Source organism: Psychrobacter sp. M4 (assembly GCF_055699795.1).
The window spans coordinates 1672477-1730147 of sequence record NZ_CM146740.1 but is presented as its reverse complement, the minus strand read 5'-3'; the positions used below and the strand labels follow the sequence as shown (position 1 = coordinate 1730147).

Annotated in this window: 36 protein-coding genes and 1 pseudogene (2 of these 37 only partly in view); 25 read left to right on the top strand and 12 right to left on the bottom strand. The window is 45.5% G+C overall.

Translation table 11 applies throughout. The features are described from left to right. The 3 genes from ACR63N_RS07100 to ACR63N_RS07090 form a co-directional block, all read right to left on the bottom strand. Positions 1-7390, bottom strand: the 5' portion of a protein-coding gene (locus tag ACR63N_RS07100) for a Tc toxin subunit A-related protein (RefSeq protein WP_472782678.1). The gene continues 1361 nt to the left of window position 1, outside the view; 7390 of the gene's 8751 nt are visible here — the first part of the coding sequence; its start codon is at positions 7388-7390; its stop codon lies off the left edge, out of view. Between the two features lie 76 nt (positions 7391-7466). Further along, positions 7467-7715, bottom strand: coding sequence for a hypothetical protein (locus ACR63N_RS07095; RefSeq protein ID WP_367108740.1), 249 nt, complete (start codon positions 7713-7715; stop codon positions 7467-7469). A 215-nt stretch (positions 7716-7930) separates the two neighbouring features. After that, positions 7931-15838 (bottom strand): SpvB/TcaC N-terminal domain-containing protein, encoded by a 7908-nt coding sequence (locus tag ACR63N_RS07090; protein WP_472782677.1) that lies wholly within the window; start codon positions 15836-15838, stop codon positions 7931-7933. Between the two features lie 1025 nt (positions 15839-16863). Here ACR63N_RS07090 and ACR63N_RS07085 point away from each other — a divergent pair. After that, positions 16864-17718, top strand: a complete 855-nt coding sequence (locus ACR63N_RS07085; RefSeq protein ID WP_472782676.1) for a LysR family transcriptional regulator — start codon at positions 16864-16866, stop codon at positions 17716-17718. Between the two features lie 24 nt (positions 17719-17742). Here the strand turns inward: ACR63N_RS07085 and ACR63N_RS07080 are convergent, their stop codons facing one another. The 6 genes from ACR63N_RS07080 to ACR63N_RS07055 form a co-directional block, all read right to left on the bottom strand. Continuing rightward, positions 17743-19053 (bottom strand): DUF3100 domain-containing protein, encoded by a 1311-nt coding sequence (locus tag ACR63N_RS07080; RefSeq protein WP_367108743.1) that lies wholly within the window; start codon positions 19051-19053, stop codon positions 17743-17745. Positions 19054-19102: 49 nt separating this feature from the next. After that, the gene (locus ACR63N_RS07075) at positions 19103-20266 is read right to left on the bottom strand and encodes a M20 aminoacylase family protein (RefSeq protein ID WP_472782675.1); all 1164 of its coding nucleotides are present in this window, start codon (positions 20264-20266) and stop codon (positions 19103-19105) included. A 13-nt stretch (positions 20267-20279) separates the two neighbouring features. Further along, entirely contained in the window at positions 20280-21821 is a 1542-nt protein-coding gene (locus ACR63N_RS07070; protein WP_472782674.1) for an aldehyde dehydrogenase family protein, read from the bottom strand. Next, positions 21822-22700, bottom strand: coding sequence for an NAD(P)-dependent oxidoreductase (locus tag ACR63N_RS07065; protein WP_472782673.1), 879 nt, complete (start codon positions 22698-22700; stop codon positions 21822-21824). A gap of 103 nt (positions 22701-22803) precedes the next feature. Further along, complete coding sequence (locus ACR63N_RS07060) at positions 22804-23115, bottom strand: EamA family transporter (RefSeq protein ID WP_472782672.1); 312 nt, start codon at positions 23113-23115, stop codon at positions 22804-22806. A 38-nt stretch (positions 23116-23153) separates the two neighbouring features. After that, positions 23154-23858, bottom strand: coding sequence for an SDR family oxidoreductase (locus tag ACR63N_RS07055; protein WP_472782671.1), 705 nt, complete (start codon positions 23856-23858; stop codon positions 23154-23156). A gap of 110 nt (positions 23859-23968) precedes the next feature. Here ACR63N_RS07055 and ACR63N_RS07050 point away from each other — a divergent pair, with 110 nt between their 5' ends. Next, positions 23969-24844, top strand: a complete 876-nt coding sequence (locus ACR63N_RS07050) for a LysR substrate-binding domain-containing protein (protein WP_472782670.1) — start codon at positions 23969-23971, stop codon at positions 24842-24844. Between the two features lie 17 nt (positions 24845-24861). On the opposite strand, the gene ACR63N_RS07045 is transcribed toward ACR63N_RS07050, so the two are convergent. Further along, positions 24862-25128, bottom strand: coding sequence for a type 2 periplasmic-binding domain-containing protein (locus tag ACR63N_RS07045; protein WP_472782669.1), 267 nt, complete (start codon positions 25126-25128; stop codon positions 24862-24864). A gap of 165 nt (positions 25129-25293) precedes the next feature. Next, entirely contained in the window at positions 25294-26148 is an 855-nt protein-coding gene (locus tag ACR63N_RS07040; protein ID WP_367105920.1) for an AraC family transcriptional regulator, read from the bottom strand. A gap of 181 nt (positions 26149-26329) precedes the next feature. On the opposite strand from ACR63N_RS07040, the gene ACR63N_RS07035 reads away from it, so the two are divergent. From ACR63N_RS07035 to ACR63N_RS07010, 6 genes and pseudogenes are all read left to right on the top strand, one after another. Continuing rightward, positions 26330-26743: an organic hydroperoxide resistance protein gene (locus ACR63N_RS07035; RefSeq protein WP_367103214.1), complete on the top strand. Its 414-nt coding sequence runs from the start codon at positions 26330-26332 to the stop codon at positions 26741-26743. A 52-nt stretch (positions 26744-26795) separates the two neighbouring features. After that, positions 26796-28175 (top strand): NAD-dependent succinate-semialdehyde dehydrogenase, encoded by a 1380-nt coding sequence (locus tag ACR63N_RS07030; protein WP_472782668.1) that lies wholly within the window; start codon positions 26796-26798, stop codon positions 28173-28175. A gap of 348 nt (positions 28176-28523) precedes the next feature. Further along, positions 28524-29738 (top strand): oxygenase MpaB family protein, encoded by a 1215-nt coding sequence (locus ACR63N_RS07025; RefSeq protein ID WP_367103216.1) that lies wholly within the window; start codon positions 28524-28526, stop codon positions 29736-29738. Positions 29739-29924: 186 nt separating this feature from the next. Further along, positions 29925-31265, top strand: coding sequence for a short-chain fatty acid transporter (locus tag ACR63N_RS07020; RefSeq protein WP_472782667.1), 1341 nt, complete (start codon positions 29925-29927; stop codon positions 31263-31265). Between the two features lie 130 nt (positions 31266-31395). Beyond that, on the top strand, positions 31396-31911 hold the full coding sequence (locus tag ACR63N_RS07015; protein ID WP_367105913.1) for a transposase: 516 nt from the start codon (positions 31396-31398) through the stop codon (positions 31909-31911). Next, positions 31896-32738: pseudogene (locus ACR63N_RS07010) on the top strand (IS3 family transposase); the annotation flags it as partial. The gene ACR63N_RS07015 and the pseudogene ACR63N_RS07010, both read left to right, overlap by 16 nt. A gap of 157 nt (positions 32739-32895) precedes the next feature. Here ACR63N_RS07010 and ACR63N_RS07005 read toward each other — a convergent pair. After that, on the bottom strand, positions 32896-34275 hold the full coding sequence (locus ACR63N_RS07005) for a solute carrier family 23 protein (protein ID WP_367105925.1): 1380 nt from the start codon (positions 34273-34275) through the stop codon (positions 32896-32898). A gap of 340 nt (positions 34276-34615) precedes the next feature. Here ACR63N_RS07005 and ACR63N_RS07000 point away from each other — a divergent pair, with 340 nt between their 5' ends. From ACR63N_RS07000 to ppc, 17 genes are all read left to right on the top strand, one after another. Continuing rightward, on the top strand, positions 34616-35773 hold the full coding sequence (locus ACR63N_RS07000; protein ID WP_472782666.1) for an acyl-CoA dehydrogenase family protein: 1158 nt from the start codon (positions 34616-34618) through the stop codon (positions 35771-35773). A gap of 92 nt (positions 35774-35865) precedes the next feature. Then, positions 35866-37029, top strand: coding sequence for an acyl-CoA dehydrogenase family protein (locus ACR63N_RS06995; protein WP_472782665.1), 1164 nt, complete (start codon positions 35866-35868; stop codon positions 37027-37029). A 143-nt stretch (positions 37030-37172) separates the two neighbouring features. Next, positions 37173-38144, top strand: a complete 972-nt coding sequence (locus ACR63N_RS06990) for an NAD(P)H-dependent flavin oxidoreductase (RefSeq protein ID WP_472782664.1) — start codon at positions 37173-37175, stop codon at positions 38142-38144. Between the two features lie 91 nt (positions 38145-38235). Next, the gene (gene fadB, locus ACR63N_RS06985) at positions 38236-40422 is read left to right on the top strand and encodes a fatty acid oxidation complex subunit alpha FadB (protein ID WP_472782663.1); all 2187 of its coding nucleotides are present in this window, start codon (positions 38236-38238) and stop codon (positions 40420-40422) included. A gap of 253 nt (positions 40423-40675) precedes the next feature. Further along, positions 40676-41848, top strand: coding sequence for an acetyl-CoA C-acetyltransferase (locus tag ACR63N_RS06980; RefSeq protein WP_367105930.1), 1173 nt, complete (start codon positions 40676-40678; stop codon positions 41846-41848). Positions 41849-42060: 212 nt separating this feature from the next. Next, on the top strand, positions 42061-42993 hold the full coding sequence (locus ACR63N_RS06975; protein ID WP_367105931.1) for an OmpW/AlkL family protein: 933 nt from the start codon (positions 42061-42063) through the stop codon (positions 42991-42993). 68 nt (positions 42994-43061) lie between these two features. Next, complete coding sequence (locus tag ACR63N_RS06970; RefSeq protein ID WP_367105932.1) at positions 43062-44267, top strand: oxygenase MpaB family protein; 1206 nt, start codon at positions 43062-43064, stop codon at positions 44265-44267. Between the two features lie 50 nt (positions 44268-44317). Beyond that, entirely contained in the window at positions 44318-45862 is a 1545-nt protein-coding gene (locus tag ACR63N_RS06965; RefSeq protein WP_367105933.1) for a long-chain-fatty-acid--CoA ligase, read from the top strand. A 104-nt stretch (positions 45863-45966) separates the two neighbouring features. Further along, complete coding sequence (locus ACR63N_RS06960) at positions 45967-46758, top strand: enoyl-CoA hydratase-related protein (RefSeq protein ID WP_367105934.1); 792 nt, start codon at positions 45967-45969, stop codon at positions 46756-46758. 34 nt (positions 46759-46792) lie between these two features. Further along, entirely contained in the window at positions 46793-47998 is a 1206-nt protein-coding gene (locus tag ACR63N_RS06955; RefSeq protein ID WP_367105935.1) for an acetyl-CoA C-acetyltransferase, read from the top strand. Positions 47999-48049: 51 nt separating this feature from the next. Further along, positions 48050-50251, top strand: a complete 2202-nt coding sequence (locus ACR63N_RS06950; RefSeq protein ID WP_367105936.1) for a 3-hydroxyacyl-CoA dehydrogenase NAD-binding domain-containing protein — start codon at positions 48050-48052, stop codon at positions 50249-50251. A 121-nt stretch (positions 50252-50372) separates the two neighbouring features. Further along, on the top strand, positions 50373-51569 hold the full coding sequence (locus ACR63N_RS06945) for an acyl-CoA dehydrogenase family protein (RefSeq protein ID WP_367105937.1): 1197 nt from the start codon (positions 50373-50375) through the stop codon (positions 51567-51569). Next, a complete protein-coding gene (locus ACR63N_RS06940; protein ID WP_367105938.1) occupies positions 51566-52351 on the top strand; it encodes an SDR family NAD(P)-dependent oxidoreductase in 786 nt (261 codons plus the stop codon). Before ACR63N_RS06945 ends, ACR63N_RS06940 begins: the two co-directional genes overlap by 4 nt. A 59-nt stretch (positions 52352-52410) precedes the next feature. After that, complete coding sequence (locus tag ACR63N_RS06935) at positions 52411-53466, top strand: phosphotransferase family protein (RefSeq protein WP_472782662.1); 1056 nt, start codon at positions 52411-52413, stop codon at positions 53464-53466. Next, positions 53459-53887 (top strand): DUF6285 domain-containing protein, encoded by a 429-nt coding sequence (locus tag ACR63N_RS06930; RefSeq protein ID WP_367105940.1) that lies wholly within the window; start codon positions 53459-53461, stop codon positions 53885-53887. The genes ACR63N_RS06935 and ACR63N_RS06930 overlap by 8 nt, the downstream gene beginning before the upstream one ends. A gap of 107 nt (positions 53888-53994) precedes the next feature. Further along, on the top strand, positions 53995-56745 hold the full coding sequence (locus ACR63N_RS06925) for a winged helix-turn-helix domain-containing protein (RefSeq protein WP_472782661.1): 2751 nt from the start codon (positions 53995-53997) through the stop codon (positions 56743-56745). A 155-nt stretch (positions 56746-56900) separates the two neighbouring features. Further along, positions 56901-57671, top strand: the 5' portion of a protein-coding gene (gene ppc, locus ACR63N_RS06920; protein WP_472782660.1) for a phosphoenolpyruvate carboxylase. The gene runs 2010 nt beyond the window's last position; the window shows 771 of its 2781 coding nt (coding positions 1-771); its start codon is at positions 56901-56903; the stop codon falls past the right edge of the window.

Genomic DNA, 57671 nt, shown 5'->3' with positions numbered 1-57671 from the left:
AACTTGCGAACTCTACCGCACTATCTCCTAGCTCTTTGCCTCCATATTTCATAGCAAACGGACTTCCAAGTTGAGGGATTAAGTAAGCAAGACCGGCATGCAGATGAACTGCACCCTCAGCGACCTTGAGTCCAGTTGCAGTATGTCTTGCGACCTGCTGCGTGCGCTCCCAAGTTATTAGCCCGGTCTCGAGGAGACTCTCATAGTGAGCAATCCGGTTGCGGAAATTCGTTTCAGATGCCTCCAGGCTCATCCGCTGCCGTTGAGCCTCCGCGATTTGATTCTCTTTCACCTGCCGGGTTAGGCTAATGATGTTCTGTTCATGCCGCGCCCGCATCAAAGTGAGTTCTTCAACGTCTTTCTTTTCCAGCGCGCTGAGTAAGCCTCCACCGAACCCCTGCACCGTAGCGGCGAGGCTTCGTGCTTTCTCGATCAGGACTACGAACCGATAGATTGGGGGCTGACCGTAGTATTCGGACTGCAGCACGTCTTCAAGCGACAGGCCAGCTGCTTTAGCTCTCACTAACAGCATCGGGTCGATCCGTGGTGCATAAAGCGCTAGTGCGCGGCGCATGCCACGAATATTCATGCAATTCCTGATTTTGAACAGCCGGTCCTCAACCCGATCCCAATAACCCAAAAGGTGTTCGTTCACTGGCACGCAAAATACCGTGCGCACTTTCGACATGTCCGCAAGAAAAGCCCCAACGACCCTTGAGCCTCTTGCGCTGACAGCCCCAGAACTTGATGTGCCAGCATCTAGCGTTTCATCCTCCGGGGTTTCGGGCTCGAACACAGGCTGACTTGTTAGGTAAGAGAGTTCCAGCTCGGGAATTTCGGAGATTACGTTTCCGCGGGAAAGCTCTCGAAGACGCTCTTGAGTCCTTGTTGGCACAACACTGAACGTACCGTCTTGCTCGAAGCGGTCCGCGGTCAGAAAACCTGAAATGTCAGGCCGGCTAGACGCGATATAGTTTTCGAGCACCACGAACTCCGATTCGCCTTTTATGTCCTCGGCGACGTCGGCAAAGGTTGTGAACTCAGGCACAGAACAGACCTCCATCTGCACGGGCCGGTCGCCAAGAATATCCAGTGCAGTGATGTAAAGCAGCGTGGCTTCGTTAATCGACTCGTAACTGTCCTGGGTGAACAAGTAATCACCCCAGTCGAGCAAGTTGTCGATGTACTTCATAACCACCGCTTTTTGCAGGGCACCCGGACGCAGGCGTGCAATGGCCCAGGGGTTGAAAGGGTCATTGCGGTACTGTGCAATCGCGCCTTCGTCAGTCAGCATGGCCTGCAGGTTTGGCAGCTTCTGCCCCCGGAACGGGGAGTAACGCCAGTTGCGATCGCCCGGCTGTTCATCCAGATCATCCAGATCACTATCTGCCGCCGTTGGGTCAAAGATGTAATGGAACCAGCGCTGCGCTTCAGCGAACTTCTGATCAGCGTTCAGGTTGAAGGCGATCTGAAACGGCAAGTGGAAATAGAGCTCGCGGTAGTAGTTGCCGCAAGGTCCTTTGAAGTCGATGTGTTTGGCTTCAGCGTCTTCTGGATCCAAGCTTACTATGTCCGAGCGCAGGAGCCAAGGGTTTCTAGTTTCCTTGAATCTTGTCTGTGTTTCAACAGAAAGCAGGGTATCCAGACCATCTTCATGCAAAACAGCGCCAAGGGGCTGAACAATGGTAGAACCCAAAGGTCTAGCACGAATTTTTCTATCACGACGACCTCTCAGCAAATACGAATCTGTTCCAAGTGAGGCGATGTAAGTAGGGTGCCCACCGCCATTTATAACTCGGACTCTATAGGGAGTGGAGGAAAGTTCTTGGCGAAGCAGTCCAATATCCGAGAAACCATCGATGTCTTTGCCCTCTGCCAACGCAGTATCATCAAATAAATAAACAACATGTTTCCATCGATCTCGCTCAATCGGTTGAGGGTCTTGCCATACCTTCTTATCCAGCTCAGAAACTCTGTTTCGAAAACTGTCGGGCACGCGTTGCCCCGTAACGTCAACGGTACCGGAATATCGAAAAAGCAGTTTGTCGTTTGCCAATATTGGATATACTCTGTCCCATTTATAACCCATGAGCGTATGTTCTTCTGTTGCAAACTCTCGTATTTCAGTTTCCGAGCCCCTAAAATAGGAGTCGTAGGTCGACTCAGGGGAATGATAGACGGGTGTCCCGGCAGAGCCCTTATCATATTTTACGACTGGCTCATACGCATCCCTCAATCTAACTTTCGTTTGAGGCTCCCAAGTCCCCTTAGCGTTTTGGTGTGAATAGTTCAAATCAATGGTGTGTTTGTAGGCAACTAGTTTTGAGTTACCTCCAACCATCTCGTTCACCATACGAGTTTTTATATTCACCCAGAAGACATGCAGCTTGCCCTGATACAAAATGGGCGAAACGGTTTCGACGTTAATCGGAAGGTCAACTCGGTGCCAATGTGACCAGACATCGCTATTTTTATCACCTGTTGTAGGCGTCAAAGTTCTGTAATGGTATTCAGGTGGATCTTCATGAGTATGAGCGAATAAATATAATGGGCCGCCATAGGGCTGATCGCGGAAAGTGGCCCCCGCATAATTCATGTTGGCCACTTTAAGAAACTTGTCAAAGTAGTTCTTGTAGGCGCTCTCGGCCGAATCCTGACTGATTTCCTGCTGTTGCAGCTCATCCACTGCTTCTTCAAAATACGGCGTTTTGTCGTCGCGCAAGTCCGGGTAAATATAATTTTCCGGATAGAGAAAGATACGGCGATTGGCTTCCCATACGCGGTAGTTTTTGCGCCACGCCCACTCGTGTGGAGGTATTACAGATGGTGGTACTTGGATAGCGTGCTCATCGCCCTCGCCGCTTTGCTCTAGATTCATCAGGCAGCGCTGCACGTAAAGTTGCAAGCTGGAAATGCCTGCCAGAACCCAAGAGGTGCGGGCACAGCCGTCCATCTGTGCATCCATCAAAAAGAAACGGTACAGATCAACCGGGTCGTGGAACACCATGACCGGGGAATTAGCACGGTCTGCGGGAACAGGGTCTGAATAGGCTGGCGACAGCAGATAGTCCACTAGGCCGTCACGTCGCAGCTCAAGCATGGATTCTGTGTAGGGTTCAAGTAATTTGTTGCGTTGCGCTTCATCGGGGTACTTGGCAAGTAAGGCCCCCAACATTGCGTCCCGTCCGATCTGAAGGTAGGCGTAGGCCGATGCGGTCATTTTTGCGAGCGCATCGCCATTTACTCCGATGGTCTGGCACAGTGCCACGGCGCTTTGCAATTGCGCGAGCGCCTCCATTGCGTTTGACGCCAGCTCTAACACATCAGGTTGAAGCAGTGACGCGACAAGCGTGGCGTCAGCCTTTAACAACTGTGCGACTGATTCGCTGCGCTCCGCGCCAAACATACGCATAGAAGCATGTGCCAATGCCAGTTCTTCGGCCTCTCCTGTTGCAAATGTGCGGTATATAGCCAAGCGACGAATGAGCGACAATTCGAACACTTCCGTACTGCCAAACAACATAGCGTTATCGGCGATGAAACGCTCATGGGCAACGGTCAGCTCCAGATTCAACTGCAGCAGGTACCACTTTTCCAGTTGGCTGATCTGTCCATGTAACGCGCCCTCAGGTTCGCCATCGGCAACTGCTACCTGCAAGCTCGTGAGCGTGACACCGGCCAACGCTAGTAACACCTCAACCTGCGAGAGCACACCTTCGTCGCGCTCTTCTGCGGATACCTCTGTCTTCCAGCCATAGATGTCGCCAAGCGTTGAGTGCAACGCAGCGCTGTCCATCTCGGGCAGGTTGTCGCGAAGCTGCGTCAACTGAGCTTCGGTCGCCTTCATCCCAACAGCATCGCGGCCTTCATCGAGCACCAACCAGCGCATCTCTGCAAGGCTAAATGGTAGCACATTGATTTCGGGCAGTTGTGTGGAGAGCTGCAACATTTCTTCTAGCGAGCGCACCGCGGTTTGCTCGGCTCCAAATACCAGTCGAATGAGCGGGAATAACTCGGCTATGGAGCATTTGAGCTTGCGGGCTAATAGCACATGGCGATAAAGCACACTGAGGTTTGCAACCGTAATTTTCATGGTGCGCTCGGCACCGCTGCCGGGTATCTCCAGCTCTTGCCGCAGATCGATCAGCAATGCGACCAACTCCGACTCGTTCAAACTCAGGCCAGCCAATATACGGTACACGTCCGACGAGCCCGCCCCTTCATCGTTGGCAAACGTCACTGTGGGCGAGTCCGTATCGAAACTGGAGAAATTCACCGTGTCTGTCCACGACTGCTCACCGAACAGTCGGTGAAGCAGCACACCATGAGCTGTCAGAAACGCAGCGCGTGGGTTGGGTCGATCATCACCAGAAGGGCGCTCAAACGGTGCTGGTATTTGATGGAAGAGACTGATCAACTCCTCTACGTTCAGATGTAGGCGATCTTGCAGCAGCTTGAGATCGGCAACGCGATACACCGTTGCGTCAGTGATTCCGAAAGCCAGGCCAGCTGAGTTCAAACTACTCAACACAAAGTCAAAATCAATCAGACTCCAGTCTGTCTTGCGCCAGAGGCGGATCCAGCGATGGATGGTATCCAGCTTATTGATTGCTGAGAGCGCATTGGTAGCTATAAGCGCTTCTTCTTCAAATAACTGCCCCAGACTTTCGTCCACCGGTGTACGTTCAATGGTAAAAGTAAATGGATACAGCGTTGTCGTGTCCCGCAACTGGATGAATTCCTCGCGACTGAGCCCTGTGGCGCGCATGAACTGAGGCACCGGAATACGTACGGGATCTCTGCCGCTGCCCTCAGCATGAAACAAGCGGCGCATGTGTGCGTTGTTCCTATTGGGCTCTACTATGATGGCAAGCTCTGACGCAAGCTCTAACTGCGACACGTTCAGATACGCCAACCGTTGCTCCGCGACCGGTCGACCGAGCACCGCGAACACATCGGCCCTTTTCAGACTGAAGTGACTCAAATAGAGCTCCAATTCCTGTTGCGCTGGCAAAAATGGCTGTTTGAAGCTGCTGTACTTCGCAGCGTCGGACAGCTCTTGGTAAAGGTCGTTGCGGTTACTCACCTCTTCGATGTGCCCAATCAGGAATTGCTCGAACGTATGATTGACCACCTCCAGATAGGGCACCTGGTTATGAATGTTTTTGCAACTGAGTTCCAGCGACCAGAGGTCGGGGCGCCGCTTGCGCAGGTAAAGCGCGCTATTTCGGCGCGGATCGTCTTCTTCACCAAAGGCCTCCGGCGCTTGGGAAATATGCTTATCCACAAACGCCATCAGATCGACAAAATAAGCGGACTGGCTCAATATGGAGCTGCAGTGCTCGCAATCGCAGAAGTTCTGTGCGCCAAACAGTTTCTCAATGTTATCCATCTCCCGGAAAGTTGCAGGTATGGTCCTTTCCAAGTTGTCCACCTGCATGGCTGGGCCGTACAAAAGCTCAAACAAACCGTACCGAGCGACTTCAAATTTTGTCGCCCTATCGCTTGCTGCGCGGCGAACCTGCGCAGCCTCTGCAACCGGCAGCTGCGCTTGAATTGCCAAACGCTCGACAGACGTGCCGAGCACCTTGCTGCTGCTGTCAAAACCGGCCGACAGCAATTTGATTCGTGTTTCCGTATTATTGGAGAGCGGCATCACCCGCTGGAAAGCACGTGCTTGTTTGAGTATTCCAGGACGATCAGCCTCAGAAATTCCGCCCCACTCCAGCTCCGTCTCCTTACCCTGCAACACGATGCGACCGCGAATAAGATCAGCATGGCGCAGATCTAGCGCTGGGTTTTCTTTGAAAAGGCTATCGAACAACCCTAGCTTCTCTTGTACGGCCTCATTCTGCTGGCTGGCATTGAGGCCGGGCGTTGCCAATATATTGTCGAGGCCCAGGTGGGCATAGAGCTTTAACAGCGGCGAATCAGTCGCCAGGTCTAAATCCTCCGCCGTACGAGTGGCTCTGGCAACAAGTCGGTCGCTGGGCAAATAGGCATCGACCTTCTTTATAATGGCGTTGGCATAGTCTTTCGCATTTGTAAAAGCTTCTGGCACTTGCGTGCCGTGCGCCTTCGCGCGGTCTATTACACTCAGCCATTTTGTTTCCGACCAGCCAGCCACAGCTTTCACCGAGTCGCCCTGGGTTTCCTGCTGCACCTGCGTTAGTAGCGGCAAGTGGTGGAACGTAAGCACGCTAGCTTGCAGGCTACGTTGTATAGCGCGTACGGCCTTCTCATCATTCAGTTCAGACTGCACTTTTTGCCAGAAGTCGGTGCTTGGCTTTGGCTCGTAGTCCAGCGTCAAGCTCACGAACTGTTCTTGCTGTGGCCCGGTCACACCGGCCGCGGTCGCCACCACCAGGCCGAGCGGCGCAACCGCGTCACCCTCCTCCTGCTTGAAGGCGTTCTCCAATGCCAACTCGCTCAGGCGCTGCACAATGTCGTCGAGCTGACTGCCTAAGCTACTGGGCACTATGTGGTCCGCGATGGCCTGTTTTAGCGCTGTACGCCAGCGCGCTGATTTCGTTGCCAGCAGCTGGCGTAAATCTGTAGGTAAGCCTTTACGAAGTAAGCCGTAAAACGCTGCCGCTTCAACATCGTACAGCTTCTGCCACTGGGCATCCAATCGCAGCTGGCTAAGATGTTCCAGCGGTATGCCCGTCTCGCCGATCAGAAATTCGAGATCGTCGTCGGTCAGCGCAGCATGTTCGACCGGGCCCACCAGCGGCTTCATTTCGCTCAGGTAGCGCTCATATTCAGACGGGCCATGATCCTGGTTCGGCTGTAGGGTAATGTCGATGGCTTGCTCTGGTGTGGCATTAAAAACAGTGTCTGATGTCGCGATCACGGTGCCGTTGTCGTCCACGACTTTAACTAGCAAGTCAGCCGCGTCTTTCTCTGCACGTTGGAACTGCGTGGCGGTGTAGCGAATTTCATAGCGACCTTTCGCATTCGTCCGGGTTGCGCCAAGCAGTTCCTCTGAACGCATGTCGCAGTCATAAACTTGTACCGGCAGATCCGCAGCGGCATGGCCATCGGCATGAACTATCGTGCCTCGCACTAGTAGGCTTTTGTCACCTTGTGGCGCATCCAGGAGACCCAACTGCTTCAGTATCGTATTGAGCGCCTTGGCAGTGGACTCATCCACCGTGCCTGAAGGCGTTAGCGCGTTCTCCTGCTGGAATATTGCAACCAGTTTTGCTGTTATTCCGCCATAAAATTGCTGAGCCTGTTCTGCTTTGAATTCAGTGGCCAGATCGACGGCGTTGGTAGGGTCGTTGGCCAGCAATCGACCCCGCTCAAGCAGTACTTGCAGTACACTCTGCAGATCAAATGTGGGCTGCCCCGACATTTGTGGTTGTAGTGGAAATGAGATTGCGTTCATTGGTCACTCCTATTAGTAATAATCCAAAGAAATTATTTCAACCTGTTTAACGCATCAAACGATCGTTGAGGACTGTCTAACAAAGGCACCAATTGGGCGTTTCTATACTCACTAAAAATTTAGTAGTACCTTCATAAAGCGGGTGTAATCGTTCCGGTAACACCACCCAAGCATCGATATTAAATGGTCGTTTTTGCTTACATAAACGTACCGAATCCCGCAACAAATCGATATCATCAACCAATAACGTTCTATTTCTTTCCAGCAGATTTATCGTAAAAAAATAACACCCTCCTTTAATCCGATAACGCACATAATTCGGCATAATTTCTCTTTTGTAGGGCGGAAAAGCGATAGCGCATTCCGCCATAGTCAAACACGTCAACCAACCTTGAGTCATCGATGTTGGATAACGCTTTGCTTATCTAACTTACATCACACCGTTCCCGGTACATATCTGCCGTAGGCGGTATTTAATGAATTTCAATTTTTGATAGTTAAAAAGTTCAGACGCCTTTAACTTCGCGGTAAACTGACCAATCACAGGCCATTGTCATATAAGTATCCCATAAACCCCCTAATAGCCTGACCCACCGCATGCTGGAAAACACCTGAGCCATGTCTTTGACCAGACTCATACTGGGCGACAGGAAATCCCGCCATTGCGGTCTCACCAATGGCCATTGCGTCGTCTACAATACCCGCGGCACTAGTTGCACCGAGTGTGATCACACCAACTGCAAGGGCATTAATCTCACCTCTACCTCTACTGCGAACATACTGGTCACTTTGACTAGCCTCCGAGATTGCTCCGGGTACTATTAGCAAGGCACTAGCACCTCGCATAACACGTCCAGCCGTTCCGAAAGCTCTACTTATTCTCGAAGTTTGCGTTCCCCTACCAGCTCGATCGAGGGCAGCTCTGGTCCGAGGGCCATCAATAACTTCACCTGTATTTGCATCAACATTCGCATCTGCTTGAGACAAACCAGTAGCATTCCGAGGTGATCTTGTTGTTCGTATCCCGCCAGATGCTGGTTCGCCATTTGAGTCTCGCAAAGCTTCCTCTGCTGCTCCCGTGGCTGTCTCTCTAAAAGCATCCTCAATCTGACTGTTAGTAATTGTTGTAGGCCCTAAACTTTCCGAAACTGCTTCTGCAGCCGTTGCTTCTGTCGAGATATGAATTGTTGATAGGTTACTGAGTAACACCTCATCAAATACCACATTTGACATATCAACATTCAAATTCACTGCTACTTGTTCATGGGCAAGCCGTATTTCGTTAGCTAAGTCTGACGAGCTAACAATGTCGCCACTTTGCACTCTCAATCTAATTTTTCGCAATAGCTTCCCTACTTCAGTGTGAAAAAGCCCACGACCAGTTTCTACTAACATGGTTGAATCTCCAGCTTGACTTGACATGGACCGCATCTCGCTATTTGAAATACCTCTTATCCTTGCATTTACTGTGACTTCCAAAACATGATGACGCTGTACATTTGTTCCAAGTTCACTTCGGTTTGGAACTCTTTCGCTGTAAGGCCAAGAGCTCATTAGAACTGGTGGCGCAGATGACTCATCTTGTTTACCATATCTATCTCTCCCAGTAATTGGGTTCTTATTCGCGTAGCAATAGATATTAATCCCTCCCTCAACCCCAATTGGATCCGCACTCCCCCACCTCCCCAACCAAGGTAAATAATACCGCGCAGAATGATAACTCAACCCAGTCTCCTCATCCCGCTCCATCCCCGTATACCGATACCGCTTCTTCGCCGCCTTAATATCTTTATTCTTCGCACTATAAGCCGTCGTCCCATAAGGATGATATTCCTCATAAGAAATTATATGTGCCCTTTCATCCAGCTCTAGACCCACCGATCCCAAATGATTGCTGTATTGATATCGAAATAAAACACCTTCAGGCAGCTCGCCACTATCAGCAATTAACACACTCTCAACAATCAACACCCGCTGGTCATCAGCAAACAAATGAAACGTTTCGATTTCTTCTTTGATTTCACCTGCCGCATTGCGCCGCCGATAAAGCTCCATGCCACCCAAATAAAACCGTTCCTCAGTAAAGCCGCCAACACGTTCGATACGTTTTTGAGTGCGCTGTTTGTCTGCAGCGTAGTTATACCAAGCGTGCCCGCCGCCGCCCAGATCGACGTCATGAATCATATCTTGTATATCCCAATGCAAATGGAATGCTTCCGGTACATTATTCAAATTCAACATGCTGCCGTGCTTATCGTATTGGTAGTTAACAGCGGTTGTACGATCACTACCCGTCCAGGTGCTAAGTAGTCGATTACTGTCTTCTGCGTAAGCATAATCGCGAGTCCAATTTCCATCTGAGACTCCGGTGATATGTCTCATTTGCATGATGTTACCGACGCTGTCGTACTGATAACGCTGGGTGTAATCGCGCAACGCATTAGGGTCGTCTGCAACACTGATCGGAAAGGCGACATCAGGTGCTGAAGGAGACCGTTGTGATGGAGGACCTGATGTACTGTATTGTTCCCGCCCCTCGGCTTCAATTAATCGATACAGGGCATCGTAAACATATTTGCTGCGCGATTTTACTTCCTGGTTACGAAAGAACACCGGCTCAATCGCAGCATCGGTAATTTCGGTAATATTCCCTACAGGGTCATAGCTGTAGCTGAGATCTTGTAACTTTTCTGAAGTGATCGTATTGACGGTTTCTAGCTTGATTAACCGAAACGTTCGCGTATCGTATTCATAACTTGTTCTGGTGTTATTGCCGAACTCAATAAAGGTACGCTGCCCTTTCGCGTTGTAGGCAATTTTTTGAATCGCTTCTGTTATCTGGCCTCGCACTGCAAGGGTTTCGCTTAATAGTACGCCCCGTTGGTTATATTGCGGTGTGTAGATAGCAGGCTCGCGATCTTCAAGATGCCAATTCTCCAACCGCACCATACGGTTTAGTGCATCGTATTTTGTACTTTGAATAAATGTTTCCGCTGTAAATGAATCAGACGGCGGACTTTCTGGCCAATGAATAACGCGTTCTTTATAAGCACTAGTTAATCGCCTTTTCGCTGCAAGCAAATTTCCTTTAAAATCAAAATCCATATTGGTCATCAGTCCGCTGGAGTCATAGTGTTTATAGACCTGACCACGCAAGTTTTTGTCTTTATCGTTTGACTGTTCTTCACCGTAAACAAATCGCTCGACTGTCCACACATCACTCGCTATTTTTAGACTTTGTTCCAGCGGACGACGCAAGTCGTCATAGGTTGTATGAAAGACCCGTTGTTCCAATACGCCCAATGCACTTTCATTTTCATCCCAGGCGTAGAAGGGTTGGCCTGTAGCGTCGTTGATTAACCAGCGATCTCCGCCATCCATACTGTGTTGGAACAGTAAATTCCCGGCTATGTCGTAGGCAGGAAAATAATCAATGGTTAGGTCTGATCCGAGCGAAGCGGACACTGTGTACCGCATGACCAAATTATCGCGAGCATCTTGAATCCACAGCGGTTTACCTTCTGCATCGAGCTTGGTAAAGGTGACGTAGTGTTGATCAAGCCAAGGACGATCCAGAAACGGAACATTGGCTAAGGCTGCTGACTCTTTTGGACTACGATTAAAAGCCACATTGATTACTTCTCGCCCTAAACTATCAAGGAGAGTGGTTGCAGGGGTATCGGCATGTTTAGCCGCAATACGTGCTGCCCTTTGCTCGGCGTCTGTGCCAGTACTCATGCGCTGATACCAGTCATTTACTGGTTCAAGTATTGTATCGTTCTGATCGTAGCGACTAACATGCCAAGAAGAAAACTCGACTCGGCTGTATGACCCATCAGGTGCTTCGGTACGGATTACACGACCCGCAGCATCGTAATAGATGATTGGGGTAACACCTATCTCTTTTGGTTCCTCATAACGATGATCTGGCTCAAAAACGTCGAGGGCTGTTTCGATTTTACTGAAATAGGGTTCGTATTGCTTAACCGGTTTTCCTTTGTTGTTCAGAATGGTTTTGCCATTGGCAATCCAGCTTAATAATTCTCCCTCTTTTTGGGGCTCAGCCTGCACTTTTGTGACCAGCACATTGCCATTACCATCTGAATATTCAAAAGCCAGTTGTAGCGGACTGGTTTCAGCCGTGTCCAATTGAACAGCATGTTGTTCGCGTACTATGCCGCAAGCTGAGGCTGGGTGTTCGCCCCACTTAATAATTTTAGCTTTACTGCCATCTGCCAGTATTTCCCCAGTCTCAACTTCAATTTCACCAAAATAATAAAGATGCCGCGCGGTTGCATTACCCAATAAACGCCTTGCTTCATCCTGCTGGCGTTGTTGGTAATCAGTTATTGTTTCTGTGGTTAAACGTGGTTCGGTGAAAAAGTTGATTTGCGTTGCTCTGTCAGGATTTAGCAGCTCATCGGTGAGCCCAGTGAGATTATCTGCCTGATCGCCTTTGCCTTTAACCGCTGTAGCTGATGGCAACCCTAAAACATCAAATATTACTTCTGTGACATTATCATTGATGTCCTTTAGTTCACGTGGGGCGAGTACACGATAATCGAATTTTTCAACCGAAACGGTATTCCCAATTGGATCTGTGCTTGTTTTGATATAGAGATCAAGCGGATCGTAGTTAAGTGTGGTGGTTTGGTTGAAGGCATTAATATAGCGTTCGGGCAGGAAGAAATGATCGGCGACATCATTGGAAAAGCCAGCAATACCTGAGCGAATCCAGTATTGTCCGGTAGTGTCTATACCAGCGAAGCGAGCCCTTAACTCAGCGCCACTGAGATAGCCGCTTTTTGATGCATTCTCCAGTTCGGCTTGTATGTCTGGTGTGAATTTTTCAGCTAAAATGGCATTGAGCAAATCATCGGTTAATGCCAAGGTATAGGTTTCGTAAGGTAAACCTAAGTTGCCCTGTTCCCCAAAAGGTAATGGTTCCTTCAGAAACTCTCGAGTAGCACTATCCTTGTCGTTAAAATAGAGCATTTTGCTATGTTCAACTGTTCGTTTTTGTGGACTAGTGCGATCAGCTAATTGGTGGTATTCAATGTCTGTTACTACTTGTCCTGTACTTTGATAATCCAGATTTAACCTAAAGCTTTGCAATTCTTCTAAGGTAAAATACTCGTCTGCTGGACTGATACCCGTGAGCTCATAACTCAACGCCTCACAAGGAACTCGCAAACGATAGTTATCCTGGATATTAATATCGTTGGTGAAATGACTTTCGCTGTAGGCTATATGCGTTTCTTTCTGGACATCCTGAATAAGCTGAATAGTCTGTCGTTCGAGCGTGTCATCTTGATATTCACCAAGACGAGGATAAACAATGGCAATGGCTTGTAACACGTTACCGTATTTATCGGTATTGAGATTCAGGGTGTGAGCAATCCGAGGATCAGGAATGAGTGTATTTGCTTGTAAATCCAGTTCGTATTGATAGGTGATGGCTTCGCTCTCTGTCACCAAAAACACGGCATGTGGGTTTGTGCCGCCTGGTTGTAAGCGTTGAATATGGCAATTGTGATATGCCGTTGAGTAGAGTTTTATGGGTTGATGGGCTCCCCGTGTGAATGCATCAACATCTAGTTCGTAGACTTCCTGGCGCAACATTATTCCTTTGCAAGACCGTAAGGCTTCTCTCATTTCCTCGGCATTCAGGTTTTGTTGTTTAATATCTGGCTCGGGTAATTCGGCTTCCTGAAAAGTTCCCAATATATTTGTTTCATCTAAGTTTCCGTCTTCCAGCCACTGGGGGAAGTATTCGTGCTTGAACTGTTGCAGTATTTTTTTGCGATCAATCATTACGCCCGTGTGATACCAGGTAACGGTTTTAATTGGTGGCTGGTAGAGGGTGTGGTCGTCTGTGATGTAAGGACTGTTTATATTTCCTTCGGTAAATTCCCCATAAGTTTCCGCATCAATTTGTTCAACCCGACCAAATCCTCGAAATTCTCGCTCATGTCCATCGAAATACCCGTGGTGGTAGCTGTAGGTAGAGGAGAATTTGGTTTTATTCCACTTATCTGTCACTGTGACCTTTTCGACCACATGTACTGGGAAAGGCAGCTTGGTGATCCAGGGTTTGCCGTCGTACTTGTCTTGTAGATAGAATTTTGTAGAAGGCGCGTACTGAACATGGGTCTCCGCGCCGAGGTTGTTGACGGTCCTGATAAGCAGATGGGGTTTCTGCTCACCCATCAAATTGACGTAGCGCATAGGCCGGCCCGCGTCATTAGGCAACGGCGAGGACCAGACTAGGCAAGCAGTGCCATTGCCGAGCAGGTCGATAGGCACGATGCTGACAAGCTCATCGACGCGTGGAAAAATGCGCAACACTTGCGGCGCGCCCCAACTGTTGCCGGATTGGTTGAAATAGAGACACACGCCGTCGCGGTGCAGATAGATGATGTCGATGGTGCCGCTGCCGTCAATGTCGGCCAAGCGGATACGCTTATGATCGAACTGATCCGGGTGATCGAAGTGCGGCGCATTTTCCATGGCGATCTTGGCGCCGAATCGGCAATAGCCGAGATTTGGCCAGTAACAGACCTCGCCGTTGCGGATACGCACTAGATCAGTAAGGCCATCGCCGCTCAAATCAGCCAAGTAGATGGACTGCGTGCCATCGGCAAAAACGATACGAGGACCTTTGTTTTCATCCAGCACTTGAGCAACACGTATGGCTGGACCAAATCCTTCCTCCGCTAGCGACGAATGCCAAACGAAAGCCTCATCTTCAGTAATAAGTACATCGGCATGACCGTCGCCGTTGAGGTCGATAAACTTCAGGTTAGGATCATGCATGGCACGGTTAAGGTAAGATGTGAACGGCCGAAAAAGTTGCCAGCTCTCAGCGACGTCGTGCTCATAAAAGCCCGGCATTGGACCACCCAGCATCACTAGGTCCGGCTGACCGTTTCCGGCGAGATCCATGAATTGCGCGCCACCGGCCAGCGCCAGATTCGGCTGCTTGGCCACTCGTTCCAATGGCGCAAACTTCGCTCTGATGCGGACTGTTCCGTCTTCTTCAATCTCATTGATTGGCGCGAGGTTGCGTTTGTAGTACCAAGCCTCCGCCTGTTCGGTAAGGATGCCCGGGAGTCCTTCGCCGTGCAGATCCGTCCATTGGTAGGTTGTGCCATCTAGACCCATCGGAATATTTTCAAGACTCTCAGAATCGACTTCCTCTACCGTATCCTGCACGATGGGCTGGGTGTACTCGAACTCTACTGGTGGTAAGCTACGCTTTCGGTAGCTGTTACCATTGCGCTTATACCCTGTTTGTGTAAAGGTGCGCAGAAAGGTATAAATGGGATTATGGACACTGGTCGGATCTTGCTCATGTGAGTAGGTGAAGTCTGTGGAACGTACTAGGCAATCGTTGCCAACGCCCTCCTCACCCTCAAAATGATGAAACATTAGCACCCGCTGACACAGTCGCGTGGTTCGTACCTCAAAGCCGGCGCGATAAGTTGAGAAAGGATCGTCGCGAAAGACCCATGGCTTAATACCTTTTGGCGTGGGTATGTCAGTATCGTGTTCTCCATAATCGAAAACCACCTCAAACATCCAACCAGCATTCTGGATCTGTGCCTCACTCAAAAATAGCGGCCGAGATCCTGCATCATCCAACAACGATGTCCGATTGCCGTAATGAATACGTTTGAGATAACGGTTGGCTGTGCGTCGAGGATCATTATGATCGCCTCGGTTGCTTTCGTGCGCTTGGGTTAAATCGACCCCGACTCCATCTTCTGACTTGTACCCGTACTGAATGGCATTGCCTTTATCGTCGCGGGTCTCGCAGATCAGCCAGCTAAAAACACGGCTAGCATCCTCAGGATCAGCTATTCGGGAGCTGGGATCCTTGCCATATAGGGTCAAAATATTGTCTTTGGATATCGAGCGCCAGTGCACATCTCCGTCACTCAGCCGAGCCCAACGTTCGATGCGTGCAAATAATCCTTCAATGCGAGGACGATACCTGTGAATGAGGTAACCTGACACAGATGCTTCAAAGCGTATACCATCTGATTCCAATAGCGGTACTAGATCTTCTGCACCAGAGAGCAGGAAAATATCAGATTCTTCGGCGTCATGGTATCGTGGTAAGCCTTTTGCTGTTTTGCGCGTGATTGACGGTAATGAAAGATTCCAGCCGAACCCATAAACTCCATTACCAGAGCCAGAATCATAAGAAAGAGCGAGCTGAGGACCAAAGCCAGAGCGACCAGGGCTGGTCGCGATTGGCACAGACATAGAACCTGTACCTGTCACTGGGTTAGTAGCAAACTTCTCTCCAATACTCTGAATCGCACCGCCACCTTTAGGAAGTGAGATTGTAGGAGCAGAGCCTTGCCGCTGATCGGTTCCTTGTGCGTTATCGGCTCCACTATTGTCTACAGAGGATGAAGTTGTCTCTTTAAAGTCAGGCATAAATCACCTCGTATAACTTTAAGAGCAGCTCAGCTCAAAATGAGCAATTTCTTAAAGTATCTCTTAATACAGAATTAAGTCTACTTGGTTCACCTATAAAGTTAGCACATAAAGTAACCTTTTAATACTTTTGATTGAAAAAATAAACTATATTTATCAATAGCTTATGTATTTATTTCTTTCCTCATTTATCATTAATCTCAGTTATCCCTGTTTTTTTATCTTGTCCTATACCACCCTAAACATATCTTAAACCCTTTAGATATGAGTATAACGAACTATGTTTACTAGTTTCTGTTTTTCGTGTTTCTACCATAAAATACATCCATGCTTATACCTCAAAAAGCCATTTTATTTATACTTTAAACCTATCTATATCTTTAATATACATGGGCTTATGCCATTATTAAGTGGCAGATATTATTAAAGGTAGTTCTGAATATAGCCCAATGGCACCAGAAATTCGCACTCTTCAATTCTATTCATATACCCCTTAAAGTAGACTGCTAGGATCTGTCCTAGATAAGTAAAACAATGAAAAACTTTGAAAAAGCGAAGTTTAAAGTTATTTCTTCAGAGCTTAGAATGTACTTACATTGATTAAATCAGATTATAAAATTTAATTCTTACTCATGAAGAGAAAGTAATTTGATAAGGCGATCATTACTTCTTAGGTAGCAATACCATGATTTTTGAGGTTATAGAACAATTAATAAAAGCGTTGTCAAAATCAAAGCGATGGACTTCTTTTATATATATAAATAAAACCACTAGGCATCTACTGCCATGTCTTAGCGGATTCTTATTGTTTTTAGAAGTAGTCAGGTGGCTTTATTAATACTGGGGTTTGATACACTACCAGTACTGTTACAGAGCCGACTAGATAGTATACCGACACTGGTCCTCATTACTCCATCCTTGGGTCAAAGTGTAACACTTATTTAATGAAAACAAGAACAAAGCAAGAGGAAGCAATGAAAGAGATTAATGGAAAGCGGTTATCCTATCTTTATGAGGCTGTAACTATGGGTACGATCCGGGCTGCAGCAGATAAGCTCAATATTGCTCCCTCAGCCATCAGTCGGCAAATATCTCTGTTAGAGGAAGAATTAGCATGCATTCTTATTGAACGGCATCGTAAAGGAGTAACGCCGACAGAAGCTGGTAGTATTCTCTTGCAGTTTTATCAAGAATCACTCTCCGCTGAAGAGACCTGTGTTTCCAAATTACAAGCCTTGTCAGGATTACAGCAGGGTCATATAAAGTTAGCAGTGGGTGATGGTTTTGTAGAAGATTTGATGTTGGGCCCACTATCTGAATTCGCCCGTCTATATCCGGCGCTGACGCTTTCAATCAGTACTGGTGGATCAAACGAAGTGATTCGTCAGGTTGAGGAAGATGAAGCACATATCGGGCTAGTGTTCCATTCCAGCAGTCATCCGCGCATCCGCGCACAGGCTGTCAGTTGTCAGCCAATGTATATTATTATGTCCCCTGACCACCCTTTAGCCGATCAAGTTAAACCGATGCAGTTGAAGGAGCTTCTAGAATACCCAGTGGGGCTGGCTGAGAGTCGCTTTGGCGTTCGTCAATTACTAGCGATGGCCGAGTTTCAACAAAAAATTCGATTTAACCCTATCCTAACCACTGACTCATTCGCTGTACTAAAGAATCTTGCTCGCTCAAATATGGGATTTACCTTTCTACCGTATTTTGTAGTGTCCAAAGAAGTGAAAGACGGACATCTGGTAGCAATCCCTATAGACAATGCGCTACTAGCAAGCGGTGAAGCTCATATTGTAACTCGGTTGGGTCGTCATCTATCCCAAGGCCCGCATGAATTATTACAACATCTAAAGTCATGGATGAAAGCTTTGTAAGCGGGCGGCACGACTTATCGCTGTTTACAACAACGCCTGTGCGATAATCGCCGAGCCTAAAAAAGTACCAGTAAAGGTTAGCAGCGCTACAATAGCAATCTTAAAGCCAGACTTTTTGAATAAGTCCACCTCTATTTGCGAGATGGCGAAACCTGCGTAAGCTAGTACCGGGGTAATGAGTTGTAGCACACCCAGCTTATCAGTCTCGACTAAAACATAATCACTAAATGGAAACTGCGGCAGCGATATCAAAATAGCGACAATAGATATCCAAGCAATAGCAGGCACATTAATTGGAATAGCGCGTTTTATTAGTATGCCAACGACACAACAGCCAAATAATACGAGCATACCAGGTAGCGCAGCAATCGGATTAAAACCTTGTCCCACCCAATTACTCAATAATAGCACGCCGCATATAGCGACCAATAATGATACTGACTGCCCTACTGATAAGATAGACTGCTCTTGCAAACCAAAATCCATAGCTTTACTGATATCAGCGCCATTATTTTTTCTAAATTTACTGGTAACTTTGTATAAAAACTCAGCGACTGGTAACGCTACGAATAAGCTCACAAACAGACCTGTAGCATAAGTAAGCAAATTAGAAGTCGCGGCAAAGGCAGTAATGGTCTCCTCTTGCGCCGGGACAGTCTCTGCTAGCGCTGCTGAACAGGCACCCATCATACTACCACTACCGATACCACAAGCCATTGCTAAAGCACGTATATCTAGAATGTCTAAAGAGGCAATGACCCCTGCCATAAGTGAAAAATAAATTGCACCAAACAAAGTACCCATCACATAGACACCCATTACGCCGATACCTTCAGCGCTTTGCAGGCCATATTTATCAGCAATTAGGGCAATATTAGGCTCACGAGCAATTGAGTGAGTGGCACCAATAGACTCTCGTCCCATGCCAAACACCAATACAGCGACAGGCAAGGCGATAATGGCAGTAGCTACATTGCCTAACTCTTGTAATAAAAGGGCGGGGCCTGCGGCTATTATTTCCTCGACTTTAGGGCCGACGCCAACGCCAAATTTTGCAATGAAAGGCATGATACTTAAAAGAACGGCGTAGCTTGCAAATTTTGCTCGGTCTTTGGAGATTACCGCTTTCATTGAGGGTACGACATTGGGGTTCAACAATATTGTAAATATAAATGCGTATAGTAGAGGCAGTAAGACTAATGTACCAATACCAATCGGAATCTTAATGATCCCTATCCATTCTGCAAGTAGCGATGTAATAATCACTAGTAAATGCAGCTTCCAATCAAATAAGCGCTTCGTCATTGTACTTGATAGCACACTGGTATTATTCATAGCAATTCCTTTTGCATTTTATAATTCCTACATTTCTTTATTATTTGGTTTATGCAGCATTTTTTGGTAATTCAGACTCAACTAAAGATACCCATACTTTAATACCCGTCTCAATAGCATCATCATTAAAATCATACGACGCATTATGTAATGGTTTGGAGGGGCTGCTACCGTCAACACCTAACCAAAAATAAGCGCCTTTAACCACTTGGCTCATGAATGAAAAATCTTCAGAAGCCATTGATGGCTCTACGGCAGTATTTACCTTATCAGCACCCAGCACTTTAGTAGCAGCCTCTTTGATTTCAAGATAAGCTTGACTATTATTAGTGGTTACTGGATAGCGAATATGGTAATCCATCTCGCCTGTGACACCATATAGAGGCGGTAGTGTTTTAACCATTTCTGTGAGCATATCTTGCATGGACTGGCGTACGTCCATATCAAAGCTACGAACGGTTCCTTTTAAAATGGCGTAATCAGGGATGACGTTGGTAGTATCCCCACTATTCATCTGCGTTACGCTAATAACGCCTGATTTGAGCGGAGATATTCGACGAGAGACAATAGATTGAATATTAGTAATTAAAGCGGCTCCTGCTGCTATAGGATCAGCCCCTAAATGTGGCATAGCTGCATGAGTGCCTTTACCAGTCAAAGTAATCTCAAAGGTATCAAATGACGCCATCATCGGTCCATCATTAACGGCAACTTGTCCTACAGGAAGCCCTGGCCAATTGTGCAATCCATAGACCGCATCCATCGGGAACTTATCAAATAAGCCGTCATCAATCATGGCCTTGGCACCACCTAAGACCTCCTCAGCCGGTTGAAATATAAAATAAATGGTACCGCTAAAGTTTTTATTCTCGCTGAGGTGTTTTGCGGTACCTAAGAGTACTGAAGTATGACCGTCATGACCACAGGCGTGCATGCAGTTGTCATGAGTGGATTTGTGCGTAACCTCATTTTGTTCAGCTATGGGTAAAGCATCGATATCTGCTCGTATGCCGATAGTAGGGCCTGAGCCATTCTTTAGAGTACCGACAACACCAGTACCGCCCAATCCTTGATGCACCTCAATCCCAAAGGACTGTAACTTGTCGACAATAAATGATGACGTTTTGAACTCTTTAAAACCGAGCTCTGGTTGACTATGAATCTGCTTACGCCACTGCTTTACTTCACTTAGTAGAGTTTCATTAATTAACATTTATTTTCTCCTTTTATTGAATTGAATAGCCAAATTGAATAGCAGAATCTTTTGCGGTTTCGACCCATACACTTTTAGTCTGTGTATATTCTAGTAAACCTTCGTAGCCACTAGATCGGCCATAGCCGCTTTCACCAAAGCCACCAAACGGCGACATGACATTAATAGTCTTATAGCTATTTACCCAGAATGTTCCCGCATTTACTTGAGCGGCCATCCGATGAGCACGACCTACATCAGCAGTCCACACAGCGCCAGCTAAACCAAACCGGCTGTCGTTTGCTAACGCTACCGCTTCTTCTTCTTCATCAAATAAAATCACAGAAACAACAGGTCCAAAAATTTCTTCCTGTGCTACACGCATATCATTCTTCACGTTAGCCAAAACTGTTGGCTGATAAAAATAACCATTTTCACCTCCACAAATTTCACCTGGCTTTCCGCCTGCGGCAACAACCGCACCTTCAGCAATACCATCAGAAACTAACGAACGCACGTGACTAAACTGTTTCTGGTTATTAATGGGCCCCACCATCGTGCCTTCATCCCATGGCAAACCTACAGGCAACTTACTGGCTGCCGAGGCAACACGCTCCACTACTTCTTTATAAACATCCCGATGAACCAGTAACCGAGAACCCGATACACAGCTCTGTCCAGCGGCAGAGAATACGGCAGCTTGCGCACCCACTACCGCACGATCAAGATCAGCATCTGGAAAAATTATATTGGCTGACTTTCCACCTAGCTCCAATACGCAAGGGATGACACGCTTTGCAGATGCCGAAGCAATGAGAGCACCGGTCTGTGGTGAACCTACAAAAACCACTTTTTTAGTCGCCGGATTAGTGATTGCGGCAGTGCCTGTAGTGTGCCCAAGCCCATTAATTACATTCACCAAACCACGTGGAATACCGGCTTGCTCAAGAATTTTAGCGAGTACTGTTGAGCTTAGTGGGGTTAATTCAGATGGCTTCAGTAAGACTGCATTTCCTGCACAGATGGCCGGCGCGATCTGCCAGCCTCCCGTAAATACAGGTGCGTTCCAGGGTGTAATTTGAGTCACCACACCATAAGGCTCATGACGAGTGTAGTTTAAGTGACTTGTTGGTACAGGAATAACTTGTCCCATAATTTTGTCACACCAACCAGCATAGTATTCAAACATATCTGCAACTTTTGCCACTTCAACCCGGCAATCGCGAATAGGCTTACCTGCAGATATACATTCTAGGCGTGCCAGCGATTCCGCGGCGACACGTATTTTCATGCCGCACTGCCACATTAACTGACCTCTTGCACTGGCGGTCATTGACCACCACACTTTTTGAGCTTTTATAGCCGCATCGGCTGCATTAGCAACAACGCTTTTCCCTGCATCACGATAGATTAAAAATACCTGACCAGTTGCTGGGTTAATCAGCTCGATGTCGTCACCATTACCTGCAACCAATTCTCCATCAATCAAACTGCCAAACTTTGAAGTACCCAGTAGTTCATTAAGCAGTATTTCAACTTGTTGCGCGCCATTTCCTTCTACTTCAAAACTCATCATCTATTCTCCCAAGCCGGCATTTTTGATAATGCAATTAAAATCATCCTGATCAGGTATGTTTTTTTCGCTCTGCGACCAAATTTCAGCTACCTGTTTAGCCAAAGGTAACTCTAATCCCATCTCACCGATCATATTTTCCGCCAGACGCACATCTTTACGCATCAGCTGCATAGTGAAACCGGAGTCAAAACCTTTATTAAGAATCCAACGAGGGAAATTCACTTCACTGATTGCACTACGGCCTGAACCGGCGTTCAAACCGGCAATAAGATCTGCAGGATCAAGTCCTGCCTTAGTACCTAGAGCTACTGCTTCGGCGGTAGTTATTAGATGTGCAGCACATAGTAGATTATTGATCAGTTTAGCCGCATGTCCATTGCCAGACTTTCCCATGTAGACCACTTTTGAGCTCAAGGCATCCAGATACACCTGTGCACGTTCAAGGGAACTACGTTCACCTCCAACAACCATTACCATAGTACCGGCTGCAGCACCCGCCGGACCGCCACTGACAGGACAGTCCAATAACTGATGGCCTAACTGATCCAGCTCTATCGAGAGTGCCCGCGTCACCTCTGGTTCTGAAGTAGAAGTATCAATAATCAGAGTTTTAGGCTGAGCAAAGTTAATAATGCCATCTTTGCCTTTAACAACTGCTTGTACATGCTTTGCCATTGGCAAAGATAGAATGATGACACTAGATTCAGCACACAGAGCTTTAATATCTGCAACAACATTTACGCCGATTTCCCTGGCAGCTTGGCTTTGTGCTTCCCCAATGTCCGTGCCGAACACTTTAAAACCTTTGCGAAGCAAAGACTGAGCCATACCGTTGCCCATACGGCCTAACCCGACGATACCTATAGTTTTTGTAGCCATGCCTACCTCCTTGTTTTGGTGCTTTCTATCACTTTTATTATGACTAATAAGCCATTAAGAAGAAGCATAACAAATAAACTTTTATGTTCTAAAAAAGGCAACACTAACGTAAGCAATGAGATGGATTTCTCATCACCTCATATGGTGATAGCTTTAGATGCGATAAAAAACGACGTACGTATACGAATGATGGGCCAACACCCAAAGAACCAGCGAACATCCATAAAATGCCTATAAAAAATATATTCATGCCGCCTTGCCATGGACGTGTACTCAAGGCAATGCCCGCAAACCCTAAAGCGACCCCCAGCGCCCTCTGTTTGGTAGGTCTCTCCTCTGGTAAAAAAAGCGCCGCCCCTAAAAAAGTAAAGATAGGAATTGAGCCACTTAATAGACTTGCGATACTACTAGGCAATAACGCAGTACCAGCAATAAACCTAGCCTTACCCTTTATCAGACAGAGTGAGTTACACCGCCATCAATGCGTATGCTCTGACCCGTAATATATCCAGCTGCCTCTGATAATAAAAAGGCAATCGTTGCAGCAACTTCCTCAGCTTCACCGTAACGCCCCATCGGTACTTGCTCACGGCGCTCATCGACTTCAGGTAAGCTGTCAATCCAACCAGGTAAGACATTATTAATGCGAATGCCTTGCGGCGCATAATCATCAGAGAAAATCTTAGTAAAAGCACCAAGACTGGCTCGAAACGCTGTCGAGGTTGGAAAGGTTGCTGTCGGCTCTGTGACCCAAGTCGTGGAAATATTGACAATAGCGCCGCCGCCTTGTACCACCATGATTGGCGTGACGAGGCGAATCGGACGCACAGCACTGAGGAAGTAAACCTCCATACCTGTATGCCAGTCGTCATCGGTAATCTCTAAAATAGGCGCACGTGGACCGTGACCGGCAGAGTTTACCAGCGCATCAATACGGCCCCATTTTTCCATTGCCAAATCAACTAAGCGCTGTACATCGGCATCTACCAAGTTAGAACCCGTGACGCCAATACCTCCCAGCTCTTTTGCTAACGCCTCCCCTTTACCTGAGGACGATAAGATTGCAATCTTATAGCCATTCTGAGCGAGCTTACGAGCGGCCGCAGCCCCCATACCTGAGCCACCTGCCATAATAAGAGCAACTTTTTCTTTAGTCATGATTTTCTCCATTAGTGATTGGTTTATCTATCATAACTAATGGTTGCAGATATCTCACATGATATTAAAAAGTGCTAGACTGTAGAAAATCTATTGTCTAAGAGGTGGTTGTGTCAAATGCTTATCGCGCTTTACCCTCTTTGAATGCTTTACGTGCATTTGAAGCAGCAGGACGTCATTTAAATTTTCGCGCCGCAGCAGATGAGCTTTTCGTGACCCAAGGAGCAGTCGCTCAGCAGGTGCGTATATTAGAAGAATACATGGGATTTGCGCTATTTCAAAGGCTGCCAAAGGGCGTGGCTCTTACCTCGCAAGGTGCAATCTACTTTGCAGAAGTCACACGAGCGTTTGAGATTTTAAAAAAGGCCACTACTCAAATACTCAAAGAACCTCAGACAGTAACCATTAGTATGACACCGACATTTGCCACTAAAATTTTACTACCCAGTCTTTCGGCGCTATCAATCGCTGTTCCTGACGTTGATCTACGTACTGTCGCTACTGAATCTATTGCAGATTTCGACCGTGATCAGGTAGATATCGCGGTACGGCTCACACGTCCACCATTTCCCTCCCCTTTTGATACTCAATTATTGTTCAAACAAAAATTAGTAGCCGTTGCTAATCCTTATCTTATCGCTGACATCACGCTTCCTATGTCACTCAAGCAATTAAAAGAGATGCCACTGCTGCATGATTCACACAACCATTGGTCACGTTTTCTTAACACGACAGATAAGCTATCAGGTGCCGTATTTAACCAAACCGCGCTGGCTTTAGATGCGGCTTTGGCAGGACAAGGGGTTGCGATTGCTTGTCAGGCTTTCGTGCAAGCGGATTTGTCTGCAGGGCGTTTAGTACAAGTCAGTGAGTTAAGTTTAACGGTTGAGCCTGATTACTACCTTATTCGTAAACGCACATCGGTATCACGACCTGCTGTAGATGCGGTATGGGAATGGTGTGTTATCCACTTAACAACTACTTAAAATATTTATAATGGTAATTATAAGGTTAAGCGACTTATAAGCTCAGTGCATTTCTCTCTTAAAGTATCTCTAAGCAGCCTTACCGCAGGTGTTATCGACTGCCTGCTTGAGCAAATTAACCAAAGCTCATTTTGCTTTGCTTGATATTCAGTCATGATATTAATCAATCGACCCGCCAATACATCATTGGAAAAATCCAAGCAAGTTTTTACTGCCAACCCTTTGCCCTCAATGCACCAACGTTTGACTAGGTCACCGTCATTAGACACGCGGTTGCCATTCATTTTTACTTGATAAGTCTGCTGGCCTCTAGTGAACTCCCAAACATCATGAGTCTTACCATATAATAGGTTTTTTAAAGCAGTCTTTATACGTAAAGACCGCTTTTAGCGTATTGTAACCTATGTTTTTAACACTCTCTTACTCAGACCGTCTATAACAATGATGCTTTAATCCAAATCACTATTTGGACTGACGCCAAACAGTCGTTTATATTCTCGGCTAAACTGGCTAGGGCTTTCGTATCCTACTTGCATGGCAATATGTGATACTTGCGCGTCATTGGTTTTGATCAGCCGTCGCGCCTCCATTAATCGTAAATTTTTTTGATACTGTAGCGGACTCAACTGAGTAATTTCCTTAAAGTGTTGGTGAAACCCTGAAACACTCATACCGCAGCGGCTTGCCAAGTCTGCAATAACCACAGGTTCATCTAGATGTACTTTTAGCCAATCGACTGCTTGAGCAATACGATGAATATGACTGCCATTCGTTACCAGCTGTCGCAGCCTATCGCCTTGTTGTCCTGTGAGTAAGCGATAATAAATTTCTTGCTGTATTAAAGGAGATAGAAACTCAATATCATTTGGATAATCAAGCAATGCTATTAATCGATCAAACGAGGCCATTATAGCATCATCTAATTGCCATTTGATTCCCAAATAACCCCCGTCCATATGTTGTTTAGGTGGTATTTTAGCGAGTACTTCTCGAATCATTAGTAAATTTAATTTCATAGATAATACAACGACAGGGTGGTCAAGCGACGCCTGTTTAATGTGTATGTTCAATGGGGCATCGACTGGACAAAACATTAGGTTAGTATTGTCAAATTTTTCGCAATCTGTACCTAAGTAAACCTCGCGCTCACCTTGCAGAACGATACATATACTAGGCTCTAGGACATAGCCAATTATTTTTTCTGGTCTATCAGCACAATAGAAGATTAAGTCTGGAATATCAGATTCGATAGTCTGGTTCTTGGGTATCAATCTAAGTAATTGCTCAATGGTTTTTGCCTGCATAATACTTTACTTATTTTTCAAATTTGCTTGATAATACAAATTTTTATAGAATTAGGCAACAAATTTGTAGGACTGTTATAACGAATTATTAGGTGCTCCCTTATAATGATTGCATCACAATGTATCAAATCTATTTTTGATAGCATTTAGTAAGGCTAATAAATCTAAATAAGGAACACAGATGAAAATATTTTATAAAACTCAAGCAACAGCAACCGGTGGTCGTTCTGGGCATACAGGTCTTGACGATGGTTCATTAGGTTTTGATTTGGTGTCCTTTCAAGAAACAGATAAAGAGGGTGTGAATCCAGAACAGCTGTTTGCGATGGGTTATGCAGCATGTTTCGATAGTGCACTGAATATGACAGCGAAGCAGATGAAACTACCAATTACAGCTTCAAAAACCTCTGCTCAAGTCGGTATTGGTATGAAGGCTGATAATAGCTATAACTTAGATATAGACCTGTCTATCGAAGTATCTGGTATTGATGAAGCGCAAGCACAAAATCTAATCGAAACTGCTCATCAAGTTTGCCCATACTCTAACGCCACTCGCGGCAATGTTGATGTGCGCCTGCATGTTACTGTTGTCTAAATAACAGACGTACTTAGTAACTAAAAATGGATTTTTAACCCAAGGAATATTTATGAGCGAATATCAAGTAACCAACCCAGCAACTGGCGAAGTTGAAGCCACCTACCCTACCGCGAACGAACAAGATATCCAGCAAGCCATCACAAAAGCTGATGATGCCTATCAAGACTGGCGTAACGTATCTCTTAGCGAGCGCAGTGCACTACTACACAAAATTGCCGATATCTATATTGAACGTCAAGATGAGCTGGCAGAGATAATCGCTATAGAAATGGGTAAGCCTGTGGCCCAAGGTAAAGGAGAGCTTGGTCTAGTCGCTGAGATCTATCGCTACTATGCAGATAATGCAGAGCAACTATTAGCACCTAACCAAATCAACGTGGACGAAGGCTCAGCTTCTGTAGAGAAACTTCCAGTAGGCGCATTGTTCGGAATTATGCCGTGGAACTATCCGCATTATCAAGTCGCGCGCTTTGCAGCACCGAACTTTATGGCGGGCAATACCATTATCCTAAAGCATGCCCCGCAGTGTCCTAAAACGGCAGAAGTGATTGTTGATATGCTTAAAGATGCCGGTTTACCAGATGGCGTATATAACAATATCTTTGCTACCAATGATCAAGCCGCGACTATTATCGAAGACAGTAGAATACAAGGCATCTCATTAACAGGTTCTGAGCGTGCAGGACAAGCAGTTGCTAAAATAGCAGGCGGCGCTCTCAAAAAGGTCGTTTTAGAGCTTGGCGGCTCAGATGCCTTTATCGTTGCAGCAGATGCTGATATCGAGCAAGCAGTAGCAGATGCCATCACTGGCCGCTTTGGTAATACAGGACAAGCTTGTAACGCTGCTAAGCGCCTAATTGTCGTTGAAGCCGTTTATGATAAGTTTGTACAAGACTTTGCTGATGCGGTTCGCGCGATGACGTTGTCTGATCCATTAGAGCAAACAACCTTTATCGGACCGATGTCATCTCAGAGTGCTGCAGTTAATCTACAAAAGCAGTTAGATGAAGCAATAAAGGCTGGTGCCACTGTTCTAATCGAAGGCGGCATTGTCAAAGACAAGCCTGGTGCTTGGTTTGCTCCAGCAGTACTCACCGACGTTGATGACTCAATGGCTGTTTATAGCGAAGAGCTATTTGGTCCTGTTGCTGTCATCTATAAAGCGCGTGATGTTGCTCATGCTATCAAGATTGCCAACGATGTCCCATTTGGTCTTGGTGCATCAATCCAGACTAAAGACTCAGCATTGGCAGCTGATATTGCTGACCAGTTAGAAGTCGGCATGGTGAGCATAAACGCACCTTCTGGTACTGAAGCCAACACCCCATTTGGCGGTGTTAAGCGTTCAGGATTCGGTCGTGAGCTTGGTACCCTTGGTATTACTGAATTCCTAAACTACAAACTGATTCGTAATAAAACCAGTGCATAGATTCAAAGTTTTATTCTTATGATTGAACAAGCAAAAGCCTAGCGTTGAGACGCTAGGCTTTTTTTGTTCAGAATATCGGTGCAAACATTATCTGATTGGTATACCAAAGATAACAAGGATAAGCTCAAGAGCATTGCACAATACAACCCACAATCGCGCAAATTCAATCTGTCCTTATTCTTTAAATATAGTCAAAAGGGATGAGGGAGATGTAAAAAAAACAGTGTAAGCTGGTCATAAGGGTAGCCGTCTTAGAGCTCATCAGATAAAGCTATGATTTAAGGATAGTTGTCTATCAGTGGTTTAACAGTTGTTTAACAAGGAAAACTGACTCAAGGAAGAGCAATTATGTCCGATTTACTTATAGCTGAACCAGAAAGCGTCAAGAACAGAGAAAAGTTTTTAGAATTATTTACCGAGCAAGAGTTGCAGCTTATGCTTACGATGGCAGCTGAAGGCGATCCTCTGGCTGACCAAGTCGTCAAAGAACAAATGCAAGCCAACCGATCCAAAAAAGGCGATGTGGCCAAAGGCATTAAAGAAGGTTTGGCATCATTAACTGACCCTCTACCCGCTTTGAAACAACTGTTAGAAGAGTCAGAATCTATACCCGACTGGGTGGATCAAAATAGTGTTACTAAAGGCTCTGAGAACTATTTACTGATTAGCCCGCTGTGGCAGTCCGTAGCTTTGGGTCCTGGCGCGCTCACGCATACTTACTGCTCACCCACTATCGCTAACATCTTAATGAAAACAGGGAATTTGGCTAATGTAGCATTACGCCGCATCGCTGAAACGACTATCTGGAAGCAGTACGTGTTAATGCCAGATGGCATGAGAGTTGGTAATGACGGCTATATCCATACTCTAGAGGTGCGTCTGCTGCACGCGAGAGTCCGCTTAGGGATGATAAAAAAAGGCTGGGATCATGAGGAGAATGGCGCGCCTATCAATCAGCTAGACATGCTACGTACTTGGCTAGATTTTACTTATATTCCATTTGCCGCCCTGCAAAAGCTAGGTATTACTTATAGCGAAGAGGAATTTCACGATTTATACCACTTATGGCAACTTATCGCTAAGCAATTGGGTATTCCCGAAGAGTATTTTCGCTTAGTCTATGACCAAGAGTCTGCTGCCAAGATGACCAAAATGATTGACTTAGTCTTTGGTGAACCTAATGAAGGCTCAAAGATTTTGACCGATCAGATGCTCACAGCCGTTGGGCATTTCTTGACCTCATTTTTAGGACTGCCACCAGATACCTCTGTTGATCTGATGCATTCTTTTTTAACTTTGATTCATGGCGAGGAGATGGCAGCCAAACTCGGTATCAAGCCTAATCCAACAGCGGCGCTAATCCCTATATACGCCGCTGCTAACGCTTATGAGAAGCAGCTTATCAATTCTGACCCTGACTATCGAGAGAAAACCATTCAAAAGACCTTGGCAGTCTTTACTGAGCTTGCCAAAATGGTTGAAGGCAAGACAACTTATCAGAGAAATGTTGAGGAGATTGGTAACGTTGATATCCTGATAACGCCTGAATCTTTAAGTGCTTAACTGCACACTAATAAAGTGCGCTAATACAATCACTGCTTTAGAAAAAGGTAAGAATTATTTTCTTCCATGATTTCAATATATAAGGTGTATCACTCTATAGGAACACTCGACTTATCACTTAGATAAGTTTCGCCCTTTATAACTCAAAGTATCAAAGTCGCTATCAATACCACAAGGATGTTTGCTATGTTAGCTGTGATAACCAATGCCAGTGTAAAACTGGTCAATCGTTACCTGCCCTCGTCGTTCGTTTTTTCTATTATTCTTACCCTTATCGCCTTTGCAGCCGGTCTTATTTTAACTGGTCAAGACATATTAGCCATGGCAGGCCACTGGGGCAATGGCTTGTGGTCATTACATGGTTTTGCCATGCAGATGGCGCTGATTTTAATCACTGGCTACGCCCTCGCCAATGCCCCCTTTATTCAGCGTTTTTTGGACGCGATGGCAAGCAGAATACATTCGCCAAAAGCCGCTATTATCATCGTCACGCTAGTTGCTATGGCAGGCGCTTTGATTAACTGGGGTTTTGGTTTGGTCATTAGCGCGGTCTTTGCCCGATCGCTTGCCAAAAAAGTCACAAGCGTTGATTATCCCTTACTGGTCGCTGCGGCTTATTCTGGATTTTTGGTTTGGCATTCAGGACTATCAGGGTCAATCCCACTAGCCTTAAGTAGTGGTGGCGATACCCTACAACAGCTTTCAGGTAACGTACTAACAGAGGCCATTCCTCTCTCACAAACCATATTTGCGCCTTACAATTTAGTTATCTTAGTCACCTTGATTGTTGTTATACCCCTACTGAATAGCTTTATGCATCCCAAAAATCCAACGCTAGTCGATCCCAGTATTCTTAAAGGTAAGGTCTACCAGCCACCTGAACATGATACACCAGCGAAAAAACTGGATGACAGTCGTCTTGTGGCCCTTGTCTTAATAGTACTTGCTGTCATGTATTATGTGAATGAATTTACGAATAATGGCTTTAGCTTAGGGTTCAATATCGTCATTGGTCTATTCTTGTTTATGGGCCTGCTAGCACATGGTACCCTTGAGCGCTACTACTTGGCTGTAAACTCAGGTATCAGTAGTATCACTGGTATTGTACTCCTATACCCCTTCTATGGTGGCATTATGGGTATCATGACTGGGGCAAATCTCAATGGGGTCTCTATTAGTACTGAGGTTACTGAGTTTTTTATTAATAATGCCTCAGCAGAAAGTTTTCCTGTGTTTGCCTTTTTAAGCGCCGGTATTGTCAATGTTTTTGTGCCCTCAGGTGGTGGACAGTTCGCTGTGCAGGGTCCGGTTATGATACCGGCGGGCACAGCGCTTGGGGTGAGTCCTAGCGTGACGGCCATGGCCATTGCATGGGGCGATGCTTGGACGAATATGATACAGCCGTTTTGGGCGCTGCCATTGTTAGGGATTGCCGGTCTTGATGCCCGCGCTATTATGGGCTACTGCTTGATTGTATTGGCGGTATCAGGTGTCATCATTATGGGCGGGCTTTTATTCTTGGTCTAAAAAAGACACGAGTTAGCTTATGCTTAGAATAACCACTAAAACTCACGCTATAGTGAGTTCAGTATAAAAAGACACCACATTAAATTGAACTGCCCCCCATAAGTTGGACACAATTTATGGGGGTTATTTTATGCGTTACGATCTAGACTTTAAGATCAAAGTCATAGCATACTACAAGCAAGGACATAGCGGACATGCTACCAGTGAGAAGTTTTCTGTAAATCCGCGGTTTGTCAGCAAATGGGTCGAGCAATATCAACATGGTGGCATAGACGCTATCAAGCCTAAGGTCGATAGGACTAAATACAGTAGCGACTTTAAGTATAAAGTGCTCGCTGTGATGTTATCAGAAGGACTAAGTCAGTCTGAAACTGCCCTTAGGTTTACTATCAGCTCACCTGCGCTTATTAGCCACTGGCACAACGCTTATCGACACTACGGTATGTCTGGACTCACCTCTAAATATAAAGGTAGTAATCCTATGACCTCTCCTATCACAGACAAACCTGATGAGGACAAGACCCTAGCAGAGCTCAAACGTGAGAACGAGTATCTACGAGCGGAGAATGCGTATTTAAAAAAGCTCGATGCCTTGCTCAGAGCGGAGGAACAAGCAGACAAAAAGCAAGGCTCATCGAAGGACTAAGACAACAGCACGTGTTATCTGACTTACTCACCATAGCAAAGCTTGCAAGGAGTAGTTTCTACTATCATAGAGCGAGTCTTTGGGATAAAGACAAATACGCTCCCTTGAAACAGCGCATCCGTGATATCTACCACCAGCATAAAGGTCGATATGGTTATCGTCGAATCACTCAGACACTTAAGAATGAAGGACTAAAGGTCAACCATAAGCGGATTGCAAGGCTTATGGGACAGCTTAAGCTGACTGCCAGAATCAGACGACAAAGGTATCGATCCTACAAAGGACAGTGCGGCGTTATAGCTAAGAACAGGGTCAAGCGTAAGTTCAGAGCAGGTGCGCCTAATCGCAGATGGTTTACTGACATTACTGAATTTAAGGTTGGTAGTGATAAGTTGTATCTATCACCCATACTCGATGGCTACAACAATGAGATCATCAGCTACGAGCTTTCAAGACGACCCGTCTATAACTTAGTCAAACAGATGCTTGAGCGTGCCGTTAAAAACATACCTGCAAAGCGCAAAGAGGAGCTCACCCTGCATTCAGATCAAGGCTGGCACTATCAAATGAAACCGTTTGCAAGTACGCTTAGAGCGAATCATATTAACCAAAGTATGAGCCGTAAGGGTAATTGCTTAGACAATGCATTGATGGAAGGGTTCTTTGGTACGCTCAAATGTGAGACGATTTATATTGAGAAACCGAATACCATTGAGGATTTAGAGCAACAGATTCATGAGTATATCCACTACTATAATCATGAGAGAATTCAACTTAAACTAAAAGGACTGAGTCCTGTAAAGTACAGAACTCAGTCCTTGATGTAAACTTAAACTGTCCAAGTTTAGGGGGTCAGTTCAAATGCGGTGTCTTTTTTATTTGTCATAATTTACTTATTTAGCTTATGGTATCAATACTGTGGTTTGCGCATAACATTAGCGGCCTTTTATTACTCTATTTTTTACTCGAACCACATTGTCAATATCATAATTTGTCAATATTAGTCGCAGCTTCTTTTACATTGTGTCTTCGTTGTCCGGCAGTTGGTCTTTCAATCAAAAGATAGAGCACCACGCCAATGGCAATGGCATAAATCGTCGATTGGGGTGTAGGCATAGCGAGCGTAACCGCTACAATTCCTGCGACGCCTCGTTCAGCAGAGTTTTTCAACTGCTCTACACCCACCATAATACAGATATAAGCGGTTAATAATAAAGTCAATGACAATGCGATAGGTAAAACGGGCTTAAAAAAGGTGACCAGTGGTAGCATAAATATAGCGACAAGTCCTGTCCAATAGAAGGTACCACTACCGCTATAGATAGAATCCATCGCTTTACGCCCTAGTGCATAGCGTTCAGCAACAGTAGCGTGACCCGCTGTGAACAGTGGTCCTGCCAGTCCCGGCCAAGGCGCAAATAAAGCGTGTATACCATTGCGAATACCGGTAACCGTATGTATTCGCGTGATATTGGTTTCTATTTTTTCATCAGGCCGAATACTATCAACCCGTTCGCTTAACGCTTGACCCACCAAGATATCACCAAAAGCAATAACGTAAGCTATCATCGCTGTTGGAAAGGCCAGTATAAATACGTTGATATCAGGCATGCCAACGTTAAAGATCAGATACTCCGTCATCAATCCAAAGTCGGGCCGAGTAATACCCCACTCAATATCTGGTAGTGGATACTCGCTAACTGCCCAGCCAATAATCATCGCAATGAGCATGCCTGAGATCATACCTAAATTAGCTATCATTTTTGCAAAGCGGTTGTGTTTAGCGATATATTTAAAGGAGACTGAAAATAGTACGTAAGCTGAGAGAATAGCGCCAATAATTAGTGATATGGGGGTAGCCTCAATGCGGCCACCTACCTTTATCTCACCCATTAAAGCGGCGATGCCCGCCCCAATGATAACCCCTGCTTTTAAAGAATTAGGAATGAAATTAACCAAGCGATTACCAAATCCGCTAAGACCCAGGATGATAAATATCAAGAACACTTCTATTTGCAGCACAAACATAGCTTGCACCGCTTGTGGTCCAGGTTCAAAAGCTTGTAGATAAAGCAGGACAATAGGGATAGCGGGCGTAATCCATCCTGGCACCAAGGGCACACCGAGTAGGGACGGTAATAGGTACAAAATTGCTGCGATCACACAAAACGCCAAGGCGGCATCGTATGGCATACCTAAGTACTGTTCCAATAATGGAATCATCGCAAGATTAATCATAAACATGAATAACCCTTGAATCATCTCAGGAACTTCCCAGCGATAATGTACAAAAGGCAAGCGTATTTTGAATGGTCCGGCGGGCCAGTACGGTTGCTCTTGGCCATATTTACGAACGATAGCCATTCTTAAATCCTTTTAAGTGAGTTTTTTTATAATGTTCATAATTATTTAAATTCTTAAGTCCAGAACCAATCTTAAAATAAGGTTACCGAGCATCAATCATGCCTTTATTATTGACTTATCTCCTCATCCGTTTGGACGATTTTTGCGATCTCATAAATTCTTAAACTTACTCACTTTATAAAATTACCACTTTATCGCTAACCATTCACAAACCCAACTCGCCTAAAAACCGGCTCGCCTAAAAACTCGTCCTTTTGGATGACGAAATATTGATTTATTTGTCGTAGATTAAGGATACACACTAAAAAAATCTTCAATGCTTCATGGCTAGGACAAAACTATGTTTCCTCGTACCCATTTTGATACCGATCATGAGCAATTTCGTGATTCTGCTAGACGTTTTTATCAAGGCGAGATCGGTCCACACGCAGATCGCTGGCGTGAACAAGGCTGTGTGGATAGAGAGGCTTTTACCAAAGCAGGAGAACAAGGCTACTTGCTGATGTGGGCGAAGGAAGAGTATAGCGGTCTTGGACTGCGTGACTTGCGCTACGAGCAAATCCTCGTTGAAGAAAATGTCCGCCATGGTGATATCAGTTTTTTTCAAGGTACTCACTCCATATTGGTCGGCTCCTATTTCGACAAGTTTGCGACTCACGAGCAAAAACAAAAATATCTGCCAGAAGCAATTAGTGGCAATACTATCTTAGCAATTGCCATGACTGAGCCTGATGCAGGCAGTGACTTGGTAGCGATTCGCACCAAAGCTGAGGACAAAGGCGATCACTGGTTACTCAACGGCGCTAAGACTTATATCTCCAATGGCATATTATCGGATGTGTTGATTGTCGCTGCTCGCACAGGTACGGGTCGTGCTGATATTAGTCTGTTTATCGTAGAGCGCGGTATGGAAGGTTTTGAGCGCGGAGCTAACTTAAAGAAAATGGGGCTGCATGCCCAAGATACTGCTGAGCTATTCTTTAAGAATGTGCGTCTGCCAAAAGAAAACCTGCTTGGTGAATTAAATAAAGGCTTTGTACACATGACTCAGTGCTTGGCAACTGAGCGACTCATGACTGCTATGACCTCTATTGCTCATGCGCAAGTGGCATTTGATTTGACCTTGGAATTCGTCAAAGAGCGTCGCCTATTTGGTAAACCACTTGGCGCGATGCAAAACACACGTTTTACTTTAGCGCAGCTACGAGCCAACTTAGATGCCCAGCAAGCCTATGTCGATCAATCGGTGCTATTGGCTAGTGCTGGTACTTTGAGTGCTGAGCAAGCGTCTGCTGCCAAATTAATGGCGTCAGAACTAGAAGGCAAAGTCATGGACAGCTGTCTGCAACTACATGGCGGCGCAGGCTACATGGACGAGTACCGTATCAGTCGTATGTACACCGATGCCCGCATATCACGCATTTATGCTGGCGCGAGTGAAGTAATGAAAGAAATCATTGGTCGCGGTGTCGGTTTAGATGCTCGCAAGTTTAAATGAGTGCACCTGACTAAAGCATACAACCAATTACGTAATAAATTGAGTCTAAAACACCATAAACGTCTAACGCTCAAAATACTTGGAGTGACCCTATGATTAGCCAACGCACGATTTTTGAGCCCGAACATGAACAGTTTCGCAATAGTGTACGTCGTTTTATGCAAAACGAGATTGCGCCTTTCGCTGATAAATGGCGTGAGCAAGGTTATGTCGACCCTGAGGCGTATCAAAAGACGGGAGAGCTTGGTTATTTATTGACTTGGGCTGACGAAGCTTACGGTGGTTCAGGTATCAAGGATTTACGCTACGAGCAAATCATTCATGAAGAAAATATCTATCATGGTGACCCTTCTTTTTATCAAAACTTACATGCCATGGTCGTTGCGCCCTACTTTGATAAATTTGGCTCAGAGGCACAAAAACAAAAGTACCTACCCAAAGCCGTTAGTGGTGAAAGTATTTTTGCCATAGCAATGACAGAACCGAACGCAGGCAGTGATTTAGCCGCTATTCGTACTAAAGCTGAGGACAAAGGCGACCATTGGGTTTTAAATGGGGCAAAAACCTATATCTCAAATGGTATCTTAGCCGATGTCGTCATTGTCGCTGCCCGCACATCTTCGGACGACCCTCGTAGTATTGGTTTGCTGATTGTCGAAAAAGGTATGGAAGGCTTTAATCGCGGCAAAAAGCTCAAAAAAATGGGGCTTCATGGTCAAGATACCGCGGAGTTGTTTTTTGATAATGTGCGTATTCCGAAAGACAATGTCTTGAGCGATCCGAGCAAAGGCTTTTACTATATGACCCAGTGCCTCGCTATAGAACGCTTGCAAGTCGCCATTGGCTCTATTACTGCCGCGCAGTTGGCGTTTGATATTACCTTAGACTATATTAAAGAGCGCCGTGCTTTTGGTAAACCTTTGGGAGCTTTGCAACATATCCGCTTTACTATGGCAGATTTGCGCGCTCAAATTGACGCGGTACAGTGCTTTATTGATCAATGCGTTATGCTAGGCAACAAAGGTGAATTGACCGCCCAGCTTGCTTCAGAAGCTAAGCTACTCGCCACCCAGACCGAAGGTGAAGTCGTTGATAAGTGTCTACAGTTCCACGGCGGTGCAGGTTATATGGATGAATACCGTATCAGTCGTCTATACACTGATGCACGCGTATCGCGTATCTTTGCTGGTGCCAATGAGATTATGCTTGAGATTATCGGTCGCGGTCTTGGTCTTGACGAGAGAAAGCTGACCTAGTTTATCCTTTTAACTATCACAACGTTAGACTTAGCTTAAATTAAATACTTAGTATCCATTACAAGATTGATGAATTGACATCGTATTAAAACTTAGCCAAATTGTTATCAATTTATATTAATAAACACTAGAAAGGATTCGTTATGAAAACCAGAATTACCGAATTACTCAATATCAAGTACCCAATTATTCAAGGTGGGATGATGTGGGTAGGCACTGCTGAGATGGCCGCTGCCGTCTCAAACGCTGGTGGATTAGGTATAATTACTGCCCTAACCCAGCCGACCCCTGAAGCATTAATAAAAGAAATTGAACGTTGCCGCACGATGACGGACAAGCCCTTTGGCGTTAATTTAACTATTTTACCTTCTATCAATCCACCGCCTTACGATGAATATATGGATGCGATTATCGATAGTGGTGTGAAGATTTTAGAAACGGCTGGTAGCAATCCAAAAACTTTTATTGAAAAAGCCAAAGCAGCCAATTTAATTACTATTCATAAGTGTGTCACCGTGCGTCATGCACTATCGGCCGAGCGTCAAGGCATCGATGTGATATCAATTGATGGTTTTGAGTGTGCCGGTCACCCAGGCGAAGAGGATATTGGTGGTCTGATATTGATTCCAGCTGCTGTCAAGCAGCTCTCGATCCCTGTCGTGGCTTCTGGCGGTATTGGTGATGGTCGTGGACTAGCTGCCGCCTTAGTGTTAGGCGCTGAAGGCATCAATATGGGGACACGCTTTTGCGCCACCGTCGAGGCACCCATGCATGATGATATCAAGCAAGCGCTAGTCAATGCCACAGAGCGCGATACCCGTCTAATCTTTAGAACGCTAAATAATACCGCGCGCGTGCTTAAAAACGCCATATCAGAAGAAGTCGTCGCTATGGAGCATCGTGATGGCGGTGTTGAGTTTGCTGAGATTCGTCCGCTCGTGGCTGGTGCTCGTGGTCAAGCGGCGCTTAATTCAGGAGAGGTAGATAATGGTGTGATTACCGCAGGACAAATTGTCGGTCTCATCGACGACATCCCTACTTGTGCTGAGCTTATAGATCGCATCATCGCTGAGTGTGAAGAACGCCTAACTATCGCTTCAAGCTGGATGAAGTAAATTCTATAAGGTGAAGCCATATTAATTTGTATGACTTGGTAGCAAAACCTACTAACACAACTTATTACTCAAACCTTCTATTGACCAAATTATGAGTGACTTAAATATGTTTAACGGTGAATCCATAAGCCTTGTCAGCCACGATAATGGCATTGTCGAATTACGCTTTGACAATCAAGCCAATAAATTTAACACCCTAGATGCTGCTACCCTTAATGAGTTAGAGCAAGCGCTGGAGCTGATCACTGACAGTGTCTCAAACATCTATACTATGGATACCAGCGATGCTATCACTGGTGTGATCGTTAGCAGTGGCAAATCTGACTTTATTGTCGGCGCTAATATCTATGAGTTTCCCAAATTATTCGCAGGCGACCCTGAGGTCTTAGGCGCGCACAATCGCGAAAAAGGCAGTATTCTCAATAGACTTGAAGATCTGCCTGTACCGACGGTGTCTTTACTGCAAGGGCTCGTACTCGGCGGCGGTTTTGAGCTGGCGATGGCGACGGATTATCGTATCGCCACTGCGGACACCCAAGCTGCCCTGCCTGAGGTGGGCTTAGGTATCTTGCCTGGATTTGGAGGTACGGTACGTTTGCCTCGTCTTGTCGGTGCGGCAAAAGCTATCGATTGGATTGTCTCAGGTAAGCATATTAAGACTCCTGCGCTTGTTGAGGCTGGCGCGATAGATGCTACTGCTGAGGCTGACGATTTGATCGCTGATGCAGTAAAACTCTTACAGCAAGTCGCAAACGATAGCTCATGGCAAGAAAAGCGCCAGCAAAAGCTTGGTGCTGTGATTATCGACAGTGACGATAAAAGCATTGATGAGCTAAAAGCCAAAGCTGGCGCGCGCGGTCCTAATTATCCAGCCGCTTTAGCCGTCACTGAGCTGATTGAGCAAAGTCAATCTATATCACGCGAAAAAGCGCTACTGGCAGAAAACAGCACCTTTATTGAACTGGCTACCAGCTCAACGGCACAAGCGCTGGTACAACTCTTTATCAATGATCAAGCGCTCAAAAAACAAACCCATCAATACACTAAAAACCTGACCCAAGCCGATAAGATGGCAGTACTTGGTGCGGGTATCATGGGCGGCGGTATTGCTTATACCGCAGCAGTACGCGGCGTCTCTGTCGTCATGAAAGATATCGTTAATGAGGCCTTAATAGCGGGTATGAGTGAGGCTGAAGGCTTGTTAGACAAACAAGTCAAAAAAGGGCGTATGAACGACGATAAAGCTAAGGCTGCACTGAGTAACATCACCCCTACGTTAGATTTTAATGCCTTTGACGATGTGGCATTTGTCGTTGAAGCGGTAGTCGAAAACTTAAAGATTAAAAAGTCTGTCCTCAAAGAGGTTGAAACTAAAGTCAGTGAAGATACTATTATCGCGACCAATACTTCCTCGTTATCGATTGCGGACTTGGCCGAAGACTTAGCTCGTCCACAGAACTTCGTCGGCATGCATTTTTTTAACCCAGTGCCGATTATGCCTTTGGTAGAGATTATTCGCGGACCTAAGAGCAGTGACGAAGCTATCGCTACCGCGGTTAATTATGCCGCGACGATGCGTAAAACACCTGTTGTTGTCAAAGACTGCGCAGGCTTCTTAGTCAATCGTATTTTGACCGCACAGTTCGTTGGCTTTATCAAGTTAATCCGTGATGGCGCTGATTTTGAGCAAGTCGATAAGGTGATGGAAGCCTTTGGCTGGCCAATGGGTCCTGCTTACTTACAGGATGTAATTGGTATGGATACCAGTCGCCATGTCATCGATATTATTACTGCAAGCTACCCTGAGCGAATGCAAGTCGAGGAGCAACATGTGATTGCCTTAATGGCTGAAAATGGGCGTTATGGACAGAAGAATGCCCTTGGCTTCTATCGCTATGAGAAGGATGACAAAGGCCGTCTGCAAAAACTGCCTAGTGAAGATACCAAAGCGCTGATTGCGCAGATTCAACCTAATGGGCAACACTCCTTTACCGATCAGCAGATTATCGATCGGCTTATGCTACCTATGGTTAATGAAGCGGCCTTATGTTTTGAAGACAAAGTGGCAGACTCTGCCGCTGAGATTGATATGAGTCTTATCTTGGGGGCAGGATTTCCGCGTCATTGGGGCGGCCCGCTCAAGTACGCCGATATTATTGGACTGGATGAGATTGTTAAGCGCTGTGAGCGCTATGAAAACCTAGGTGGTTGCTACAGACCGACCCAATCCATGCTAGCAATGGCAAAAAACAACGAGCGTTTTCATCAACTGACATAAGCTGAATCGGCCTTTATCGGCTTTAGTTATAAGTAGTAAGGAAACTTGGAAACTAGCGTAAGCATTTTTTAACTTAAATATCATCAAAATGGACGATATGAACTAAAGGTAATTTAAGCGATGATTAATTACTGACTAAAAAAACTAATTGCTTGTTTTGATAGCAATGACTACTACTGTCCATACAGTAGCAACTGTCATATCAAACCGCGCAAACTACTTAATTCGCAAACTGTTGAACAAGGATGGTTCCATGGCCGAAGCCTATATCGTAGCAGCGACTCGAACCGCAGGAGGACGTCGTAATGGTCGCCTATCAGGTTGGCATCCGACTGATCTTGCTGCCCAAATTCTAAATGCCTTAGTGGATCGAGTCGACTTTGACCCTGCCACTATTGACGATGTCATTTTAGGCTGCGTCAGTCAAGCTGGCGAACAATCTACTAATATCGCTCGAGGCGCAGTACTAGCCTCCAAGCTTCCAGAAAGCGTGCCCGGTACCACAGTCGAACGTCAGTGCGGCTCATCACAACAAGCGCTACATTTTGCGGTGCAAGCAGTGTTGTCTGGTACGCAGGACATAATCATTGCTGGCGGTGTCGAAAGTATGAGCCGTGTACCGATGGGCATGCCTCACTATTTACCGCAAAAAAATGGCCTAGGTCATTACGTCAGTTCAGGTATTGAAGCCAATTACCCTAATGTTGTCTTTAGCCAATTTGACGGTGCCGAACAAATCGCTGTCAAATATAATTTATCCAAATCGATGCTAGATGAGTTTGCCTTGGACAGTCATAAAAAAGCCATTCACGCGACAGAATCTGGATACTTTGCCAAAGAGATTCTCCCTATCGAAATTACAACCGCTGACGGTCACATTGAATCGCATATCATCGATGAAGGTATTCGCTTTGACGCCTCCCTAGATAGCATTAGCAATGTAAAACTCATGACACAAGGCGGTAGAATCTCAGCGGCGGCGGCTAGTCAAATATGTGATGGCGCGTCGGGCATGCTCATCGTTAATGAGCGCGGGCTAAAAGCCTTGGGCGTCCAGCCATTGGCACGTATTCATCATATCAGTGTCTTAGGGCACGATCCTGTCATTATGCTAGAAGCTCCTATTCCAGCTACTCAAAAAGCCTTAGCCAAAGCAGGTCTAAAAATAGACGATATCGACTTATACGAAGTCAATGAAGCCTTTGCGCCCATACCATTGGCTTGGTTGCAAGCTATGTCAGCAGATCCTGATAAGCTCAATATTAGCGGCGGTGCTATCGCTTTGGGTCATCCTTTAGGGGCAACGGGCACAAAACTTATGACCACATTATTACATTCGCTAAATCGTACTCAAGGACGATACGGTTTACAAACAGTATGCGAAGGTGGCGGTCTTGCCAATGTAACTATTATTGAGCGCTTGTAAAGATAGAGCGTTAGTAAGACGACTCTTAGTAGTTAAAAAACCTAAAGACAAAAGCTCAAATAATATCTTTGTAAATTAAGCTTCATACAACGAAGCTACCAGTTGGTTTGTCATAAAGAAATTAACGTTCTATCTACTTACAAATTCATTTAATAACAGATTTGTAGACTTTATTCTATCAACAGCCCCTCTCATCAAAAAAGGATTTTTCGATGAAATATTTTGTACTGTTAAGTGTCGTAAGTGCGATTGCGGTCAGCCATAGCGCAACCGCTGGTACGGTATCTGATTACTTTGCCAATCAGACAGTTCCTGACAAACGTTATTCTGTCTCGGTTGGCTGGTTACATGCCAATCCCACAGGAGATGCTAATCCACTGCAAAATTCTACCGTTATTAATGATGGGAGCAGCTCTGGAGTTTTGACGGATGTCACAGGTTTGCAAAGTTGGCAGAGCCCTAATACAGGGCTTGAAGCTGACGACGTGGATACGGCAGGTTTAATCTTTAAATATGCTGCCACTGATAATATTAAGTTTGAAATCAAAGGTGGCATTCCTCCCAGAGTAGATATTCTTGGCAAAGGAGAAGTCTTTGCGCCTATCAACGCCTCATTAAACGGTGAAGCATTAAGTAATAATTTACCCATCACTGATCTCACTCAAGGTAGCGGTGTTGCAGCATCAGCTAGAGCCTGGCTGCCCGTTGTCGAAGCTCAATACCAATTTGGCAAGTCAGGTGTTGATAAATTAAGACCCTATGTAGGCGTTGGATTTATGTATGCCTACTTTAATGATTTTGAATTGAACGACGGCATACGCAATGACTTGGAGATAGCGGGTCAGCGGGTACAACAGCTTAAAGCCAATAACCCCTTCGTAGCCATAGGAGAGCTTGCTGCTGATGGTTCGATGGATGTAGACGTTGATAGTGGTTCTGATTTTGCGCCTATCATAACGTTGGGCGCCACTTACGATTTGAATGATAAGTGGTTTGCGGTCGGATCATTATCTTATGCAAAACTCGATAGTGATACCACGATCAAAGTTATTGACAAGCAAACCAACGAGACATTAATCACAGCGAAAACGAAGACTGATATTGATCCTTTTATAACCTACTTAGGCGTTGGTTATCGTTTTTAAGCCTCTTTACTAAACAAAAAAACAATAGCAAACTAATAGCATCTCATCATTAACGAAAGGAAATCGTTATGTCTACCCTACTTACTGCTAGCCCAGCATGTGTCAAAAAACGCGAAGCGTTTTTATCCCAATATAGCGAAGACGAGCTACAGCTTATGCTTGATATGGCCAATGATGCTGATCCCATCGCTGATAGCGTCATCACCGAGCAAATGAGTAGCGATAAAGGCAGCAGAAGTGACATCCGTCAAGGCGTCAAAGAAGGTTTGTCATCACTCAGTGATCCAGCGCCAGCCCTCAAAGCATTCTTAGAAGATTCTGAGCAACTTCCTGACTGGGTAGATCAAAACACTCTGGTCAAAGGTGCAGAGAACTACTTAACGGTAAACGCACTATGGCAGTCGGTCTCTTTAGGTCCAGGTTCTTTGACTCATACTTATTGTTCACCGACTATCGCCAAAGTCCTTACGCAAACCACCAATATCACTGATATGGCGGTTAGACGTATTCTTGAGACAGCGTTATGGAAGCAGTATGTTCTCGTTCCTAATGGTCTAACGCCGGGCAATCAAGGCTATATTCATACTTTAGAAGTACGCTTGCTACATTCTCGTGTACGCATGGGTCTGCTCAAAAAAGGCTGGGACACTGAGACTTTAGGACAACCGATCAATCAGCTCGACATGATGCGTACGTGGCTCGACTTTACCTATATTCCCTTTATGGCTTTAGAGAAATTCGGCATTACTTATAGTAATGAAGAGCTTAAGGATATCTATCATCTCTGGCAACTCATTGCCAAACTGCTCGGTATTCCTGAAAAATACTATCGTTTGGTACAAGACAAAGCCTCAGCACAAAAAATGCTGGCGATGCTAGATATGGTCTCTAACGAGCCTAATGAAGACTCAAAGCTCCTGACCGAAAAAATGCTCTTGGCGCTTGGTCATATACTATCACCGTTCATTGGCTTGCCAGCCGATGTCACTATCGATCTGATGCATAGCTTCTGCCGTGTCATTCATGGGGATGAGCTCGCCGATCAATTGGGCGTCACTCAAAATGCGACCATGGCTCTTATACCAGTATTTACTGCTGCTAATGCCTATGAGAAGCAAATCTTAGATAATAGCCCTGAATATCGTCAGCAAAAGATCCAAGAAACCTTGGCGACTTTCAATATGATAGCGGACGATATCGAAGCTGGTGGACAGACGACTTATCAGCAAAACGCTGACGTGATGGGTGAAGCTGATATTCCACAAACGGCTTAATATGCAAATTATTTAGCCTGTAAACAGTTTAAGGGAAATGGAGTCCTCAGATGCATCTTACCCAAGTCATTCATAAAGCCGCACGTGAAAAACCCACAGAGATTGCCACGGTATTTAAGCAGCGCCGAACCACTCATTTACAAGTCATCGACCGAGTGGCCAAACTTGCCGGTGTACTGCAACAGTTCGATGTAAAAACGGAAGATCGCGTAGGTATGCTAGCAGCCAACTCCGATTATTATATAGAATCTATTTATGCCACCCTTTGGGCAGGCGCTGTCATTAATCCTATTAATACTCGTTGGTGCTGTCAAGAAATCGCTTACTCTTTAATAGACTGCCATACTCGAGTTCTTTTTATTGATGACAATTTCATCCCTATTCTTGATGATCTAAAACGCTTAAGTCCTTGCCTTGAGATCGTCATCTATTGCGGCGAGGATAGCGCTCCCGATGGCACATATGATTATGAAACCTTATTGAATCTAAGCGAGCCTATTGAAGACAACCACCGCAGCGATAATGATTTGGCGGCTGTTTTGTACACTGGCGGCACGACTGGTCAGCCAAAAGGCGTCATGTTGTCGCATCAAGCAATCTTAATGAATGCGTTATCCACGCTTGCGGCGGCACAGCGCCCAGAGATTAACGTCGAGATGCACGTCGCCCCTCTATTTCACGTTGGCGGTCTTGCCACCTTATTTCAGTCAGCTTTGCGCCAAATTACGCAAGTTATTTTGCCTTACTTTGATCCTAAGCTGGTGATACAGACTATCGAACAGGAGCAAGTCAATGAGACCTTTTTAGTGCCGACGATGTTACAAATGGTATTAGACTGCCCTGATTTTGCCAACCATGATCTCAGTAGCTTACGCAACATCGTTTATGGTGCAGCGTCCATCGATGAAACACTCTTAAAGCAGGCCATTCACGCTTTGCCCAATAGCCAGTTTATGCAAGTTTATGGCATGACTGAGGTGGCACCTGTAGTCACGGTACTGCCCGCATTTTGTCACACTATAGAAGGGCAAAAACGACAGAAGCTAAAATCAGCTGGACGACCTACCCCTACTTGCGAGGTAAAAATCGTTCATCCTAGTACTGGTGAGGAGTGTGCATTTGGCGAGTTTGGTGAGATTACGGTGCGGACTCCTTCGTTGATGCTGGGCTATTGGAATAAACCGACCGAGACTGAAAACGTATTTCGAAATGGCTGGCTGTATACCGGTGATGGCGGTTATCTAGATGATGATGGCTATCTATTCGTTACTGATAGGCTCAAAGATATGATCGTGAGCGGCGGAGAGAATATTTACTCATCCGAAGTTGAGAATGCCATCTTGTCACATCCCTCTGTGCAGATGTGTGCCGTCATCGCTATCCCTGATGCTAAATGGGGTGAAACAGTGCATGCCATGATTATTGTTAGAGACAAGCACAGTTTGAACACAGATGAAGTCATAAGTTTTTGTCGTACTTTGATTGCAGGTTACAAATGCCCTAGAAGTATCGAATTTCGTACAGAATTTCCTTTATCTGCCGCTGGAAAAGTATTAAAAAGCGAGCTACGTGCAGCTTATTGGTCTCAGTCATAGCCCTTAATCTTATAGTTAAAGTTGACTTGAGCGCATATTGAATCATAGGACTATATTGCACCACTTAACTGGCAGCACTTAAACGATATTAAAGGTCAGATCATATGGAAACTATCATAGTAGAAGTACGCGACACTATCGCTATCGTCAAACTCAATCGCCCTAATGTGTTAAATAGCATGACTGAGCAAATGGCAGTTGATGCTAGACAAGCGCTAGCAGATATTCGCCAGGATAACACTATTCGAGCCATGATATTAACGGCCGAAGGTCGCAGCTTTTGTGCCGGTGCTGAGCTAAACGACGAGCTATCGGGCGGTGATGAGCAGCATTCGGCAGGCTCATTACTTAACGCGACCATGCGCGACCATACCAACCCTTGGATTCAAGATTTGTACAATATGCCTATACCGGTTGTCGTTGCTATCAATGGTGTGGCGGCTGGCGCTGGTGTCGGTTTGGCGCTGGCAGGTGATATCAGTATTGCAGCAAACTCGGCCACCCTTGTTTTAACTTTTAGCGCAAAACTAGGCTTAATTCCTGATGTCGGTGTGACATGGCAGTTGTCTCGCCGTATTGGCTTAGCACGCGCCACAGCGGCGGCATTATTAGGTGACAAAATCAGTGCCCAGCAAGCGGTAGAATGGGGTCTCATTTGGCAAAGCGTTGATGACGATAAGCTGATGGAAGTTGCGCTTAGTACTGCTAATCGATTAGCAAAAATGCCGAGACACGCCGCTTTAGAGCTACGTCAAGCGCTACATCACGCACAAACCATGACTTTAGAAGCACAGCTTGATTATGAAAGACAACGTCAATGCGTGTTAATCGAAAAACCTGAATTTAAAGAAGGTGTGGCTGCTTTTAAAGAAAAACGTGCGCCTGATTTTCGTTAAAACTACTTTATTTGTACACCTTTAGGATACCTTTATGAATGACGCTTTTATTTATGATCACATCAGAACGCCACGTGGTAAAGGTCGTGCTAGCGGCGCTTTGCATGAGGTCACGTCTATTAATCTTGCCAGCCAAGTGCTAAGCCAGTTGCATCTTCGCAACCAGTTTGATGCCAGTGCTATAGACGATGTGGGCTTTGGTATCGTGATGCCCATTGGCGAGCAAGGCGCGGATCTTACTCGTTCAGCGCTTCTGGATGCTGGCTACGGTAGCAGTGTACCAGGCTATCAGCTCAATCGCTTTTGCACCTCATCTCTTGATACGCTCAATCAAGGCGTCGCTAGTATCATGGCGGGTATCAACTCTGGCGTCATCGCTGGCGGGGTCGAGTCTATGTCACGTGTCGCTATTGGTTCAGATGGCGGTGCTTGTTATAGTGATCCACAGGTTTTGCGCAATTTCCCTTATATGCCAAATGGCGTCGCAGCCGATTTAATGGCCACCTTAAATGGTTTTAATCGTGACGATGTAGATACTTATGCAGCTCAAAGTCAACAGCGCGCAGCTCGTGCGCAAACGCAAGGACGCTTTGATAAATCACTAATTGAGGTTCTTGATGTCAACGGTCAATTATTGTTAGCCAAAGATGAAGCACTACGTCCAGAGACCACTATAGAAAGTCTAGCTAAACTAAAACCTGTGTTTGGTGGACTTGGTGAGCTTGGTTATGATTCGATTGCCAAGCAGCGTTATCCGCAGCTAGAGATGATTGAGCATATCCATACTGGGGGAAACTCGAGCGGTATCGTTGATGGTGCTAGCGCTATATTAATAGGATCGGCTGATTATGGCGTTATGAATAATCTAAAACCGCGTGCGCGCATTCGTCATTTTACTCAAATAGCCAGCGAGCCCCTGCTGAGTCTTAGTGGACCGATACCTGCCACCGAAAAACTCCTTAAACAAGCCAAAATGACTATCGCAGACATTGATTTATTTGAGATAAATGAAGCCTTTGCAGTCGTTCCCTTGACCTATATGCAGTATTTCAACCTTGATGACAGCATAGTTAATGTGAATGGTGGCGCTATTGCCCTCGGACATCCGCTAGGTGCGACAGGGGCAATGCTAGTCGGTACGGTGCTCGATGAGCTGGAACGCCAAGGACTCGCTACGGCTATTGTCACCTTATGCGCAGCCTCTGGTCAGGCAACGGCCACCTTAATCGAGCGTATCTAACTATTGAGCGTTTATAAATTGATCATTTAAAAACATGGGAGCACTACCCTTTTGACTATTTCTAAAGACGCCCGTTTGACTACCTTAAACCTTACGATTACCGACGGTATTGCTCAGATTGAGATTGATCTGCCCGAGCGTTCGGTCAATATATTTACGCCAGCTCTAGTAGCTGATCTTGAAGATGCTATCAATACAGTCATTGCTGACGATAGTATAAAAGGGGCTATTATCAGCTCGAACAAGTCCAGCTTTATCGTGGGTGCAGATCTTAAAGATTTGCTGCAACAATATAGAGAAGATTGGCAAGCCTCAGAAGCGACGCATTTATTTGACAAAGAAAATACGTTGTTTCGACGGATGGAGACATCCGGCAAACCTTTTGTAGCGGCATTAAACGGCTCAGCCCTAGGCGGCGGTTTGGAGTTGGCATTAGCCTGTCATTATCGTATCTTGAGCGATAATCCAAAAGCCGTTGTTGGCTTACCAGAGGTTACCGTTGGTCTATTGCCAGCTGGCGGTGGCACCCAGCGCTTACCAAGGCTTATCGGTATTGAGCATGCCCTACCTTTATTACTCGAAGGCAAACCTCTTAAACCTGCACAGGCGCTTGCACTAGGTGTGGTTGACGAGTTGGCAACGCCGGACACTCTTATCCCAAAAGCTATAGAGTGGATTAACAATAATGTTTCACCTGCCCAGCCTTGGGATATAAAAGGCTTTAGCATTCCAAATAATGCTGGCGCCATGGCAGAACACGCGGGTCGTAGCTTTAATGCCAATGTGGTTAAGCTGCGTAAAAAGACCCAAGACAATTACCCAGCACCTTTAGCCATTTTAAGTGCGGTGTACGAAGGTACGCTGTTGCCGTTTGATTTAGCATTAGATATCGAATCGAAATATTTTGGTCAGTTGTTTAGCGATCCGGTTTCACGCAACTTAATACGTACCCAGTTTGTCAATAAAGGGCAAGCCGATAAATTGGTCAACCGCCCTATCGACATTGATAAATTTACAGTCAAAAAAATAGGCGTGATTGGGGCCGGCATGATGGGCGCAGGTATCGCCCAAGTTGCTGTTGTAGCAGGCATATCAGTAGTATTGATTGATAATAACCAAGAAACTACGCAGCGAGCTAAAGCGCTTATCCGAACCAAGCTAGAAAAAGCCCTTGCAAAAAAACATCCTATTCAGAATATTGATCAAAGCTTAGCTCAAAACCAAGCAAAAGAGGATATGGAAGCGACATTAGCTCGCATTCATCCTACCTCTGATTATCAATTGCTGAGTGACTGTGACATGGTTATAGAAGCGGTATTTGAAGATAGAGACGTCAAGGCTGAGGTTTTTGCTCAGATTGAAAAGCATCTGAAACCTGACGCGGTGCTGGCATCAAACACCTCAACGCTACCGATTGCTAGCCTTGCCACGGCAAGCAAGCATCCAAACCGTATCATTGGCCTGCATTTCTTCTCGCCAGTTGAGCGCATGCCGCTGGTTGAAGTCATTGTGGCACCCAAAACCTCAAAGACCACTTTGGCCTACGCGCTTGATTTTGTGCAGCAACTGCGTAAAACGCCAATCGTGGTCAACGATAGCCCAGGCTTTTTTACCAGCCGTATCTTTTGTAGCTATATTGATGAAGGTATGGCCATGCTGAATGAAGGCATTGCTCCTGCCCTCATCGAGAATGCGGCTATTCAAACCAGCTTTGCCATTGGGCCTTTAGCGGTGACCGATGAGGTCTCTTTGGATCTACAACAACGCGTGGTCGATCAAGCCATTGCAGACAATCTCGCCCCTGAGCGCCTACGCTTGCACGCTCAGCCTATTATCAGGCTGATGAACGAGAGTGGCAGACTAGGTCGCAAAACTGGTGCAGGATTTTATGATTATTCCGCTGAGCAGCCCAAACGCTTAGCGCTTGAACTTGCCTCACTTTACCCTGTTGCCAGTAGCCAACTGGATGTCAAAGATGTCGCCGATCGATTGTTATACATCCAAGCCTTAGAGAGTGCGCGCTGCGTTGAAGCGGGCATTATTAGTCCTAGCGATGCCGACTTAGGCGCTATCTTGGGACTGGGCTTTCCTACTTGGACGGGCGGACCTTTATCGTTTATTGACACTATCGGTATTGAAGCTTTTGTCGCACGCTGTCAGCAGTTAACCAAATATGGTCAGCGCTTTGCACCTTCTAAATGGCTGATAGATAGGGCAGAAAACCAACAGAGCTTTTACTCTAACAACTCTTAACCTAACGACCTCAAAACTATGTAATCAAATCAGCTATTCTAAAATGATGTAAATAAACAGTCAGCAGATTTAAACATGACAACCCAAAAAAATTATTTTAAACACAGCGACAAGGATTCGTATGCCAAACTTTATGTTAGATGACAACCAAAAAGCCCTTCAAGAAAAAACTCGCGCATTTATTGCCGAGAAGATTATTCCTTATGAAAAAGACCCACGTTGCACCTCTCACGGACCTACCGAGGAGCTGCGAGACGAGCTTATTGCTTTAGCCCGCGAAGCGGGTCTGCTCTCCAGTCATATGAGTACTGACTTTGGTGGCCTTGATCTTAATCATATGAATAAAGCCATCTTGTTTGAAGAAGCGGGCTACTCGCCTTTAGGCCCTGTAGCTTTGAATATTGCTGCACCAGATGAGGGCAATATGCACTTGCTGCATGAAGTGGCAACCGAGGAGCAAAAAGAGCGCTGGCTGCGACCCTTAGCTGCTGGCAAGACTCGCTCTTGTTTTTGTATGACTGAACCTGCACCTGGAGCAGGCTCCGATCCCACGATGATGCAGACCACTGCCGTACTCGATGGTGACGATTATGTCATCAATGGTAGAAAGTGGTTTATTACTGGTGCTGAGGGCGCCGCATTTACCATCATTATGGCAAAAGGCGAAGATGGGCGCGCGACCATGTTCTTAGCCGATATGGATAGCGCAGGTATCCGTATAGAACGCATGATGGATGCGCTAGACAGCTGTTTCCCAGGTGGGCATTGCGTGGTGGTGTTTGAGAACTTACGTGTACCAGCTAGTCAAGTGCTAGGTGAGGTTGGCGAAGGATTTAAATATGCACAGGTGCGCTTATCCCCTGCTCGCCTCACCCATTGTATGCGCTGGCTAGGTGCGGCCCGTCGTTGTCACGATGTAGCTACTGAATATGCCCGTACTCGTGAAGTATTTGGTAAGCGTTTGGGCGATCATGAAGGCACAGGCTTTAAAATTGCCGATAATGAGATGGACTTGCATATCGCAAGGCTAACTATCTGGCACTGTGCCAACGTCTTAGACACAGGCGCGCTAGGTAAACATGACTCGAGCGCCACTAAAGTGATTGCCTCAGAAGCCAGCTGGCGAGTCGTTGATCGCTGTGTACAAGTACTGGGCGGTCAAGGGGTGACCCATGAGACCATCGTGGCTCGTATCTTTGCTGATATGCGCGGCTTTCTTATCTATGATGGTCCCTCAGAGGTACACCGCTGGAGTATGGCACGTAATATTATGAAAGGACGTACACCAACCCAACTCTATGCAGGAGATAACCAATGAGCCCTTCTATAGAGCATGATAAATTATTTTCTTTACATGGTAAAAAAGCCCTGATAACTGGTGCCTCAAGTGGTTTGGGTCGACATTTTGCCAAAACCCTTGGACGAGCAGGTGCAGAGGTATTTGTAGCTGCACGCAATATAGAAAAACTATCTAAGTTAGTTGACGAATTACATCAAGAAAACATTCAAGCCACTGCTATTAGCTTAGATGTCACTGATAGTGCTAGTATCAAGCGAGCTTTTGACGTTATCGAAGAGATGGGCGATCCTGCCCGTATTATCGTTAATAATGCAGGTGTAAGTACTGCCAAGCCTTTTTTTGAGCAGTCTGAAGAGGATTGGGACAATGTCATTAATACCAATCTCAAAGGCGGCTGGTTAGTCGCGCAAGAGGGAGCATCGCGCTTGGTCGCCGCCCAGCGTACGGGCAGTATTATTAATATCGCCTCGATATTGGGCGAGCGCGTAGCGGGCAATGTAGCCCCTTATAGCGTATCAAAAGCGGGATTAATTCAAGCTACAAAGTCCATGGCGCTCGAATTAGCACGCTATGGTATTTGTGTGAACGCTCTACTGCCAGGTTATGTCAAAACTGAACTTAACGCAGAGTTCTTGGAAAGCGAGGCTGGTGAGCGATTACGTAAGCGTATACCAAGTCGACGCTTTGGCCTGCCTGAGTACTTAGATGGCCCTTTGCTTTTATTAGCTAGTGACGCTGGACGCCACATGACTGGCGCTACCCTGGCAATCGACGGTGGTCATTTAGTAAGCTCATTGTAACCTCCGCAAAGACTAAGCACATAACGACTAAGTATATAAATCACTAAGACGGTAACACTATGATAAAACAACCTATTGAGATTACCACGCAAGCGATTGCTGATTTCATTCAACAAAAAACAGGGGCAACCCTTGTTACTGTTGAGCACTTAAAACGACTATCTGGCGGCGCGATTCAGCAAAACTGGGCTTTTGATGCCATGATAGAAGGCGGAGATATGCCTGGCAAACTTGAAGGCGTATTGAGAGCAGATGCGCCAAGCGGGGTAGCGATAAGCCATGGACGTGATGACGAGTTTGCATTATTTAAGCTCATGTATGATGCCGGCGTTTGTGTCCCAGAGCCTCTTTGGCAAGGGGATGAAGCACTGTTTAATGTGGCTTTTTTTATCATGCGCCGCGTTGAGGGCACCGCTGCCGCGCATCGCTTGGCAAAGGATGATAGTCTAGGTGGCGACAGGCGCAAGCTTGCGCAAACCTTGGGACGTGAGTTGGCTAAAATCCATGCTATTCGTCCCCCTGAGCCTCGATTGCCTTTTTTAGAAGTTCCTGCTAAGCCTGCCGCTGCAATATTGATTGAGCGGGCGCGGGCGTTTTTGGATCAGCATCCTACTCCCTACCCTGCCCTTGAGTGGGTATTGTGCTGGCTTGAGGACACTATGCCAGAACAAACGCAGCTAAGCTTATGCCACCGAGATTTTCGTACCGGAAACTATATGGTGGATGAGCAAGGATTGACCGGCATTTTAGATTGGGAATTTGCTGACTGGAGTGACCCACTAGAAGATATTGGCTGGTTTTGCGCCAAGTGTTGGCGGTTTGGGAATGATGCAGCAGAGGCTGGCGGCATAGGATCTCGCGAAGACTTTTATCAAGGTTATGAGGGTGTTAGTGGTCAGCCTATTCCCAAAGATTTGGTACATTATTGGGAAGTCATGGCGCATCTAAACTGGGCAGTTATTGCGATCCAACAAGCCGAGCGCCACAACTCTGGTGAAGAGCTATCGCTTGAGCTGGCTCTGACAGGTCATATGGTACCTAAGCTAGAAGCTGAGATGTTAAAAATGACTTTACATGTGAACCCAAACACAAAAAAGGAGGTTAGCGATGCGTGAACTACCGCAAGGGGATGCACTACTACAATATGCACGCGAGATACTACGTAAAGAGATTATACCGGCCTTACCTGCCGAGCATCGTCTGACAGGTTTTATGATTGCCAATGCGATGGGTATTGCAGCAAGGCAATTGCATAACGGTGACGAGCAAGACTATCAGGAGCTTGTCGAATTACAGAAGTTGCTACGCACCTTGGGACATGAACCTATAAGCTCCTCTCCCGCGCCTGATTCACAATCTGAGGGATTGCAATCTAGTCCCATTTTAAGTCATACTGCTCTACAGCAAGAACTCACTGTCTTGAACCGACAACTTGCCAAGCTAATTCGTAAACGAGAGCTCAAGGATCAGCAGGCTTTAGTTTTTAGTCATTTAGAGCATATTACTGCTATTCGAGCTGCTGAAAGTAGTGGTTAGATAGCTATAGCTGTTATGAACCATTGACTTTTTGCGACTGTTTATAAAAATACTTATATAACTGCTTATATAATTGGAGGTCGCTCTATTCTAATTGTGAAGGAGACATGATGGAGGAAGCTGAGGTATATCATCCCAAGTTAGTTTTAGCCAAGCTTCAACCTGCTCCCTTACCAAGTAGGTGCATCTATCGTGACAGATTGCTCGGCACCTTAATCAATAAAGAGTCCAGTGTTAAAGTTATTTTGGTACAAGCACCAGCTGGTTATGGCAAGTCAATACTGCTAACGCAATACTGGCAGTATTGCCTACAAGAGGAATCGCAAACCTTATGGCTTACTCTAGACAAGGGTGATAACGATATCGAAAGACTGGTTCGTCATCTATATGCAAGTTGGGATACCTCACCTTCTCTCCAATCTGACACCCATACTATCAATTATCAAGGTTTTCTCGAAAGGCTTTCGTCTTGTACTCAGCCTTTAAGAATTTTCTTCGATAATTTTGAAACCATCCATAGCCCTATCGTATTGCAATACATTCAACAAATTATTGAATACCTGCCTTCTAACAGCGAAGTCATTCTTGGTTCTCGGCAAATACCCAATTTAGAATTGGGACGTATACGCTCTTACGGCCATCTTCTTGAAATCACCCAAAAAGATTTATTATTTTCGTTTATTGAAACGAATCATTTATTAGAAAAAATATCTGGTTTAGTATTTAGAGAGCAAACCATACAAGTGTTATTAGATCGAACAGAAGGCTGGATAACGGCTATTCAGTTAGCGGTATTAGCCTTGAGTGAGCATCAAGATGCAGAACTATTTTTCTCTACTTTTTCAGGCTCTCACACTGAGATCGCCCAGTATCTTGCTGAGGACATCTTAAATAAACTAAGCGATATACACAGGAATTTTCTGTTAAAAACCAGCATTTTAAGCGAGCTGAACGCCTCATTATGCAACTATGTCTTGCAAACTGATGATAGTGAAGCTCAGTTAAAACTCTTGGCGCAAAAGAATCTATTTTTATCGCCTACAGATAATAGCCATAGCCAATATCGCTACCACAATCTATTCTCTAGCTACTTGCTCAATCATCTTCAAGCCGTTGATCCAAAACTATACTTGGTCTTAAATCATCGAGCAGCAAGCTGGTATCTTCAGCAAAATCGTCCTATCATGGCAATTGAACATCTGCTAGAAGATCCTAATCAACAGCCTGCCATCTGCTTACTCAATAAATACGCTATGGGGCTACTTATAGAAGGGCGATTTAGACGCTTGTTACGTTGGTTTGATAAGCTATCACCAAGCTCGTTTCAGCAACACCCGTCGTTGCAGCTAATTTATGGTTGGGTGTTAGTGCTCAATCGCCGTCATAGTGAGGCGCAAAAAGTCATTGACAACTTTTTAAATAAGTCCACGCAATCTATCATAGAAGATAGATATGAAGAGATATTAGCCCTACAGTGCTTACAGTTGTCGATGACCGATCAAATCGCAACAAGCTATGAACAAACTAAAACCTTGTTATCAACTATCAACATTAATCAACACCCAAACCAATCTTTCATATATGGCGTCCTAGTTAGTATTATGGCGTATTGCCTCATTGTTGAAGGTAAATACGATAATGCTCGGCAAATTATGAATAATGCCCTACATCAAAATATAAAACTGCAAAATACTTTTATACGCTCTTTATGTGATGCTCTAGAAGGATGGATAGACTTAATCCAAGGACAAATGCAGCAAGCAGCACTTCGCCTACAGCGCAGCTATAAGCAAGTCTGGATCAAAGGGGAGAAATCAATACCTGGTGGCAAAGCTGTCATCGGCGTACCCTATGCCGAACTGCTTTATGAAAAAAATAAGCTAACGCAAGCCCAATATATATTGGCAGAATGTCTGCCTTACGTTCGAGAAAATGGCACCGTTGACTCTTTAATTTTAGCCTATCTCATGCTATCAAAAATATCTAGATACAATGTTAATAGTGATGTTGATAGTAATGTTGGTAATAACGTTAATAATGTTGATGACAGTGCTGATGACGATATGACAAGGGCACATTTATACTTGCAAGAGCTAAAAGATATTGGTATTGAGACTGGGTTAAAACGGGTTATTATGAGTGTAAAGCTTGAGCAGTCGCGCATTCATTGGTTGAATGATAATTTAGGGGCGGCCAAACTTGCCTTAGCTCAAGTTAAAGAGATGCACATTCCAAACAATGTGACAAACTTTGCTTGGCCGGCTCACGACATTGAATCACAGGATGTCATGCATTGGCGCTTATTGATTAGCGATGGGCAAGTCAAGCAAGCAGAGACAGAACTCAAACGCGCGCTCAAAACGGCGCAAGCAGATGGACGTCTAAGGCGAGCACTAAAAATTCAGATTCTACTTAGTAGCGCCCTATTTGCTTTAAATAAAACCAATCCTGCTATGCGTGTATTAACTGACGCGTTGAGTTTTGCCAGTCAGCAAGGCTTTGTCAGGATATTTTTAGATGAAGGGTCAAGTATTGATGGACTGATAACACTTTGGCTGCAAAAGAACAGCGACAAAATAGATGACCTATCTATTTGTAGAAAATTTTTAAGTCAACTTAGCGACTTTCAATTCACTATTGATACTAAAAATATTAGTCAACCTATACAAGCGCTTACCAAAAGAGAATTACAAACCTTAGAGTTGCTCGCTAAAGGTATGCGCAACCGAGAGATTGCTGAGACTTTATTTATCTCTGAAACCACTACAAAGACCCATCTACGCAGTATTTACGCCAAGCTTGGCGCAAATAGCAGAACAGAGACCGTAGCAATTGCACGAGAATTAGGTTTGCTATAATTTTTCTATAGTGAATGCGGCATACTTTATTGCCAATAAAACTTATGCCTTTAAAGCTATTAAAGCTATTAAAGCTATTAAAAATTCCAAGCAACATAATATAATCACAGTTACTCACAAAACAAAGATGCTAATTAATTCTAAAAAGGTCAAGGATGATGATAGATAATAACGTATTACGTGAGCGCACGAGCTTATTAGGTTCATTCTTAGGGGCTGCGATTTCTCGCCAGTCTGGTGAACAGACGGTACATACCATCGAAACGCTGCGTAAAGGTTTTATCCAGCAACGCCGCGAGCCTAATGAAGCAAAAAAGCAGGAGCTTATTGACTTCATTGCTTCTTTAGACAATCAAACCTTAAAAAACGTCATACGTGGCTTTTCTATCTACTTTTTCTTAGCAAATTTAACTGAAGAAAATTACTTACGTGAGCAGCGCCAAGCCTTGCGTATGCAATCGGAGCACAGCTGGGAAGGGTCGTTTCGTCGTACGCTGCTTGAATGTCGTGAACGCAATATTGAACCTGCCCAAATGCAAGAGCTCATTGATCAACTCAAATTTATTCCTGTATTTACCGCACATCCTACTGAAGCTCGTCGCCGTACGACAATGAATATCTTGCAAAGTCTGTTTACTCATAGCGATGCTTTAAATAATCTTAATGAAGACAGTTTTGCCTACGAGCAAGCGAAAGAACAAACGGCGCAAACGATTGATTTGTTATGGTCATCTGATGAGGTGCGTACGCGTAAGCCTTTGGTTTATGACGAGATAAATAATGGTTTACACTATTTTAATGCCAGTTTATTTAATGCCATTCCCAAGGTTTATCGTAATATTAAAAAAGCCATTATCGATATCTATCCAGAGCTAGCAGACAACCCATTGCCGGCGTTTATGAGCTTTGGCTCTTGGATCGGTGGT

Bases quoted from the DNA above. Each gene is read 5' to 3' on its own strand.
- ACR63N_RS07055 (WP_472782671.1), bottom strand. From the start codon at position 23,858: ATGACTAAAGAAAAAGTTGCTCTTATTATGGCAGGTGGCTCAGGTATG.
- ACR63N_RS07015 (WP_367105913.1), top strand. From the start codon at position 31,396: ATGCGTTACGATCTAGACTTTAAGATCAAAGTCATAGCATACTACAAG.
- ACR63N_RS07075 (WP_472782675.1), bottom strand. From the start codon at position 20,266: ATGTTAATTAATGAAACTCTACTAAGTGAAGTAAAGCAGTGGCGTAAG.
- ACR63N_RS06925 (WP_472782661.1), top strand. From the start codon at position 53,995: ATGATGGAGGAAGCTGAGGTATATCATCCCAAGTTAGTTTTAGCCAAG.
- ACR63N_RS07080 (WP_367108743.1), bottom strand. From the start codon at position 19,053: ATGAATAATACCAGTGTGCTATCAAGTACAATGACGAAGCGCTTATTT.
- ACR63N_RS07000 (WP_472782666.1), top strand. From the start codon at position 34,616: ATGTTTCCTCGTACCCATTTTGATACCGATCATGAGCAATTTCGTGAT.
- ACR63N_RS07025 (WP_367103216.1), top strand. From the start codon at position 28,524: ATGTCCGATTTACTTATAGCTGAACCAGAAAGCGTCAAGAACAGAGAA.
- ACR63N_RS06995 (WP_472782665.1), top strand. From the start codon at position 35,866: ATGATTAGCCAACGCACGATTTTTGAGCCCGAACATGAACAGTTTCGC.
- ACR63N_RS07045 (WP_472782669.1), bottom strand. From the start codon at position 25,128: ATGAATGGCAACCGCGTGTCTAATGACGGTGACCTAGTCAAACGTTGG.
- ACR63N_RS07095 (WP_367108740.1), bottom strand. From the start codon at position 7,715: ATGCCGAATTATGTGCGTTATCGGATTAAAGGAGGGTGTTATTTTTTT.
- ACR63N_RS06955 (WP_367105935.1), top strand. From the start codon at position 46,793: ATGAATGACGCTTTTATTTATGATCACATCAGAACGCCACGTGGTAAA.
- ACR63N_RS06970 (WP_367105932.1), top strand. From the start codon at position 43,062: ATGTCTACCCTACTTACTGCTAGCCCAGCATGTGTCAAAAAACGCGAA.
- ACR63N_RS06930 (WP_367105940.1), top strand. From the start codon at position 53,459: ATGCGTGAACTACCGCAAGGGGATGCACTACTACAATATGCACGCGAG.
- ACR63N_RS06975 (WP_367105931.1), top strand. From the start codon at position 42,061: ATGAAATATTTTGTACTGTTAAGTGTCGTAAGTGCGATTGCGGTCAGC.
- ACR63N_RS07005 (WP_367105925.1), bottom strand. From the start codon at position 34,275: ATGGCTATCGTTCGTAAATATGGCCAAGAGCAACCGTACTGGCCCGCC.
- ACR63N_RS07020 (WP_472782667.1), top strand. From the start codon at position 29,925: ATGTTAGCTGTGATAACCAATGCCAGTGTAAAACTGGTCAATCGTTAC.
- ACR63N_RS06935 (WP_472782662.1), top strand. From the start codon at position 52,411: ATGATAAAACAACCTATTGAGATTACCACGCAAGCGATTGCTGATTTC.
- ACR63N_RS07030 (WP_472782668.1), top strand. From the start codon at position 26,796: ATGAGCGAATATCAAGTAACCAACCCAGCAACTGGCGAAGTTGAAGCC.
- ACR63N_RS07035 (WP_367103214.1), top strand. From the start codon at position 26,330: ATGAAAATATTTTATAAAACTCAAGCAACAGCAACCGGTGGTCGTTCT.
- ACR63N_RS07070 (WP_472782674.1), bottom strand. From the start codon at position 21,821: ATGATGAGTTTTGAAGTAGAAGGAAATGGCGCGCAACAAGTTGAAATA.
- ACR63N_RS06960 (WP_367105934.1), top strand. From the start codon at position 45,967: ATGGAAACTATCATAGTAGAAGTACGCGACACTATCGCTATCGTCAAA.
- fadB (WP_472782663.1), top strand. From the start codon at position 38,236: ATGAGTGACTTAAATATGTTTAACGGTGAATCCATAAGCCTTGTCAGC.
- ACR63N_RS06980 (WP_367105930.1), top strand. From the start codon at position 40,676: ATGGCCGAAGCCTATATCGTAGCAGCGACTCGAACCGCAGGAGGACGT.
- ACR63N_RS06965 (WP_367105933.1), top strand. From the start codon at position 44,318: ATGCATCTTACCCAAGTCATTCATAAAGCCGCACGTGAAAAACCCACA.
- ACR63N_RS07040 (WP_367105920.1), bottom strand. From the start codon at position 26,148: ATGCAGGCAAAAACCATTGAGCAATTACTTAGATTGATACCCAAGAAC.
- ACR63N_RS06940 (WP_367105938.1), top strand. From the start codon at position 51,566: ATGAGCCCTTCTATAGAGCATGATAAATTATTTTCTTTACATGGTAAA.
- ACR63N_RS07085 (WP_472782676.1), top strand. From the start codon at position 16,864: ATGGGTACGATCCGGGCTGCAGCAGATAAGCTCAATATTGCTCCCTCA.
- ACR63N_RS06990 (WP_472782664.1), top strand. From the start codon at position 37,173: ATGAAAACCAGAATTACCGAATTACTCAATATCAAGTACCCAATTATT.
- ACR63N_RS07065 (WP_472782673.1), bottom strand. From the start codon at position 22,700: ATGGCTACAAAAACTATAGGTATCGTCGGGTTAGGCCGTATGGGCAAC.
- ACR63N_RS06945 (WP_367105937.1), top strand. From the start codon at position 50,373: ATGCCAAACTTTATGTTAGATGACAACCAAAAAGCCCTTCAAGAAAAA.
- ACR63N_RS07090 (WP_472782677.1), bottom strand. From the start codon at position 15,838: ATGCCTGACTTTAAAGAGACAACTTCATCCTCTGTAGACAATAGTGGA.